This window comes from Thermodesulfomicrobium thermophilum DSM 16697, from assembly GCF_059568695.1.
This window is the reverse complement of record NZ_JCANTW010000002.1, coordinates 1-44,315: the sequence shown is the minus strand read 5'-3', so window position 1 is coordinate 44,315 and position 44,315 is coordinate 1. Positions and strand designations below refer to the sequence as shown.

At 64.7% G+C, this 44,315-nt stretch carries 36 protein-coding genes and 1 pseudogene; 22 read left to right on the top strand and 15 right to left on the bottom strand.

Annotation, left to right across the window (positions count from 1 at the left end):
• The 3 genes from BR00_RS00615 to BR00_RS00605 all read left to right on the top strand — a co-directional run.
• Positions 1-1,563, top strand: a 1,563-nt coding sequence (locus BR00_RS00615; protein WP_496475692.1) for an ATP-binding protein, incomplete at its 5' end; no start/stop codon positions are given.
• Positions 1,564-1,875: 312 nt separating this feature from the next.
• Positions 1,876-2,880 (top strand): NAD-dependent epimerase, encoded by a 1,005-nt coding sequence (locus tag BR00_RS00610; protein WP_496475691.1) that lies wholly within the window; start codon positions 1,876-1,878, stop codon positions 2,878-2,880.
• Between the two features lie 14 nt (positions 2,881-2,894).
• A complete protein-coding gene (locus BR00_RS00605; protein WP_496475690.1) occupies positions 2,895-3,689 on the top strand; it encodes a ParA family protein in 795 nt (264 codons plus the stop codon).
• On the opposite strand, the gene BR00_RS00600 is transcribed toward BR00_RS00605, so the two are convergent.
• On the bottom strand, positions 3,658-4,062 hold the full coding sequence (locus tag BR00_RS00600) for a hypothetical protein (RefSeq protein WP_496475689.1): 405 nt from the start codon (positions 4,060-4,062) through the stop codon (positions 3,658-3,660). The genes BR00_RS00605 and BR00_RS00600 overlap by 32 nt on opposite strands.
• Before the next feature lie 108 nt (positions 4,063-4,170).
• Here BR00_RS00600 and BR00_RS00595 point away from each other — a divergent pair, with 108 nt between their 5' ends.
• Positions 4,171-5,025, top strand: a complete 855-nt coding sequence (locus BR00_RS00595) for a ParB/RepB/Spo0J family partition protein (RefSeq protein ID WP_496475688.1) — start codon at positions 4,171-4,173, stop codon at positions 5,023-5,025.
• Positions 5,022-6,014 carry a bifunctional heptose 7-phosphate kinase/heptose 1-phosphate adenyltransferase gene (locus BR00_RS00590; RefSeq protein WP_496475687.1) on the top strand — a complete coding sequence of 331 codons (993 nt, stop codon included), beginning with the start codon at positions 5,022-5,024 and terminating at the stop codon, positions 6,012-6,014. The genes BR00_RS00595 and BR00_RS00590 overlap by 4 nt, the downstream gene beginning before the upstream one ends.
• On the opposite strand, the gene BR00_RS00585 is transcribed toward BR00_RS00590, so the two are convergent.
• A complete protein-coding gene (locus BR00_RS00585) occupies positions 6,011-6,574 on the bottom strand; it encodes a type I restriction enzyme HsdR N-terminal domain-containing protein (RefSeq protein ID WP_496475686.1) in 564 nt (187 codons plus the stop codon). The genes BR00_RS00590 and BR00_RS00585 overlap by 4 nt on opposite strands.
• 140 nt (positions 6,575-6,714) lie before the next feature.
• Here BR00_RS00585 and BR00_RS00580 point away from each other — a divergent pair, with 140 nt between their 5' ends.
• Positions 6,715-8,136, top strand: coding sequence for a DNA integrity scanning protein DisA nucleotide-binding domain protein (locus BR00_RS00580; RefSeq protein ID WP_496475685.1), 1,422 nt, complete (start codon positions 6,715-6,717; stop codon positions 8,134-8,136).
• On the opposite strand, the gene BR00_RS00575 is transcribed toward BR00_RS00580, so the two are convergent.
• Together BR00_RS00575 and BR00_RS00570 are read right to left on the bottom strand one after the other, a co-directional pair.
• Positions 8,133-10,475: a mechanosensitive ion channel family protein gene (locus tag BR00_RS00575; protein ID WP_496475684.1), complete on the bottom strand. Its 2,343-nt coding sequence runs from the start codon at positions 10,473-10,475 to the stop codon at positions 8,133-8,135. The two genes, BR00_RS00580 and BR00_RS00575, sit on opposite strands and share 4 nt — an antisense overlap.
• Positions 10,465-11,769, bottom strand: coding sequence for a M48 family metalloprotease (locus BR00_RS00570; RefSeq protein ID WP_496475683.1), 1,305 nt, complete (start codon positions 11,767-11,769; stop codon positions 10,465-10,467). The genes BR00_RS00575 and BR00_RS00570 overlap by 11 nt, the downstream gene beginning before the upstream one ends.
• 229 nt (positions 11,770-11,998) lie before the next feature.
• On the opposite strand from BR00_RS00570, the gene BR00_RS00565 reads away from it, so the two are divergent.
• From BR00_RS00565 to BR00_RS00525, 9 genes are all read left to right on the top strand, one after another.
• On the top strand, positions 11,999-13,564 hold the full coding sequence (locus tag BR00_RS00565) for an ATP-binding protein (RefSeq protein WP_496475682.1): 1,566 nt from the start codon (positions 11,999-12,001) through the stop codon (positions 13,562-13,564).
• Between the two features lie 360 nt (positions 13,565-13,924).
• Positions 13,925-15,019, top strand: a complete 1,095-nt coding sequence (gene ychF, locus BR00_RS00560; protein WP_496475681.1) for a redox-regulated ATPase YchF — start codon at positions 13,925-13,927, stop codon at positions 15,017-15,019.
• 7 nt (positions 15,020-15,026) lie between these two features.
• A complete protein-coding gene (locus BR00_RS00555) occupies positions 15,027-15,782 on the top strand; it encodes an RNA methyltransferase (RefSeq protein ID WP_496475680.1) in 756 nt (251 codons plus the stop codon).
• A 55-nt stretch (positions 15,783-15,837) separates the two neighbouring features.
• Positions 15,838-16,299 carry a chemotaxis protein CheX gene (locus BR00_RS00550; RefSeq protein ID WP_496475679.1) on the top strand — a complete coding sequence of 154 codons (462 nt, stop codon included), beginning with the start codon at positions 15,838-15,840 and terminating at the stop codon, positions 16,297-16,299.
• A 1-nt stretch (position 16,300) separates the two neighbouring features.
• Positions 16,301-17,110, top strand: a complete 810-nt coding sequence (locus tag BR00_RS00545) for a hypothetical protein (RefSeq protein WP_496475678.1) — start codon at positions 16,301-16,303, stop codon at positions 17,108-17,110.
• Between the two features lie 209 nt (positions 17,111-17,319).
• Positions 17,320-18,687: an ammonium transporter gene (locus tag BR00_RS00540; protein WP_496475677.1), complete on the top strand. Its 1,368-nt coding sequence runs from the start codon at positions 17,320-17,322 to the stop codon at positions 18,685-18,687.
• Between the two features lie 9 nt (positions 18,688-18,696).
• Positions 18,697-19,038, top strand: a complete 342-nt coding sequence (locus BR00_RS00535; protein ID WP_281751376.1) for a P-II family nitrogen regulator — start codon at positions 18,697-18,699, stop codon at positions 19,036-19,038.
• Positions 19,039-19,212: 174 nt separating this feature from the next.
• Positions 19,213-20,181, top strand: coding sequence for a zinc-ribbon domain-containing protein (locus tag BR00_RS00530; RefSeq protein WP_496475676.1), 969 nt, complete (start codon positions 19,213-19,215; stop codon positions 20,179-20,181).
• A complete protein-coding gene (locus BR00_RS00525; protein WP_496475675.1) occupies positions 20,178-20,444 on the top strand; it encodes a hypothetical protein in 267 nt (88 codons plus the stop codon). The genes BR00_RS00530 and BR00_RS00525 overlap by 4 nt, the downstream gene beginning before the upstream one ends.
• A gap of 161 nt (positions 20,445-20,605) precedes the next feature.
• Here BR00_RS00525 and metG read toward each other — a convergent pair whose 3' ends face one another.
• From metG to recA, 6 genes are read right to left on the bottom strand one after another with little or no spacing between them, the layout of a single operon-like run.
• Entirely contained in the window at positions 20,606-22,507 is a 1,902-nt protein-coding gene (metG, locus tag BR00_RS00520) for a methionine--tRNA ligase (RefSeq protein WP_496475674.1), read from the bottom strand.
• Positions 22,504-23,475 carry a PSP1 domain-containing protein gene (locus tag BR00_RS00515; RefSeq protein ID WP_496475673.1) on the bottom strand — a complete coding sequence of 324 codons (972 nt, stop codon included), beginning with the start codon at positions 23,473-23,475 and terminating at the stop codon, positions 22,504-22,506. Before BR00_RS00515 ends, metG begins: the two co-directional genes overlap by 4 nt.
• Before the next feature lie 11 nt (positions 23,476-23,486).
• Positions 23,487-24,899, bottom strand: a complete 1,413-nt coding sequence (gene gltA / locus BR00_RS00510) for an NADPH-dependent glutamate synthase (RefSeq protein WP_496475672.1) — start codon at positions 24,897-24,899, stop codon at positions 23,487-23,489.
• On the bottom strand, positions 24,892-25,725 hold the full coding sequence (locus BR00_RS00505; RefSeq protein WP_496475671.1) for a sulfide/dihydroorotate dehydrogenase-like FAD/NAD-binding protein: 834 nt from the start codon (positions 25,723-25,725) through the stop codon (positions 24,892-24,894). Before BR00_RS00505 ends, gltA begins: the two co-directional genes overlap by 8 nt.
• Positions 25,722-28,358, bottom strand: coding sequence for an alanine--tRNA ligase (gene alaS, locus BR00_RS00500; RefSeq protein WP_496475670.1), 2,637 nt, complete (start codon positions 28,356-28,358; stop codon positions 25,722-25,724). The genes BR00_RS00505 and alaS overlap by 4 nt, the downstream gene beginning before the upstream one ends.
• 3 nt (positions 28,359-28,361) lie before the next feature.
• Positions 28,362-29,423 (bottom strand): recombinase RecA, encoded by a 1,062-nt coding sequence (gene recA, locus BR00_RS00495; protein ID WP_496475669.1) that lies wholly within the window; start codon positions 29,421-29,423, stop codon positions 28,362-28,364.
• Between the two features lie 177 nt (positions 29,424-29,600).
• Here recA and BR00_RS00490 point away from each other — a divergent pair, with 177 nt between their 5' ends.
• The 3 genes from BR00_RS00490 (at position 29,601) to BR00_RS00480 (ending at position 32,456) form a co-directional block, all read left to right on the top strand.
• Positions 29,601-30,647: an adenine nucleotide alpha hydrolase family protein gene (locus tag BR00_RS00490; RefSeq protein ID WP_496475668.1), complete on the top strand. Its 1,047-nt coding sequence runs from the start codon at positions 29,601-29,603 to the stop codon at positions 30,645-30,647.
• 160 nt (positions 30,648-30,807) lie between these two features.
• A complete protein-coding gene (locus BR00_RS00485; RefSeq protein WP_496475667.1) occupies positions 30,808-31,695 on the top strand; it encodes a TatD family hydrolase in 888 nt (295 codons plus the stop codon).
• Complete coding sequence (locus tag BR00_RS00480) at positions 31,692-32,456, top strand: tRNA threonylcarbamoyladenosine dehydratase (protein ID WP_496475666.1); 765 nt, start codon at positions 31,692-31,694, stop codon at positions 32,454-32,456. Before BR00_RS00485 ends, BR00_RS00480 begins: the two co-directional genes overlap by 4 nt.
• Before the next feature lie 68 nt (positions 32,457-32,524).
• On the opposite strand, the gene BR00_RS00475 is transcribed toward BR00_RS00480, so the two are convergent.
• A complete protein-coding gene (locus BR00_RS00475; protein WP_496475665.1) occupies positions 32,525-33,136 on the bottom strand; it encodes a nitroreductase family protein in 612 nt (203 codons plus the stop codon).
• A 206-nt stretch (positions 33,137-33,342) separates the two neighbouring features.
• Here BR00_RS00475 and BR00_RS00470 point away from each other — a divergent pair, with 206 nt between their 5' ends.
• On the top strand, positions 33,343-36,159 hold the full coding sequence (locus BR00_RS00470) for an insulinase family protein (protein ID WP_496475664.1): 2,817 nt from the start codon (positions 33,343-33,345) through the stop codon (positions 36,157-36,159).
• 17 nt (positions 36,160-36,176) lie between these two features.
• Here BR00_RS00470 and BR00_RS00465 read toward each other — a convergent pair whose 3' ends face one another.
• From BR00_RS00465 to BR00_RS00455, 3 genes are read right to left on the bottom strand one after another with little or no spacing between them, the layout of a single operon-like run.
• Complete coding sequence (locus BR00_RS00465; protein ID WP_496475663.1) at positions 36,177-37,352, bottom strand: class I SAM-dependent rRNA methyltransferase; 1,176 nt, start codon at positions 37,350-37,352, stop codon at positions 36,177-36,179.
• A 16-nt stretch (positions 37,353-37,368) separates the two neighbouring features.
• Positions 37,369-38,850, bottom strand: a complete 1,482-nt coding sequence (locus tag BR00_RS00460) for an ArnT family glycosyltransferase (protein ID WP_496475662.1) — start codon at positions 38,848-38,850, stop codon at positions 37,369-37,371.
• Positions 38,814-39,743 carry an RluA family pseudouridine synthase gene (locus BR00_RS00455; RefSeq protein ID WP_496475661.1) on the bottom strand — a complete coding sequence of 310 codons (930 nt, stop codon included), beginning with the start codon at positions 39,741-39,743 and terminating at the stop codon, positions 38,814-38,816. The genes BR00_RS00460 and BR00_RS00455 overlap by 37 nt, the downstream gene beginning before the upstream one ends.
• Positions 39,744-39,780: 37 nt before the next feature.
• On the opposite strand from BR00_RS00455, the gene BR00_RS00450 reads away from it, so the two are divergent.
• Positions 39,781-40,989, top strand: a complete 1,209-nt coding sequence (locus BR00_RS00450; protein ID WP_496475660.1) for an RsmB/NOP family class I SAM-dependent RNA methyltransferase — start codon at positions 39,781-39,783, stop codon at positions 40,987-40,989.
• A 10-nt stretch (positions 40,990-40,999) separates the two neighbouring features.
• The gene (locus tag BR00_RS00445; protein ID WP_496475659.1) at positions 41,000-41,761 is read left to right on the top strand and encodes a class I fructose-bisphosphate aldolase; all 762 of its coding nucleotides are present in this window, start codon (positions 41,000-41,002) and stop codon (positions 41,759-41,761) included.
• 13 nt (positions 41,762-41,774) lie between these two features.
• On the opposite strand, the gene BR00_RS00440 is transcribed toward BR00_RS00445, so the two are convergent.
• On the bottom strand, positions 41,775-43,934 hold the full coding sequence (locus tag BR00_RS00440; RefSeq protein WP_496475658.1) for a malate synthase G: 2,160 nt from the start codon (positions 43,932-43,934) through the stop codon (positions 41,775-41,777).
• A 148-nt stretch (positions 43,935-44,082) separates the two neighbouring features.
• On the opposite strand from BR00_RS00440, the pseudogene BR00_RS00435 reads away from it, so the two are divergent.
• Positions 44,083-44,223, top strand: a pseudogene (locus BR00_RS00435) (YjbQ family protein); the annotation flags it as partial.
• Positions 44,224-44,315: the final 92 nt, after the last annotated feature.

The following is a 44,315-nucleotide window of genomic DNA, read 5'->3' as shown; positions in this document are numbered from 1 at the left end:
CGCAAAAAACTGCCCATCGGCATCCAGACCTTCGCCAAGATCCGCGAAGAAAACTGCTACTACGTAGATAAAACCCCCTTCGTGGCGCGGCTCGCCGAAGACGGCGGATACTACTTTCTCTCCCGCCCCCGGCGTTTCGGCAAATCCCTGTTTCTCGATACCTTGGCCGAGGCCTTTGCGGCAAACCGCGCGCTCTTCACCGGGCTGTACCTGGAAAATCATTGGGATTGGGAACGGCGCCATCCGGTGGTGCGCATCAGCTTTGCCGAGGGCCGATTGGAACGCCGTGCGGATTTGGACCGCCGCATCCGCGGCATCCTGCGCGAAAACGCCGAGCGTCTCCAGGTGGCGCTCGATGACCTGGACGACATCTCCGGCAGCTTCGGCCAACTCATCACCCGCGCAGCGGAGAAACACCAACGCCAAACCGTGGTGCTCATCGACGAGTACGACAAGCCCATCCTCGACAATCTCACCGATCCGGACACGGCGCGGGCCATGCGCGAGGGGCTGCGCAACCTCTACTCCGTGCTCAAGGGCCGGGACGCGGACCTGCGCTTCGTCTTCCTCACCGGGGTCTCCAAGTTCAGCAAGGTGAGCCTCTTTTCCGGGCTCAACAACCTGCGGGACATTACCCTGTCCCCTCAATATGCCACCATCTGCGGCTACACCGAGACGGACCTGGACACGGTCTTCGCCCCGGAGTTTGCTGCGGCCGCCCAGGACGGGCGTCCATTGGACCGAAACATGGTGCGCGCCTGGTACAACGGCTACCACTGGGGAAGCGAAGCGAGCGTCTACAATCCGTTCGACGTGCTCCTTCTTCTGGCGGAACGCCAGTTCCGCTCCTGGTGGTTCGAGACCGCCACCCCCACCTTCCTCGTGGAGTGGCTCATGCGGCATCAGTTCTTCACCCCGCGTCTCGAGCGCCTCTATGCCAGCGAAGCCCTGCTTTCGGCCTTCGACGTGGACCGCATCGAACCCGAGGCCCTGCTCTGGCAGACCGGATATCTCACCATCCAGTCTTCCCGCCCCACCCCCGCCGGGCCGGCGTACTTTCTTGGGGTGCCCAACCACGAAGTCCGCACCGCCCTCAACGAGGCCCTGCTCACCGCCTGGCTGCCTGCGCCCACCCGGGTGCGGGAAGCGGGACTCGACCTCTACGACTGGCTGGCCCAAGGGGATACCGAGGCCGTGCACGGCCATTTCCACCGCCTTTTCGCAAGCATCCCGACGGATTGGTACCGCAAAAGCCCCATCGCTCAATACGAGGGCTATTTTGCCAGCGTCTTCTACAGCCACCTGGCCTCCCTGGGGCTTTCCATCATCCCCGAGGACGTAAGTTCCCACGGCCGCTGCGACCTGGCCGTACGCTACGAAAACACCGTCTGGGTGTTCGAATTCAAAGTGGTGGATGGCGAAGCACCCACCGGCGCGGCCCTCGCCCAGCTCAAGAAGAAAGACTACGCCGCCAAATACCGCGCCCCGGACGTCACCGTCATCGAAGTGGGCGTGGAGTTCAGCACGGCAAGACGCCAGATCGTGGGCTGGGAAGTGGCATGACGTCCACGTCCGCAGGGCGTGCGGTGGACTCCGATCACGTTGCTGTCCACACCAAGGCCCCCCAGAGGCGCCGCCCTTCCAAATACGGGGACTGGAGTCGACACCGGCCCGCGCACCAAGGGCATAGCGTGGAGGGGCCAACGCCAAACACGCCTCCATTGTTTCACGTGAAACAATTTTCCAGCCTTCGCTGAAGGGCAGGCATCATTCCCATGGGGCACGAAGCCACGCTTTCCGCGCCGCGTCCATCTCTAGACGACTCCAACGCCTTGGGCTACAGGACGCCATCCCATTTTTCTTCAAGGAGTTGACATGCGCGTTCTCGTGACTGGCGCTGCTGGTTTCATCGGTTTTCATCTCAGCCGCCGTCTGCTGGCCGAAGGTGCCGAGGTGGTGGGGCTCGACAATCTCAACGACTACTACAGCGTGGACCTCAAAAAGGCCCGTCTGGCGCAACTGCACGGGCCGGGATTTCGTTTCGTCCAGGCGGACCTGGCGGACAAGGCGGCCCTGCGGGCACTCTTTGCCGAGGCGGGCTTTACCCACGTGGTCAACCTGGCGGCCCAGGCCGGAGTCCGCTATTCCCTCACCAATCCCGAGGCCTACGTAGAGACCAACCTGGTGGGCTTCGCCCATCTGCTCGAATGCTGTCGCCACTATCCGGTGGAGCATTTGGTGTACGCCTCGTCGAGCTCGGTCTACGGCCTCAACACCGCCATGCCCTTTTCCGTGCACCACAACGTCGACCATCCCGTGAGCCTCTACGCCGCCACCAAAAAGGCCGGAGAGCTCATGGCCCACACCTACAGCCACCTCTACCGCATCCCCAGCACCGGCCTGCGATTCTTTACGGTGTACGGCCCCTGGGGTCGGCCGGACATGGCCCTGTTTCTCTTCACCAAGGCCATTTTGAACGGTGAGCCCATCACGGTCTTCAACCACGGCAAGATGCGGCGGGATTTCACCTACATCGACGACATCATCGAAGGGGTATGGCGGGTCATGCAGCGCATCCCCGAACCCAACCCCCAATGGAGCGGCGACCATCCGGACCCCAGCTCGTCACCGGCCCCATACCGCATCTACAACATCGGCAACAACAACACCGTGGAGCTGGAATACTTCATCCAGGTGCTCGAAGAGACCCTGGGCAAAAAGGCCGTCCGCAACTACATGGACATCCAGCCCGGAGACGTGCCCGCCACCTACGCCGACGTGGACGACCTGATGCGCGATACCGGGTTTCGGCCATCCACCCCCATCGAGGTGGGAATCCAGCGCTTTGTGGAGTGGTACCGGAGCTACCACAACGTCTAAGCCCAGGAGGGGACATGGCGCACGTCATTGCCATTGCCAACCAAAAAGGCGGGGTGGGCAAAACCACCACCGCCGTCAACCTTGCGGCCTCCTTTGCGGCCATGGAGCGGCGGACGCTCCTCATTGACTGTGACCCTCAAGGCAACGCCACCAGCGGTGTGGGAATCGATCCGCGGCAATGCCGTACCAACCTCTACACCGTCCTGGGAACGCCCCAAAGCGCCGCGTCGGCCATCCGCACCACGGCAATGGACTACCTCCACGTGCTCCCGGCCACACCGGATCTGGCCGGGGCAGAGATCGAACTCATCGACATGGAGCGCCGCGAGAGCGTCCTCACCCAGGTGGTGGAGGCCGTGCAGCAGGACTACGCCTTCGTGCTCCTGGACTGCCCGCCGTCCCTGGGGCTCCTCACCCTCAATGCCCTGTGCGCGGCCCGCTGGCTCCTCATCCCCCTGCAGACCGAATACTACGCTCTGGAGGGCATGGCACGGCTCCTCGCCACGGTGGAACGGGTGCGCGGCCGGCTCAACCCACAACTGGAGATCCTCGGCATCGTGCTCACCATGTTCGACAAGCGCAACAAGCTGTCGTTTCACGTGGAACACGAAGTGCGGGGGCACTTCCGGGACCTCACCCTGACCACCACCATCCCCCGCAACGTGCGCCTCTCCGAGGCTCCAAGCCACGGGCAGCCGGCGCTCCTCTACGACATCCGCTCCCTGGGCACCCAGGCCTATCTCCAGCTCGCCCAGGAGATTCTGGACCTGCCGCGCCTCAGCGCTCCGGGCACGGCGGCGAGCACGTGATGGAGACCTTGTCCTTGAAATGGCGGCGCGTAATGCGGCTCTTGCACGCCAGGCATTGGTAGGCCACCAGTCCGCCCAGGTTGGCGGCGCGCAGCACGAACTTGCGCGGTTCGTCCCGGCGCCAGTTTTCCGTCGCGGCGCCGCAGGTAGCGCACTCCACGGCTTCGCAGAAGGGGTAGCGAAAGTCCCAATTTTTCTGCAACAGCTCATAGTCCGCCAAAGGTTCCGGGATGACCCGTTCCTGCGGACACAACCGCTCCAGGGCCGCCAACACGGCGCGCTCCACATACGGCCACAAGGCCTCGTCGATGAGCACCCCCTGACGGTTGCCCTGGGCGTCTACAAGGTATCGAATGGCACTGGCTCGATCCATGTTTCCCTCTCGCTATTGTTGTCGGTTGGGAGGACGTGTCCTCCGAAAAGTACCCCATACTCTCCGCTTGGCTCAGTTCAAGTGCAGCACATCTCTGGAGGAAATCCCATGACTGGAACCACGCGCGGCCTTGGCCGCGGCCTCGACGCCCTCTTGGGCACCACGTCCAGCGAGCCTCAGGAAGGCTTGCAGGAAATCCCCCTCAACCAGCTTCGGCCCAGTCCCTATCAGCCGCGGCAGCACTTCGACCCCGCTGGCCTGAAAGAGCTGGCGGCCTCCATCGCAGCCCAAGGCGTCATTCAGCCGCTCACCGTGCGGCCCATGGACGACGGCAGCTACGAAATCGTGGCCGGAGAACGCCGTTTCCGCGCCTGCCAGATGGCCGGTCTGTGCACCGCCCCCTGCCTGGTGCGGAAGATGAGCGACACCGAAGCCATGGCCGTGGCCTTGGTGGAAAACCTGCAGCGGGAAGACCTCTCGCCCATGGAAGAAGCCCGCGCCCTGGAGGCCCTGCGCGTCACCCTGAACCTCACCCAGGAAGACTTGGCGGACCAGGTGGGCAAGAGCCGACCCGCGGTGGCCAACGCCCTGCGCCTGCTCAAGCTCCCAGCCTCGGTCCAAGACATGGTGGAGGACGGCCGACTCTCCGCAGGCCATGCCCGCGCCCTGCTCCCCCTGGAGACCGAAGAGCTCATCCACGCCGCGGCCCAGGAAGTGGTGCGGCGGGGGCTTACGGTGCGGCAGACCGAGTCCTTGGTCAAGCGCTTCCCCCCCGCGCCGCCTCAGCCCAAGACCCTGCCCGCGGACATGGCGGCCTGGCACCAGCGCATGGCCGAGCGCATCCCCTGCCCCATCCAGGTACGCGGCGATGAAAAGCGGGGCCAAGTGGTCTTTTCCTACCGCAACCCCCGGGAGCGGGCCCTGCTTTTGGCCTTGATGGAAGGATTGGAGATGCCCCAATGATGGAACTCGTGACGCGTCTTGGCGGCACACGGGTGCTCGTGGTGGGCGACGCCATGCTCGACCACTACGAGTGGGGCGAAGTGCACCGCATCTCGCCGGAAGCGCCGGTACCCGTCGTCCAGGTCACCCGACAGGAGTGGAAGCTCGGCGGAGCAGGTAACGTGGCGGCCAATGTGGCGGCCTTGGGCGGGGCGCCCACCCTGGTGGCCGTCCGGGGCACCGACGAGGCCGGAGAGCGCCTGGAGGCCCTGTGCACCCGCGCCGGGTTTGCCGTCAGTCTCGTGGATTGCCCGGCGCGGGAGACCACCCGCAAGACCCGGGTCATGGCCGGCCATCAGCAGATGCTGCGCATCGACCACGAAAGCACGGGGCCGCTGCCCGCGGCGAGCGCCCGGCTCCTGCGGGAGGGCGCGAAAAGACACCTGGACGCCGCCGCTGTGGTGGTCTCGGACTACGGCAAAGGCGCGGTGCACGCCGAGCTCCTCCAGGAGCTGGCCGCCCACCCACGGGTGTTTTTGGACCCCAAGAGCTGCAACTACCCCCTCTACCGCCAGGCCTATTGTATGACCCCCAACACCAAGGAGGCCAGTGAGGGATCCGGCATCCCCATCACCGATCCCGCCTCGGCCATGGCCGCGGGCCGAGAGCTTTTGCGGCGCTACGGCCTTGCCACCCTGGTGCTCACCTTGGGGGCGGACGGCATGGCGGTGTTCGTGCCCGGCGCAGGGGTCTTCCACGTGCCCACCCTGGCCCAACAGGTGTTCGACGTCACCGGCGCCGGAGACACGGTTATCGCCACCTTGGCCCTGGGTGTGGGCGCCGGCGCGGACCTCCTCACCGCCGCCATGCTGGCCAATCTGGCGGCCGGCATCGTGGTGGGCAAGATCGGCACCGCGGCGCCCAGTGTGGGGGAGCTTACCTGCGCCCTGGAGGCCCACGCCGGACTGCGGCCGGAGAAGTGGGCGGAACTGCCCAAGAGTCTGGACTAGGAAGAGGTTTCCGTCAGCTCGCAGGCCCCGCCGCAGCACGCCCCGCCCAAGGCCGTGTAGGCCGCCAGGATGCGACTCTCCTTTTCCAGGCGCTCCGGGGGCAGCGGTGGACAGGGATGGGCAGCCGCAAGGCCCGGCAGCTCCTCCCAACGGGGCACGGCGTACCAGCCTTCTCCCAGGGTGCTGCCGTCCTGGGCGGCCACGAGCAGGATACGCATGGAGTCCGTGACCAGCACCACGGGAAAGGGTTGGGGTTGGTGCACCCGCGCTGCGGCAACGCTTTCGCGCACGAAGGTCCCCACCTCGCCAGGACAAAAAAACAAGGCCAGAAGCGGGGTCCCGTCCTCGGCAAAGGCGGCGATATCCACCACAAACCGCTCCTCACGGCCGTCCACCACGGCGCGCACAGGGTATTTGGGCCGCAACAGATGGCGCGGATAGCCCTTTTCCTCCACAAGCATGCGCGCCAGTCCCTGACGCAGGTCTTCGTAGGTGGAATCCTGGATGCTCGCGCCAGTCAAATAATCCGTAATGACGCGCTCGAAAAAAACCTCATGCATGCCTGACCTCCGCGTGATGCATGGTTGCGGGCAAATCCCCTCGAGCCCCTTGCCCAAGGGAAACGAAACAGCGTACTGCTCCACTTCGTAGGGGCGCTGCCAAAAAACGCAAGCCACTTCCTCGGACCTAGGAGCCCTTCATGAGCACGGATCTCCTCTTTCGCAAAAGCCTCTCCCACATCTTCGATGGTTTGCACGCCGGTCTCTGCCGCTTTTCCGGCCCCAGCCGCGTGGCTGTGGTGTACGCCCTCCATGCCGCAGGCCCGGTGTTCGTCCACGACCCCCAAGACCTCCTGCGAGGTCACGAGCCGAAAATCCGCACGCTCGCGGACACCGCCTCCTGGCCCACCTGCAAAACAATGCGGGAATACGACGGGTTCACCCCCTGCGCCGATCTCCAGCTCTCGGGAGTCATCTCCTTCGGGGCACAGGCACCGCACCTTCCTTTCCAGATGTGGTTTACCGACCACCACCCGGACATCTGCTCGGTGCTCCCCACCCAGCGCTGGCTCGAGCAGGCCTGCCGCCTCATGGTCCAAAGCATGCAGAGCCAGGCGTGCTCCGTGGAAAACGCAGGACTCATCCTCCAGGACTTTGCCGTCCATGCCGTACGCGACGCCATCGTGGACGAACGCAACCGCAGCATCGGCATGGACTCCCGCCTGCGCGTCTACACCGTGCTGGCCGCCATTCTGGAAATCTCCAAGACTCGGGAGGAAGGCCGCCTGCCAGTGGGCGAGATGGCCTTTGTGGAACCGGGGAGCATAGATTCCATCCACTACATGGCCCAATTCAACCCGCACGAGCGCCCCCTGCTCCAGGATAGCAAACACGTGCGCAAGCTCCTCCAGGCCGTGGAAGGCACCCGGCACCGCCTGGTGTGCGATGGCAGCCATATCATCGGCATCGGCGCAGGCCGGCTGCCGGACTACTCCATCTATGCGGAATTTCTCGGTCAGTACGGGTTCGTCACCCTTCAGGACAGCAAAGTCTGCAGCTTTGCCGACGGCAACCTCCAGTCCTCCAATCGCGAGCCGGTCCTCGTGGCCTTGGAAGAAGCCCTGGTGGAAATGCGCTGGCCTCCCAACCATATCTACGGCATCATGCACATGGTGCTCGAGATCGTCAAAAGCGCCCAGGCGCACCGTCATGGCTGCGCCCTCATCCTCGATTATGGCTCGCCGCTGGCAGACACTTCCGGCCAGCGCCTGACCTCCCCCCTCAACTTGCGGCGGCTTGCCGAGCTCGACCTCGCCAAGACCCTCGCCCGGGTGGACGGCGCCCTGCACATCGATATCCGCACCTTGCGGCTCGTGGCCTTCGCCACCCTCATGGATGGCAAGGCCGTGCCCGCCGAGAACCGAGCACGCGGGGCGCGCTACAATTCCGCACTGCGCTTTTCTGCCGAGCACCCGGACCTCTTCGTGGTCGTGGTGAGCTCCGACCGCCCCATCTCCATCATCCAGCATGGGGCGGAGCTTTCCAGCCGCTGCGAATGGCACGCCCCCCAGGAACATGCCCTGGCGCATCCCCCCACTCTGGAGCAATGGGTGCCCGGCTAGCCGCGCTCGAGCCGCAGCACCCCGTCGCCTTGCCGCAGGTGGATGTCCATTTGCGGGAAGGCGATCTCGACACCTGCCTCGCGGAATTTTTGGTCAATGGCCTCGCGCAACTCCGACGGGGCACTCACGGAGAAATCCACGTGCCGCAGCCAGACCCGCAGGATGAAGTCTAATGAACTGGAGCCAAAGTTTGCGAAAATCACCTGCGGCGCCGGCGCGGACAAGACCACCGGATGCTCGGCCGCGGCTTCCAGAAGCAAGTCCTTCACCCGGGCGATGTCCGAGCCGTAGGCCACGCCCACGGCGATGTCGCGCCGGACGCGGGGGTCGTTTTTGTGCGTCCAATTGGTGAGGCGGCCGGAGATGAGCTCGGAGTTGGGGATGAGGATGGTGGCGTTGTCGTACGTCTGCACCTCGGTGTTGCGGATATTGATATTGCGCACCACGGCCCACAGGCCGTCCAGTTCGATGATGTCTCCCGGCCGCAGGGAGCGATCGAAGAGCAGGATCATGCCGCTCACGAAGTTGTTGATGAGGGTCTGCAGGCCGAAACCGATGCCCACGGACAGACCGCCGGCGATGACCGCCAAATTGGTGAGGCTGACGCCCAAGAGGTGCATGGCCACCAGGCCAAAGCAGAGCCACAGGCAGTAGATGCCCACCCGGGCGAGCGATGCCTTGCCGCCCCGGTCGAGCCCCGCCACCACGGCCTCGCTCTCCAGCATGCCCCGCCAGGCCGCAGCCAGGGAGCGCACCACCTGAAAGAGCAGAAACACCATGACCACGCGCAGGAAATTGAAGGAGAACTCGCCCCAATTGAACTGCAGGGTGGAGAGGCGCTCGAAGACCATGTTGGAGCCCAGTTGCACCGCCAGCCAGCCGAGCACCGCGAAAATGGCCCCGGTCCACACCACAAGGGAGGTGAGGCTGGCCACCAGCTCCGCCGCCAGGGCGCGCCACCCTTCACGCGGCGTCATGGCCGCGGACGAATGGGCCAAGGCCACGACCCCCAAGGCCAGCTGCCCGGCCACGGCGCCTACGCACCACAGCTCTCCTCCTAAAAGGGCCAGCCGCGCCCGACCGGAAAACGCCACCAGTACCAAGAAGAACATGACCCACGGGTTGAGCCGTCGGATCCACGTCTCGTAGGGGAAAACCGGCCGCACCATACCTATGGCCAGGGAAGTGCACACCAGCAGGGCAAGCCACACCCCATGGAAGAGCCACAGCGGCAAGCGCAGCAGTTCCAAGACGATGGAGCAGCCAAAAAGGGCCACCAAAGGAAGAAGCGGCTGCCACGCCAAGGCGTTGGGGCGGGCCAGGAGGCGCAGCCGCCACCCCAATGCCTGGGCCCCGCCGACGATAAGGCCGTGCGTAGCGACGAGCAGCACCGAAGTTTGACTCACCCGGCCGGAAAAAAAGGCGGCCAAGAGGGACACCCCCAAAGAGAGGCAGAGGATGGCCATGGCCGTGGAGACGTGTCGTCCTGGAGAGCGCGGAGGAAAGAGCGGGGTCAGGCGACGGTACACCATGAGCCCCAGCGCGGAAAAAGGAAGCCAGAAGAGCACCAACACGCCGAGGATACCCTGGTCTTCCCGGGCGATGGAGGCCCATTGGGAGCCCATCAGCAGGCGCATGTTGACCCCCCACTCCGCCAAGTCCTGCACCGCCGCCTTCCATCCCAAAGGCCAGAGGCGGAAGGGCTTGGGATCGAGGAACTCGGACTCCCAAATCTGGGGGAGCTTCTCCTGGAATTGCGCCACCAAAGCCGCCACCCGCTGCTGGGCTGCAGTGTACTGGGTAAGGAGTTTCTCAGTGCGGTCACTGAGCCCTCGCAGACTCTGCACCAATTTGCTTCCCCGGGCGCGAATACCCGTCAGGCCGGTACGCACGTCCTTGTCCAGGGCGGCGGCCCACTTACGCTCCAACTCTTCCGCCAGGGCGGCGGCAGCACTGTTTTTGAGATTCAGATCCCGGGCGAGACTTTCCAGGGGGGCACGCTCTTTCTCCAAATTGCGGGCCACGAACTGGGCCTCGGCCAAGGCCGCGCGCATGTCGTAGGGGTTGGAGAGCATGAGCCGCGCCACCACCTCCAAGGCCTGAAGCCGGTCCGCCATGCGCCCCAAAACTTGGGCGTGGGTAGCCTCGGCATCGCTCACCGCACTTTGCGCGGCATCCACCTCGCGGGCCAAACGGTCGAGCTCCAGGTTTTTCACCTGCAGAAACGACTCCAAAACCTGATCCGCGGCCACCGGTGGCTGATCAGTCCAGGCCCGGGTGGGACAGGAGAAGGCACCCAGCCCGAGCACCAAAAGCATCAGCAGCGCTCTAGCGCACATATCTCCACTCCTTGAGACGCCGCAGGGCGTACTTGGCCTGCGGACCGGAAGGTCTTTGCTGCAGGTAGCGGGAATAGTCCTGGGCCGCGGCCTGCCGATCGCCCATGGCCTCCAAGGCATAGCCGCGCCAGAACAGCGATGTCGGGTCGGCCGGCAGCAGCTGCAGCGCCTGTGTGAAGTCGTGCACGGCCTCGGCAAAGCGACGCAGCCGCACGGCGGCCAGGCCATGGACAAGGATCCCCTGGGCCTCCGAAGGGTACACGGCGCGGGCACGCTGCGCGGCCTGCACGGCGGCGTGCGGCGCGTCCGCGGCAAGCTCGGCCCGAGCCAAGAGCACCAAGGCCGCGTAGTCGTCCGGCAGGAAGGAAAGGGCCTGCTGGCACAAGGCCCTCGCCTGGGCGGGCTGCTTGTTCCCCAAGGCGCGCTGGGCCGCCTCGAGACGCTCCAAGGCCGGGAGTTGGGCACGCAGCCGCGCCGTGGCCGCCGCAAAGCGCTCGCGGCGCCGGGGCCGGGAGAGGGCCGCGGCGTAGCGCTGGCGGGCCAGGGACTGGGCCTGGGTAAAACGCTCGTCACTCATGGGGTGGGTGGCGAAGAGAACCTCCACCAGGCCCGGCTCGCGCGTGGAGAGCCCGCGCAGCATGGCCATGAGGTCCACCATGCCTTGGGGCGAGTACCCCGCAGCCACCATGTACGCCATGCCCAGGCTGTCGGCCTCGCGCTCGTCGTCGCGGCTGTATTTGGCAAGGAGCATTCCCGCCCCCAGGCCGGCCACGTCGCCGGCCACATCCTGCAGGCCCGGCTTGGCCGCGCCCAGGGCCGCCACCGCGCCCCCCAAGACCACGGAAAGGACCGTACCGCTGGAGAGGCGCGCCGCAGTATGCCGGGCGCTCACGTGGCCGATCTCGTGTCCCACAAGGGCGGCAAGTTCATCTTCGCTTTCCAGGCGCGCCAAAATCCCCCGGGTCACGGCGATACTGCCGCCGGGAAAGGCGTAGGCGTTGGCGTACGGCGCGTTCACCACCCGAAAGGAGTACGGCATCTGCGGCCGGTGGCTCTGGCGGGCCACGGCCAGTCCCACTTCCGTCACGTAGGCGTTCAGGGCCGCGTCCTGCACTGGCCCGAAATCCGCAGAAAATTGCTGGGGCGACTGGCGCCGGTCCATGGCGATCTCATCGTCCTCGCCCACGAGCATAAGTTGATTGCGGCCGGTGACGGGATTGACGGCGCACCCGGAAAACACCGGGGCCGCGGCCAACGTCGCGAGAAAGGCAAGAAAACGGCGGCGCGAAAGCATGGGCGTCCTCCTCACCCTCCCCCTATCGTCAGCGCCGCCGTCAGGGCAAGGGCACATCCCACGATGTTCTGCGCCCCTTGCGCTTCTTTCCGGCATTTTGGCCCTGCGGCGTGTGCAATCCCCCAGGAAAAGCCGCTCGCATTGGCGTCGCGAAAATTTCGCTCCTTTTGACTTCCCATGTCCCCATAGGTACACGGAAAACGTCGTCTCTTCTGGCGTGGAGGTTTTCATGATCCGCAAGAAACTGCCCATCGGCATCCAGACCTTTGCCGAGATCCGGCGCGAGGGCTACTACTACGTGGACAAGACGCCTTTTGTGGCGCGCCTTGCCGAAAGCGGGAAGTACTATTTTCTCTCCCGGCCGCGGCGATTCGGTAAAAGCCTCTTCCTCGATACCCTAGCCGAGGCCTTTGTGGCAAACCGAGCGCTCTTTTCCGGCCTCTATCTGGAAAATCACTGGGACTGGGCAACGCGCCATCCGGTGGTGCGCATCAGTTTTGCCAGCGGAGTGCTCCAAGACCGCCAAGCTTTAGACCACAGCATCCACGTCCAGCTGGAGCACAATGCCCAGCGCTTGGGGGTAGTGCTTCCCAGCCGCGACGAAGGCGTTGCCGTGCGCTTCGATGCCCTCATCCACGAGGCAGCAACGCACCAGGGGACCCAAGCCGTGGTCCTGGTGGACGAATACGACAAGCCCATCCTCGATAACCTCACCGATCCCAATACGGCGCGGGCCATGCGCGAGGGCCTGCGCAACCTCTACTCCGTGCTCAAGGGCCGGGATGCGGATCTGCGCTTCGTCTTCCTCACCGGGGTGTCCAAGTTCAGCAGGGTGAGCCTCTTTTCCGGGCTCAACAACTTGCGGGACATCACCCTGTCCCCTCAATATGCCACCATCTGCGGCTATACCGAAGTAGACCTGGATACGGTCTTCGCCCCGGAGTTCGCCGCTGCCATCAAGGAAGGCTGCGCTCTCGATCGGGACGCCGTGCGCGCCTGGTACAACGGCTACCACTGGGGAAGCGAAACGAGCGTCTACAATCCGTTCGATGTGCTCCTTCTTCTGGCGGAACGCCAGTTCCGCTCCTGGTGGTTCGAGACCGCCACCCCCACGTTTCTCGTGGAGTGGCTCACGCGCCACCAGTTTTTCACCCCGCGTCTCGAGCGGCTCTATGCCAGCGAGGCCCTGCTCTCGGCCTTCGACGTGGATGGTATCGAACCTGAGGCGCTTTTGTGGCAAACCGGGTATCTCACCATTACCGAGGTGCTGGATAGTGAAGAGGGGGTGGAATACGTACTGGGGCTCCCCAACCGCGAGGTGCGCAAGGCCCTCAACGAGTCCCTCTTCCGCGCCTTGGTGCCGGTGCGACCTTCCTGCTCGGCCCATGCCATGGCCGCCATGCTCAAGGCCGGTGACGCCGACGCGCTCAAAGAGCACATGATGCGCCTTTTTGTGGGCATCCCTGCGGACTGGTACCGCAAAAACCCCATGGCCCAGTACGAAGGCTATTTTGCCAGTGTGTTCTATAGCCATTTGGCGGCGGTGGGGGTCACCATCATTCCTGAAGACGTAAGCCTCATGGGCCGCTGCGACCTCACCGTACGGGCAGGGGACGTCGTCTGGGTACTGGAATTCAAAGTCGTCGACGGCGACGCCCCCACCGGCGCGGCCCTCGCCCAGCTCAAGAAGAAAGACTACGCCGCCAAATACCGCGCCCCGGACGTCACCGTCATCGAAGTGGGCGTGGAGTTCAGCACGACAAGGCGCCAGATCGTGGGCTGGGAGGTGGCGTGATGCCAGTCTCCCGGGAGCGGCTCGGCTGTGCCTCCGCCCCTGCTGCTTTCCAGTTTTCTCCAAGTCCCGTTGGCCGCCCTCGCAACAGCATCAGGCCAGGAAATTCCCGGCTTGGCGCATCCATTTTCCAACGCGTCTGCGGGAGGCATCGTCGGCAATAGGGCGCGCCCTGGCGCTTCGACCAAGAGACGCAGCAGAGGGCATCCCCCTGCACCCTGAAGGAGATGTCTCAAAATTCCCCACGGAGCAGGGGATACCGTCCCAGGGGATACCGTCCCTTGCCCCGCCTGCCCCCCTTTGCTAGGGGGCGAGTCCACGGGCGGAGCCTTCCGCCTTTTTTTGCGCCGCAAGGAGAAGAACATGGCTCTCAGCATCGGTATCGTCGGTCTGCCCAATGTGGGCAAATCCACCCTGTTCAACGCCCTCACCCGCGCTCAGAACGCCGCCAGCGCCAACTATCCCTTTTGCACCATCGAGCCCAACAAGGCAGTGGTGCCGGTGCCGGATTCCCGGCTCGCCGCCCTGGCAGAGCTCGTCCAGCCCCAGCAGGTGGTGCCGGCCACCGTGGACTTCGTGGACATCGCCGGTTTGGTGCGCGGAGCAAGCCAGGGCGAAGGCCTGGGCAACCAATTTCTTGCCAATATCCGCGACTGCCAGGCCATCGTGCACGTGCTGCGTTGCTTCGATGACCCGGATATCGTCCACGTGGACGGCGAGGTAGATCCGGTGCGCGACGCCGAAACCATCGAGACCGAGCTCCTCCTGGCCGACCTTGCGGCCATGGAACGCCGCGCCGAACGCCTGGCCAAGCAGGCCAAGGGGGACAAAAAGGCCGCCGCCCAATTGGAGACCGCCCGCCGCGTCATCCAGTCTCTGACGGAAGGCACCCCTGCCGCCGCACTCCTTGACGACGCCGCAGTGGCGCAGCTGCTGCGCGAGACCCCGCTCATCACCGCCAAGCCCGTCATCTTCGTACTCAACGTGGACGAAGCCGGCCTGGCCACGGAAACAGAGCACCAACGCCGGGCCCGGGATCTGGCCGCCCGCCGGGGAGCCCAGGCCATTACGGTGTGCGCCCGCATGGAAGAAGAGCTCGCCGGCTTGTCGCCCGAGGAGGCGGCCGAATTTCTCGCCAGCTATGGGATCACCGAGTCCGGCCTCGACCAAGTCATCCGCGCCGGATACGCGACCCTGGGACTCATCTCCTTTTTCACCGCCGGTCCCAAAGAGGTGCGGGCCTGGACCATACGCGAGGGCGCCAAGGCCCCCCAGGCGGCAGGCGTCATCCACTCGGATTTCGAACGCGGCTTTATCCGCGCCGAGGTCATCGCCTTTGCGGACTACGTGCGCCACGGCTCCGAGGCCAAATGCCGCGCCGCCGGGGTGCTCCGGGTGGAAGGCAAAGAATACGTGGTGCGTGACGGCGACGTCATGCACTTCCTCTTCAACGTCTAGGGGCCCCATGGAACCGCAACGCCTGGACGACATCGCCGTCATCCTGTTTCGGCCCAAGTTCTCGGAAAACGTGGGCTCCGTGGCCCGGGCCTGCGCCAACATGGGCTGCTCGCGCATCATCCTCGTGGACCCGTGGCAATGGGACCTGGAGCGCGCCTTGCCGCTGGCCACCCACCATGCCCGGCACCTGCTCGACGGCCTCACCATCGTGCCCACGCTGCGCGAGGCGCTCATGCCCTTTTCCTTCTCCTACGCCACCACGGCCCGTCTGGGCGGGTGGCGCAAGGCCATCCTCACCCCCCGTGAAGCGGCGCCGCGCATCGTGGAAGAACGCCGCCACGGCGGCGTGGCCCTGGTATTCGGCCCGGAAGACCGCGGGCTCACCAACGAAGAGATCGAGATCTGCAACGCCCTGGTGACCATCCCCACGAGCACCGAGCTCACGTCCCTCAACCTGGCCCAGGCGGTGCTCGTGCTTCTCTACGAGTGCTTCCTCGCGGCCCAAGAACGGCCCCTGCATCTTTCCCGCTATCCCAAGGACCGGGTCATCAACCACGAAGAGCAGGAGCTCCTCTTTGCCACCCTGCGCGAAACCCTCATGGAGATCGACTACATCAAGCCCGACAACCCGGACTACTTCATGCTCTCCATCAAACGTTTCGTGCACCGGCTCGCCCCCCGGCGCCACGAGTTCAACCAGATCATGGGCTTGTGCCGCCAGGTTCGGCGGCTGGCGCGACTGAGCCGCACGCAGAACGATTGACCCCGGGGCCTGTGGTCCCCTAACAGAGGGGCATCCTCTCTTCCCAAGGAGCCCCATGAACCCAGAATTCGCCAAACCCTTCATCAAGGCCACCAAGACCGTCCTCGCCTCGGTGGCCGCCCTGGAAGTGGCCGCCGAGACCCCATACGTCAAAAAAGACAACGTCGCCCGGGGGGACATCTCCGCCATCATCGGCATTACTGGAGACCTTCGCGGCACCTTTTCCATCTCCTTCGACAAACCCACGGCCGTGTATGTGGTCAAGCAGATGCTCGGCGACGCCATCGAAAACATCCTCCAGGACGTGCAGGACGCGGTGGGGGAGATCTCCAACATGATCTCCGGCCACGTCCGGGTGGGGCTGTCGGAGATGGGCGTCAAACTCCAGGGGTCCACGCCCACGGTGATCATGGGCGACGGCCACACCATCGCCCACATGAGCTCCATCAAGCCCATCGCCATCCCCTTCACCACCCAGGCAGGCTCCTTTACGGTGGAGTTCTGCCTCGAGGACTAGCATGCCTGCGGCCATCAACGACCTCGTCACCCGCCTGCTGGAAGCCGCCAGCGTCGCCCCCTCGCCGGGGACGCCACCGGAATTCGACATCCTGGAAATGCCTCTGGAAGGAGTGGCCGCCTTTTGGCTCTCCGTGAAAAAGACCCTGGAGAGCAAACGGCGGGACAGTTTCCTGGCCGAGGAGGCCCGGCACACCAAGGAACCGTACATCCGCTATCTCCTGGAACTGGCAGCCTCGTCCTTTTCCCCGGCCGAAGCCAAAGAACTGGCAGGCATCCGCGCCGCCACCATCCTCGAAGACCTGGGGCGCAAGTACACGCTCATGAGTATCGCCCTGTTAGGCATGGTGGCCAACGAAAACCCGCAAAAGGTCATGGTGCGGTTTTTGTCCAAGTTCCACATGCCGCCCATCTTCGAGCGCCAGGTTTTCGAAGTGGCGGACCTCATGCTCCAGCACCTGGGAGACCCGGGATTCAACAAAAAGAAATTCCTGCGCATCGACCACAAGCAGAAGATCGAATCCCTCATCATCAACCTCATCTTCTACTGTAAGCTCGCCCGCAAAAGCGGGGTCGAGGCGGTGCTGGAACAGCGCGAATACCTGGCATCCCCCTACTTCAAAGACGGCCTGGAGTTGGTTGCCGACGGCTTTGACGCGGATTTTATCAAATACCGCTTAAACCTCGTGAAACGGGAGATCCTCGCGGCCACGGAGCGCAAAATGGCCCTGTCCGCGGCTATGATGGCGGCCATCAAGGCTGGCGTGCCCTATGCCGACCTCTATCTGCTGGCTAAAGCCTACCTGGGGTAGAGGACAACATATTTATATAATATACTTTTTACAAAAAAGTATAACTTTTCCAAAAACCTGCTATATAACGCCATGATTTTTTACAAAAAAGAATAAAGCATCCGGCGAGCCCTTCTCTTTTTCTAAAATATTTCAAGGTGTTTTCCCTTCGGCACAGCCTCTGCACTACCCTCGGCATGTTGCAACCCTAATCGTGTGGAGGCGTGTGTATGTTCGCATATCCCCTGTTTCGGCCGCGGCGGGCCCTGCTCACCGCCCTGTGGGTCCTCGGGACCCCGGCTTTGGCCCTGGCGGAAGCGCCAGAATTTTTCACCCAATCCAGCGCCAACCTGCTGTGGACCTTGATCGCCGCCATCCTGGTCATGTTCATGCAGGCCGGGTTCGCCATGGTGGAGGCCGGCTTTACCCGCGCCAAGAACGCCGCCAACATCATCATGAAGAACCTCCTGGACTTTGCCGCCGGCTCGCCAGCCTACTTTCTCGTGGGCTTTGCCTTGATGTTCGGCGCCGACGCCGCGGGCGTCTTTGGCACGTCCGGCTTTGCCCTGGCAGGCCTTGATGCCACCACGCCGGAGGGCCAATGGACCCTGACTTTCTGGTTCTTCCAATCGGTGTTCGCGGCCACTGCGGCCACCATCGTCTCCGGCGCCCTGGCCGAACGCACCCAATTTCGCACCTATATTGCCGCCAGCCTCGCTATCTCGGCCCTCATCTATCCCATCTCCGGGCATTGGGCTTGGGGCAATCTCTGGCTTGGGGACGAAGGTGCGGGCTGGCTCGCCCAAATGGGGTTCGTGGACTTTGCCGGCTCCTCGGTGGTGCACGCCCTAGGCGGCTGGATCGCCTTGGCCGGCGCCCTCGTCCTGGGGCCGCGCATCGGCAAATACGGCCCGGACGGTGCGGCGCGGGCCATTCCCGGCCACAACATCCCTTTGGCCGGCCTTGGGGTCTTCATCCTCTGGTTCGGCTGGTTCGGATTCAACCCCGGCAGCACCACCGCAGCCACGGGCGACATCGGCTGCATCGCCGTCACCACGAGCCTGGCGGCCTGCGCCGGCACCCTGGCCGCCATGGCCATGGCCTGGATGCGCTTCGGCAAACCCGACACCTCCATGGCCCTCAACGGCACCCTGGCGGGGCTGGTGGCCATCACCGCCGGGTGCGCCGAGGTCTCGCCCATGGGAGCCCTTGCCATCGGCGCCATCGCGGGACTGGTAGTGGTGCGCAGCATCGAGTTCATCGACAAGACCCTGAAGATCGACGACCCGGTGGGGGCCTCTTCGGTACACGGCGTGTGCGGCACGCTCGGGACCATCCTCGTGGGCTTCTTCGCCGCCCCAGGATTCGGTTCGGCCACGGGACTGCTCTACGGCGGCGGAGCAGGACTCCTGCTCACCCAAATCACCGGCGCCCTGGCCATTGCGGCCTGGGGTTTTGGCTGCGGCTTTGTCCTCTTCAAGGTACTGGACGCCCTCATGGGCCTGCGGGTCAGCGCGGAAGAAGAGCTCAAAGGCCTGGACATCAGCGAACACGGTATGGAGGCCTACAACGGCTTCCAAATCTTCACCAACGAATAGGAGGGCCCCATGAAACTGGTCATCGCCTACATCCGCCCGGAATGCTTGAACGCCGTCAAGCAAGAGCTCTATAGCCGCAAGATCTACAACATGTCGGTCACCAACGTACTCGGCAGCGGTCGGCAAAAGGGTTTCACCGAGACCTACCGCGGCGTGGTCATGGAAGTGAATCTGCTCAAAAAAGTGCGCCTGGAAATCGGTGTCAACGACGAGTTCGTGGAAGCCGCGGTGGAAGGCATCAGCGCCGGTGCCCGCACCGGCAAAGAAGGAGACGGCGTCATCTTCGTGGTGGAATGCGCCGCCGCCATCCGCATCCGCACCCAAGAAACCGGGCCGGCCGCCATGGGCTAGCCCGGGCATCATCCCTCGCCATCACCCCAGAGCCCCGGTCCTCAGCGGCCGGGGCTCTGGCGTAGAGCCAGCGATCTCCAGATCTGCTTCGCCTCCACACCCGTGCCCGTGACCTTGCGCTTCCCGTCCGCTGCCGGTATGCTCGGTTCTGTCTGTCATCTTCGTGGAGGAGCGATGCGCATCACCTGTCCCAATTGTGGCTTTTCCCGCCATATGCCACCGGAAAAACTCCCCAAGCGTCCGGTCCGGGCCACCTGTCCCCAGTGCCGCCACAAATTTCCCTTTACCCCGCCCATGGCCGCCGACTCCGAACCCCCAGCACCGGCACCGCAAGAACCGGTGCGCCCCGTGACGGCAGAAGAACCACCTCTCCACGAAGACCGGCCAGCGCCCCCTCCTGCGGACGAGAGTGCTCCAGATGCCGACATCTGGGAGGCCTTACATGCCCTGCGTCCCGACGAACCCGCCAAACCCCAGACTGCCATAGATCCCGAAGACCGCCTGGAGGACGATCCGGAGGGCGAATCAGAGCTCCTGCCTCCCGAAGCCCCCGAACCCCTGCCGCCGACCTGGGAAACCGCAACCACCGCGCCGTTTGCCGCCTACCTCTCCACCCTGTGGGCCATCCTTGTCTCGCCGGTGCGCTTCTTCCGCACCCTGCCGGTGGGCGCCGGATACATCAAGCCGCTGCTCTTCTTCCTCATCCTCGCCGAGGCCGTGGCCGTCGCCCAGGCCCTGTGGCAGCTTCTGGGCGTCCTGCCGCCGGCGCCGCTCACCGAAGGACTCGGCTCCACCGCCCAGGCTACCGTGGCCTTGCTCCTCTACCCGCTCCAGATCAGCTTCTTTCTCTTCATGGACACGGTGGTGAACCACTTTTTCCTCCAGCTCTTCCGTGGTGCACACAAGGGTCTGGAAGGCACCTTCCGCGCCCAGGCATACAGCGCCGCCCCCATGCTCCTCCTGATCATACCCTACTTGGGCCTACCCATGGCCATCGTGGCCACCACGGTGTACAAATTTCTCGCCCTGCGCCACGTGCACGACGCCCGTCCTTCCCAGGTGCTCGCCGCCCTCGTGGTCCCCATGGTACTCATGTTCGCCGTAGCCATTGGGCTCACCTGGGTCATGGGGACCGCGGTATGAGTTGGAAGACCTTCCTTACCCGCCTGTTTGGCAGCCGCAGTACGCCTCCCACGCCAGCCGCGCCGCCGTCGCTGCCGGCCCTGCTCCATGAAATCGGCCAGGTGCTGGACAACCTGGCGCGCATGCCCCATCCAGACCCATCCGTACCGCGCCGCCTCAAACGTATCCGCCAAGAGCTCGCCGACCTGGAAGCAGGCTGCCGGGCCCCAGCCCAACCACTGGACGCCGTGCCCGCCCCTCCACCCACGCACCGGCTGCAGTAAACGGCTTCCGCCGCGCCACCACCCAAAATCTCACCCCGCTGCCTCCTGCTCGAAACTCGTCGTGGAGCCCGAGCGCCCACCCGCAACAACCTTCGCATGGACCAAAAAGAACGGCGCCTCCCCCATGGGAAGCGCCGCGACAGGTCTCTTCTTCCTAGATGTTACGACACAACGCTTCCCGGCGGCACCGGACCCGTGGGCGAAAGCAGGGCAAGGCCGCCTTTGGTCTTCACCGCCAAAATCATGCCTTGGGACACTTGTCCGCGCAGCTTGCGCGGTTTGAGGTTGGCCACGAACACCACCTGGCGGCCCACCAACTCGGCGGGCTTCCAGCTCTCGGCAATGCCGGCCACCACCTGCCGGGGCTCGGCGCCGCCGTCGTCCAGGCGCACCAAAAGCAGGCGGTCCGCCTGGGGATGGGGCAGGGCCTCCACCACGGTGCCCACACGCAGGTCCAGTTGGCTGAAGACCTCGAAGTCCACCGCCTCCTTGGTGGGAACTGCGGGCTTGGGCTCAGGCTTGGGGGCTGCAACCACCTCCTTGCGCGGGAAGAGGTTGGAGCTCGCCGCCACCGGGGTGCCAGGCTGCAGCCCAAACCACGACGAAGTCTCGCCCTCCAAGTCCACGGCGGCAAGATCCCATTTCCACCCCAGCTGCTCCAGCATGGCCTCGGAAAGGGACGGCATCACCGGCCACAGGTGCAAGGCCACCTTGCGCATGCCCTCCAGCACCACATAGAGCACAGTATTCAATCGGATGGTTTCGCCCGCCTTGAACAAGGCCCAGGGCGCACTCTTGTCGATGTATTTGTTGAGATGCCGCACCAGCTCCCACAAGGAGGCCAAGGCCCGGGAAAAATGAAAGTGCTGGAACTGGCTCTGGAAGTTGGCCAAGGCATTGTGACCGATGCTCAGCACCTCGCGATCCAATTCGTTAAGCTCCCCACACTCCGGCACCCGGCCCCCACAGTACTTATGGGTCATGGTCAGGGTGCGGGAAAAGAGGTTCCCGAGGTCATTGGCCAGATCGGCGTTAAAACGCTGCACCAGTGCCTCCTCGGTGAACGAGGCGTCCTGGCCGAAACTCATCTCCGCCAAAAGGAAATAGCGGAAGGCCGCCACCCCATAGCGCTGGGCCATATCCAAGGGGGCCACCACGTTGCCGAGGCTCTTGGACATCTTGGTCTCGCCCACGGTCCAGTAACCATGCACCCGCAGGCCTTTGTAGAGCGGCAGACCCGCCGCCATCAGCATGGTGGGCCAGAAGATGGCGTGGGGCTTCAAGATGTCCTTGGCCACGATATGGTGCGCGCCGGACCAGAACTTCCGGAAGCGATCGTCTTCGGGATACCCCAGGGCGGAGATGTAGTTGATAAGGGCATCAAACCACACGTAGGTGACGAAATCCGTGTCAAAGGGAAGATCGATGCCCCAAGTGAGCCGCGTCTTGGGGCGGGAGATGCACAAATCACCGAGATCCTCGCGGAGCATGGCAAGGACCTCGTTGCGGTAGCGCTCAGGTTGGATGAATTCGGGGTGCTCTTCGATATGGCGCCGGAGCGCATCAAGATACCGCGACATGCGGAAAAAGTAGTTCTTTTCCTTGATGCGTGTGGGCTCCACCTGGTGGTCGGGGCATTTGCCATCCACCAGTTCCTTTTCGGTGTAGAACCGCTCGCATCCATAACAATACAGGCCTTCGTACTCCGCAAAATAGATGTCACCGCTGTCGTACACCTTTTGGAGCACATACTGCACACACTTCTTGTGGCGCTCCATGGTGGTGCGGATGAAATCGTCGTTCTCGATTTCGAGACTCGGCCATAATTCCTGGAAACTACTACTAATCTCATCAACATAGCGCTGCACGTCCAAATCCGCCTTTTGCGCGGCTTGGACGATTTTATCACCATGCTCATCGGTGCCGGTCAGGAAAAACACGTTGTCCCCGGCCAGCTTATGAAAGCGGGCGATGCTGTCGGCGACGATGGTGGAATAGGCGTGCCCCAAATGGGGCCGGGCATTGACGTAATAAATAGGGGTGGAAACAAAGAAGTATTTCACGACGCAACTCTCTTGGGCTTGGAGGATTTCTTGGGCAGGCGCTTTCCCCGGCGGGGCGGACGATGCCCCGACGGCGAAGCCGGTGGCTGCGGTGATTCCGCCGCCTTCTGCGGTGAGGCAGCAGGACGCTCGCTGGATCGATCCGCAGCCGAACCACGCTCCTCAGGGAGCACCAAGGCCGGCCACTCTTCCAATGGGATGTCGAGCTCGTCTCCCTCGTCCGTGAGCACGGTCACCGAGTCCCGGAACATATTGGCGCGCAGGGTCTTCACCAGTCCCTGGGTGGTGCGGTAGCGGCGACCGATCTTGGGCAGGCGCTTCTGGAACTCCGCGTAGTGGTCCATCTCGTAGGCAAGACAGCACAAAAGCCGACCGCAGGCCCCGGAGATCTTGGCAGGATTGAGAAACAGATTCTGATCCTTGGCCATCTTGATGGTCACCGGCTCGAAGCGGCGTAAAAACCGTCGGCAGCAGCATACCTGGCCGCAATTGCCCAGGGCGCCGAGCATCTGTGTCTCGTGGCGCACGCCGATCTGCCGCAGCTCGATGCGGGTGCGAAAGGTGCGCACCAGGTCCTTCACCAGCTCCCGGAAATCCACCCGGCCGGGGGCCGTGAAGTAAAAGAGCATCTTGCTGCGATCAAAGCTCACCTCCACATCCACCAGCTTCATCTCCAGTCCCAGCCGGGCGATGGCCTGCTGGCAAATGGCCTTGGCCTCCACCGCGTGCTGCTGGTTTTCGGCCACGGTCTGGAAGTCTTCCTGGGTGGCCGGCCGGTAAATGGGCTTCACCTGGGCAGGATCGAGGCCCGGCGGCAGTTCATCCTTGATGACCACGATCTGGCCAAACCCGATGCCCTCCTCGGTCTTCACCAAGACCCAATCGTGCACCGCCAGCACAAAGGGGGCGGAGGAAAAATAGTAGATCATGCCCCCCCGCTTGAAAGCCACACCCAAATAGCGTCCCATGGTCTCTTCCGTCATACGAGCCCCAAACGCCGCGCGATTTCCTGCGCCGCCCGCCGCCCCGCGCCCATGGCCAAGACCACGGTGGCCGCACCGGTGACGATATCACCGCCGGCAAAGACCATAGGGATGGAGGTCTCTCCGGTTTCCGGATCGGTCACGATGTACCCCCAGCGGTTGCACGCCAACTCCGGCGTGGCGCGCAGAAGCACCGGGTTGGGCCCGGTGCCGATACCGATGATGCACAGATCCGTGGGAAGCACCTCTGTGGTGCCCGCAGACACAGGCCGACGCCGGCCCGAATCGTCCGGCTCGCCCAGCACCATGTGCTCCACCCGCAGGCCCGAAAGCCGGCCATTACCATCGCCCTCGAAGGCCACCGGCGCCACGAGTTCACGCACCCGCACTCCTTCCTCCACGGCATGCTCCAACTCTTCGCGGCGGCAGGGCATCTCGGCCTGAGTGCGGCGGTAGACGATGGTGACCGCCTCGGCGCCCAGACGCAGGGCAGTGCGGGCCGCGTCCATGGCCACGTTGCCTCCGCCGACGACCGTCACCCGCTGTCCCTGGGGCAAGGGAGTGTCGGCTCGGGGAAACTCATACGCACGCATGAGATTGACCCGGGTGAGGTACTCGTTGGCGCTGTACACCCCAAGCAGACTCTCTCCGGGGATGCCAGGGAACCGGGGTAGTCCGGCGCCGGTTCCCACAAAGACCGCCTGGAACCCCTGCTCCAAGAGCGCACGCAAACCGATGGTCTGGCCCACCACCCAATTGGTGCGGAACTCCACACCCAGGCGGCGCAAATGTTCCACCTCCGTGGCCACGATACGCTTGGGCAGCCGAAACTCCGGGATCCCGTACACCAAGACCCCGCCGATCTCATGCAACCCCTCGAACACCGTCACCTGCGCCCCCAAGGCAGCGAGCAGCCCCGCCGCCGTGAGGCTGCTGGGCCCGGATCCCACACACGCCACCCGGACATCCCCCTGGGGCATGCGACACTGGCTCGCCGCGGCGATGGCCGAGGCGCAGGCATCCGAGGTGTAGTAGGCGTCGGCCACAAAGCGCTCCAGCCGACCAATGGCGATGGGCTCGCCCGTGGGGGCGAGTTTGCACGCCCGCTCGCATTGCTTCTCCTGCGGGCATACCCGACCGCACACCGCAGGCAGGCTGTTGGTGTGCCGGATGACGGCAAAGGCGCCTTCCACGTCGCCCTGGGCAAGATGGGCGATAAAGCCCTTGCAATCCACCTCCACCGGGCATCCCGACTGGCAGGTGGGCTTTTTGCACTGCAAACAACGGCTGGCCTCGGCCATGGCCTGTTCGCGGGTATAGCCCAAGGCCACCTCATGGAAATTGCCCCGCCGCACCACAGGGGCCTGCATGGGCATGGGGACGCGCGGAGGGATCTTCCTTCTACCCATGGCACGCCCCCAAACAACCAAAACTCTGGCGTTCCTGGGACACGAAGGCCGTGAGCCGGGCCGCCAATTCGTCGAAGTCCACGGCATGGCCGTCGAATTCCGGCCCGTCCACGCAGGCGAAGCGGATTTCACCGCCCACCCGCACCCGGCAGGCCCCGCACATGCCCATGCCATCCACCATGATGGAATTGAGGCTGACCACGGTCTTGATACCCAAAGGCCGGGTGAGTTCGGCCACGGCGCGCATCATGGGCACCGGTCCCACCGCCACCACCTCGGCCACATCGGGATGGGCCGCGAAATGCTGCCGCAGGGCGTCAGTCACCAGCCCCCGCACCCCGCGGGATCCGTCGTTGGTGGCCACCAGCACCTCATGGCAGAAGCGGCCGAGTTCTTCCTCGAAGAGGAGGAGGTCCGCCGAGCGCGCGCCGATGACCGCAGTGACCTGGTTGCCCACCTGGGCGTGCCCCTTGGCGATGTGATGCATGGCGGCGATGCCGGTCCCCCCGCCCACACACACCACTTTGCCCACGCGCGTCAGGTGCGTGGCCTGACCCAACGGGCCGCACACGTCGAGGATGTCCTCGCCCTCCGAGAGCTGCGCCAAACGGGCCGTGGTGGTGCCCACCACCAAGAACACGATGGTGATGGTGCCTGCGGCGGCGTCAGCATCGGCAATGGTGAGCGGGATGCGCTCGCCCATGGGGTGCACGCGCAGGATGACGAAGTGCCCGGGCCGCGCGGCAGCGGCAATGGCCGGGGCATGGAGCACCATCTCCACCGTCTGCCCTGGGATGATGTCGCGACGCCGCAGGATCCGCGTCATGCCTGCTCCCCGGAAACGATGCGGCGCAGGGTCTCCAAGGCCTCCGGGATCCCTTGCGGCCGACTGCCGCCCGCCTGGGCGAGATCCGGCCGGCCACCACCACCGCCGCCCACGGCCGCAGCCATGGCCTTGATGAGAGCCGGGGCCGTGAAGCGGCCGTGGAGGTCCTTGGACACGGAGACCACCAGGGCCGCCTTGCCGCCAAGGTCCGCGGCCAAGGCCAAGATTCCGCTTGGAGTGCGGGAGCGCAGATCATCCATGAGCTCGCGCAAGGCGTCCATGTCTGCGGCCGCCACCTGGCGGGCGAGCAGCGGTACACCGGCCACGACCTCGGGAGTGAGGTCCGCACAGCTGCTCTTGGCGGCCTCGGCACGCAGGCGGGCCACCTCCTTCTCCAGTGTCTTGGCCTCCTCGCGCAAGGCCGTCACCTTGCGGCCCAATTCGCCCGGGGCGGCCTTGAGAAGCCCGGCCACCTCTTCCACCTCGCTCCGGTAGGCCTGCAAATGGCGCAGCGCCCCCCAGCCGGAAAGGGCTTCGATGCGCCGCACACCCGCGGCAATGCCGGTTTCCGAAACGATGCAAAAACACCCGGCCTGGCCTGTACGCTGCAAGTGGGTGCCGCCGCACAGCTCCATGGATTCGCCCGGGACCTCCACCACGCGCACCTCGGCGCCGTACTTTTCCCCGAACAAGGCCATGGCGCCCCGAGCCATGGCTTCTTCCTGGGCCATGACCGTGGCGCACACCGGCGCATCGGCCAAGATGGCCCGGTTCACCTCATCTTCCACCCGAGACGCCTCTTCAGGGGTCAGGGGGGCAAAATGCTTGAAGTCAAAGCGCAGCCGCTCCGGAGTCACCAACGAGCCCGCCTGGGTGACGTGTTCGCCCAGCACCCGGCGCAGGGCGGCGTGGAGCAAATGGGTGCAGGTGTGATTGCGGGCCGTGGCCAGGCGCACCCCCTCTTCCACGGTGAGGGCGATTTCCTGGTCCGCCAGGACCTCGCCCTGGACCACCTCCACCTTGTGGACGATGAGGCCGGGGCTCGGCTTTTGGGCGTCCAGCACCCGCAGGGCGCCGGTGACGGTCTCCGCGCGGCCCGTGTCGCCCACCTGGCCGCCGGATTCCCCGTAGAAGGGGGTCCGCGCCGTCACCACGTAGCCGGTTTCCCCCTGGGCGAGGCGCGTGCACGGGGCGCCGTCCGCGTCCAGCAGCGCCGTCACGCGGCTGCGGGCGCTCAAGGCCTCGTAGCCCACGAAGGTGGACTCCAGACCCGCAGCGGTAAGGGCGGCAAAACGCTGCGCCAGGCCCTTGTCCCCGGAGCCGGCCCAGGCCTCCTTGGACTGGCGCTTCTGGGCCGCCATGAGGGCCTGAAAGCCCGCCTCATCCACGGCATACCCGCTTTTGCCCGCCACGTCGTTCACGATATCCAGGGGAAAGCCGTAGGTGTCATAGAGCTTGAACACCACTTCTCCCGACAAGGTACCGCCGGCAGGAAGCGCGGCCAGGGCCTCTTCCAAGAGGGCGAGCCCCCGGTCCAAGGTCTGGCCGAAGCGCTCTTCTTCCTGGCGTACGGCGCGCACGAGAAAATCCCGCGCGGCCACGAGCTCGGGATAGACATCGCCCATCTCCTCCACCACCTGGGCGCAGGCGGCATGGAGGAAAGGCTCGGTAAAGCCCAACAGCCGCCCGAAACGGAAGGCCCGGCGAATGAGCCGCCGCAGCACGTAGCCACGCCCCTCGTTGGAAGGCAGCATGCCGTCGGCAAGCAGAAAGGCGATGGCGCGACTATGATCCGCGATGACGCGCAGGGCCGTGTCCGTGTCTTCCGCAGCGCCGTACGCCACGTGCGCCTTGGCGGCCATGGCGCCGATGAGCCCTTGAAAAAGATCGGAATCGAAATTGGAGCGCTTGCCTTGGCACACGGCGGCAATGCGCTCCAGGCCCATGCCGGTGTCGATGCTCGGGCGCGGCAACGGCGTCAGTGTGCCGTCGGCGCTGCGCTCGTACTGCATGAACACCAGGTTCCAGATCTCGAGAAAGCGGTCGCAATCACAACGGCCAATGCCGCAGTCCGGACCGCAGGCCATGTCCGCGCCCTGATCCACATGGATCTCCGAGCACGGGCCGCACGGACCGGTATCACCCATGGCCCAGAAGTTGTCCTTCTCCCCCAGGCGGTAGATGCGCTCTGCCGGCACCCCGGCCACCTCCTGCCACAGGGCCGCGGCCTCGTCGTCATCGCGAAACACGGTGATGTAGAGCCGGTCTTTGTCCAACCCCAGCTCCTCGGTGACAAAGCTCCAGGCCATGGCAATGGCCTCGCGCTTGAAATAGTCGCCGAAGCTGAAGTTGCCGAGCATCTCGAAAAAAGTGTGGTGCCGGGCGGTGCGGCCGACGTTTTCCAAATCATTGTGCTTGCCGCCCACCCGCAGACACTTCTGGGACGTCGTAGCCCGAGTATAGGGGCGTTTCTCCAAACCCAAAAACACCTTCTTGAACTGCACCATGCCGGCGTTGGTGAAGAGCAGCGTGGGGTCGTCCTGAGGGACGAGCGAAGAGCTCGGCTCCACACTATGGCCGTGTCGGGCAAAAAAATCCAAAAATTTCTGACGAATATCCTTTGATGTGAACACAAGCTACCTCGATTCTTCCTCTTCCGGCTGGGGCTCGGCCACCTCCGGCAGTGGCAAGCCCAAGCGCGAAAGCAGGGCATGATGGATTTGGGTGCGCAGGTCTTCGTTTTCCGCGAGCAAGGCGCGGACATTCTCCTTACCCTGGCCCAGGCGCTCGGAGCCAAAAGCGTACCACGCCCCACTTTTGTCGATAATGCCGTGCTCCACCCCCAGGTCGATGAGCTCGCCTTCGTGAGAGACGCCAGTGCCATACAGGATATCGAACTCCGCCTCGCGGAAGGGCGGGGCCACCTTGTTCTTGGCCACCTTCACCCGCACCCGGTTGCCGTAGGACTCCTCTTTATCCTTGAGTGTCTGGACGCGGCGCACGTCCAGCCGCACCGAGGCATAAAACTTGAGGGCATTGCCGCCGGTGGTGGTTTCCGGGCTGCCATACCCGGTGACGCCGATCTTCATGCGCAGCTGGTTGATGAAGATGAGCGCCGTGCGCGACTTGTGGATAGTACCCGTAAGCTTGCGCATGGCATGCGACATGAGCCGGGCCTGACCGCCCACCTGGGATTCGCCCATGGTGCCTTCGAGCTCGGCCTGGGGGATGAGGGCCGCCACCGAGTCCACGACCACCACGTCCACCGCACCGGAGCGCACCAACATGTCGGCAATCTCCAGGGCCTGCTCGCCATAGTCCGGCTGGGAGATGAGCAGGTCATCGGTGCGCACCCCCAGGCGCCGCGCGTAGTTGACGTCCAGGGCGTGCTCGGCATCGATGAAGGCCGCGATGCCCCCCTGACGCTGCGCCTGCGCAATGACATGCAGCGCCAAGGTGGTCTTGCCCGAGGACTCGGGACCGTAGATCTCCGTCACCCGGCCCTTGGGGATACCGCCCACCCCCAAGGCCAAGTCCAAGGCAATGGAGCCTGTAGGGATCACCGCGATGGGTTGGTGGCTCTCTTCCGAAAGGCGCATGACCGAGCCTTGGCCATAGCGCCGCTCGATAGTGGCCAAGGCCGTGGCCAAGGCTTCGCGCCGGGCGTCTTCCGCAGACAGCTTGGGGGGTCGGGCCATGGTTTCCTCCACAAAAATTCGGTACGTCATGAGAAAAGGGTTTGATAGCCCAAGCCCCTGCAAAGGGCAAATGTCATAAAACACAATAATACTTTAAAATTATTTATTTTTTTAGCTGATTCCAAAAGTCCGATTTTGACCTTGCCAAAATCCACAACCTCTGGGTAGCCGCACTCCATGCCAACCTATCATGCCCTTTCGCTCTTTTCCGGCGGGCTGGACAGCATCCTCGCCACCCGCATGGTGATGGCCCAAGGCCTTTCGGTCTTGGGGCTCCATTTCGTGTCTCCGTTTTTTGGCAAACCCCAGGCCGTGGCCGCCTGGGAGCGCGACTACGGCGTCACCCTCGAGGTGATGGACATCGGGCAGGCCTTCGTGGACATGCTCAGCGCCAGGCCCGCCCACGGCCTCGGCAAGACCCTCAACCCCTGTGTGGACTGCAAGATCCTCATGCTGCGCCACGCCCGCGCGCTGCTCTCCCACTACGGGGCGCAATTTCTCATCTCCGGCGAAGTGCTCGGCCAGCGCCCCATGTCCCAGCGTGAAGACACCCTGAACGCCATCCGCAACGATGCCGGCGTGCGCGACCTCTTGCTGCGCCCTTTGTGCGCCAAACACCTGCCGCCCACGCCCATGGAGGAGTCCGGCCTGGTGGACCGTGAACGCCTGGGCGCCATGCATGGCCGCGGCCGCAAGCCCCAATTGGAGCTGGCCCGGGTCATGGGGATCTCCCGCATCCCGGCCCAAGGGGGTGGGTGCCGGCTCACGGAAAAGGAATCCGCCCGGCGCTACTGGCCGCTTCTGCAGTTCTCCGCGCTGCGGGCCGAGGATTTTCACCTCGCCAATGTGGGACGGCAGCTCTGGCATGGCCGCCACTGGTTGGTGCTTGCCCGAAACGAACGCGACGGCCAGGTGCTGCGCTCGCTCCGTCGCCCTGGAGACCTTATGCTGCAACTGGATCAGCTCCCTGGACCCACGGGCATCGCGCGGCCGCTTCCCGGGGCCGTGTGGGACGTCGCCACCGTGCAGCAGGCCGCAGCGACCTTGGCCCACTTCGCCCCCAAAGCCCGGACCGCAGACGCGCCGGTGCGGGTGCGTATCGACGACGGCGGCAACCGAAGCACCGTGGAGGTTCTTCCGGCCTGTTGCTTCGCCGAGCCGCCCTCCTGGGAATGCATCCGCGAGGCCAAGGCCCAGTGGATGCAAGAGAGTTCCCCCAAATAGCCAACGCGCCGGCCTCGGCGGAGGCGCGACGCGCTGGCCATACATGATACGGGGTTTTTGGGTTTACGACTTCCGCCGCGACTTCTTCGGTGGCTGCCACCGGCAGCTGGACGAAGCCGGGCCTCAGCCCATACCGATCTTGGGCAGGACGAAACGGGCAATGAGCACCCAAACCACCACCAGCACCACCAATGTGACGAGTTCTCCCATGTCTTGCTCCTTGGTTGCTTCTTCCCATGGGGACGGATGGGCCCTGCGTCAAGAAATTCCCCCGCTGGTGGACGCCCATTGCCACCTTCAAGACGGCCACTTGCGCGCCGATATCCCTCAAGTCATTGCCCGCGCCCGCGCCGCAGGGGTGCGCCGCCTGGTGTGCAATAGCGACCACGAAGGCGATTGGGACCTCATCCTTGGCCTGGCGGAAACATACCCCGAGGTCATCCCGAGTCTGGGCGTGCATCCCTGGTTCGTGGCCCAATGCAGTACCGGCTGGCTTGCCCGCCTGGAGGCCTTGGTGGCCGCCTATCCGGTGGCCGTGGGTGAGATCGGCCTGGACCGCCAGGTGGAGGAGCGCAACGACGGCCTCCAGGAGGAGGTGTTTCTCGCGCAAATGGAGCTCGCCGCCCGCTACGACCGGCCGGTATCCATCCATTGCCGCAAGGCCTTCGGCCGCTTGGTGGAGCTTATGGCATCGCTTTCCCAGCGGCCGCGGCGCATGATGCTCCACGCCTACTGCGGCTCCCACGAAATGGTGCCGGTGTTCGAAAAGCTTGGATTGTACCTCTCGGTGGCCGGGTCCGTCACCTGGCCCAAGAACCGGAAGACCCGCACCGCGGCACAGCGCATCTCCAAAGAGCGCCTCCTGGTGGAGACCGACAGCCCGGCCATCGCCCCGGCAGGGGTGCCCTACGAGCGCAACGAACCCGCCTATCTGCCGATGATCGTCCAGGAACTGGCCCGGCTCCGCGGGGAGGACCCGGCGGAACTGGCCCGGGCCGTCACGGCCACGGCCTTGGATTTCTTCGATATCACGAGGTCCGCAGCATGAATTCCACGCCCCTTGCACCCTTTGCCCGCACGCTGCAGCTCATAGGCCCCAGCGCCATGGAGCGCCTGACCCGCGCCCGCGTGGCGGTGGTGGGCCTTGGCGCCGTCGGGTCCTACGCCACCGAGGCCCTGGCCCGCGCCGGCATCGGCGAGCTCCATCTCTTCGATCACGACGTGGTGGGCGAGAGCAACCGCAACCGTCAGCTCTTCGCCCTCGCCTCCACCCTCGGCCAGCCCAAGGCGGAGGTGGCCCGGCGGCGCGTGCTCGACATCAACCCCCATTGCCGGGTCGTGGCGCGCCAGGAGTTCGTCGCCCCGCAGGAGGTGGCCCGGCTGCTCGATCCCACCTGGGACGCCCTGGTGGACGCCATCGACGGGGTCAACGCCAAGGTCCACCTCATTGCCGCCGCGGTGCACGCCGGCATCCCCGTGGTTTCCAGCATGGGGGCCGCGGCCAAGGTGGATCCTTCCCAAATCACCACCGCGGACCTCGCCCGTACCCGGGTGTGCCCCTTGGCCCAGGTGCTGCGCAAACGCCTGCGCCGCTTAGGGATCGCCAGCGGCGTGCGCTGCGTCTTTTCCCTGGAGCCGCCCCAAAACACCAACCCCCCGCTTTTGGGCGAGACCGCGGAGCAGGGGGTCTGCGGCCGACCCCGGGAACCTTTGGGATCCATCTCGTATCTCACAGGAATTTTCGGGCTCATGGCTGCGGCCGAGGTGATTCGCATCCTCGTGCCGGAGGTCTTCCCTCCCCGAAAATAAGCCCCTCTGAAAAGACAACGCGCGGCACCCGGCCGCGCGCTGCGCGCAAAACCCCTCGCGCCCAGGCGCTACTTTGCCGCATCCTGCGACCACACCCCTTGGAACCAAAGCTCCGCCAAGGGCTTGCGCCCTGAGGGAATCTCCCAATCCACGTACGGCTTGGGCAGCTTTTCCCTGACGTCCAGCACGCCGATGGCAAAGCCGGCCACGACCTCGAAGCGCTCGCGGTCGATGCCCAAGGTGGAATAGATCTCGTCCTTTTTGATCCCCGCCATGCCATGGGTGTAGAGCCCCAGGCGCCGCGCCTGCAGCGTCAGGGACATCCAGGCCGAGCCGCAATCGAACACCGCCCAGTCATTGGGTTTGTCGTTGTGGGTGAAATGACGCTTGGCCACGATGAAGCCAAGGACTGCGGCGTTCTTGGCCCATTTCTGGTTGGCCTCCACCAACAGGCCGAGGAAGGTGTCGAAGGTCTCCGGGGTGGAGGTCACGAAACGCCACGGCTGCTCGTTGTAGGCCGACGGCGCAAAGCGGGCGGCGTCAAGGATGCGGGTCAGGTCCTCCTCGGCAATGGTGGTCTTCACGAACGACCGCGGAGACCAGCGGCCAGGAAACATGGGGTCCACCCCAGGAAAGGGGTCACGCTTGCTGAAGTCCGGCGTATACGCAGAAGGGTACATCGGTTGACTCCGTGCGGTTTGAGGTTGTTCGATGTTCCCCCACCGTAGCCGCACGCATGTTTTTGTCAACGAGCTGCGCGGGAAAAACCAGAACGCTGCCTTGGGCACCGACGACACCTCAAGACAGCGCGGCGCTGTCTCGACCTTGACGGACTGCGCGTGGGCACTATGCACGTTCTCGTCCCACCCCAATCAAGGAGTACTCCATGGACTTGCGCCGTGCCTTTTCTTTCGTGCTGATGCTGCTCTTCTGGGCAACCACAGCCCAGGCCGTGATCACCGCGCCGGATGACCCCCGTCTTTTTCGCGCCATCACCCTGCCGCAAGGGACCCAGGTCCTTTTGGTGCACGACCCCAGCGCCACCAAGGCCGCAGCCGCCGTGGCCCTCCCGGTGGGAAGCCTCCACGACCCCGCCTCCCAGCAAGGATTGGCCCATTTCCTGGAACACATGCTCTTTCTGGGCTCCCGCCACTTTCCCGAGCCCGGCGCCTTTCAGGCCTTTGTGGAGGCGAACGGCGGCCAGACCAACGCCATGACCGCCTACGGATCCACGGTCTACGTGTTCGAGGCCGCCCCCGAGGCCCTGGCCGAAGGACTCGCCCGCCTGGCCGACACCCTGGCGCATCCGCTTTTGGACCCCGCATACGTGGACAAAGAACGCCACGCGGTGCACGCGGAAATGGAGTCGAAAAAATTCGACGACGGCCGACGACTTGTCATGCTCACCTTCTCCACCCTCAACCCCGAGCACCCGGCCACGCAATTTACCGGCGGCAATCTGGAGACCCTGGCGGACAAACCCGGATCCCGGCTCCACGAGGCCCTGACCCGCTTTCACGCCACCTGGTATTCGGCGCCCCTTCTGCGCGTCGTCCTCACTGGTCCCCAGTCTCTGGACCAGCTCGAGGCCATTGCCCGCCAAACCCTAAAAAAGCTCCCGGTACGCGCCCAAACCCCGCCGGTCATCACCACCCCGGCGGTCACGCCTCAGGAGACCGGCGTGTGGGTGAACATGCGGCCCGTGCGGCCTATGCAGCTTCTGCGCCTGGACTTCGTGCTCCCGAAAAATCTGGATGACCGCCGCACCCAACCCCTGGAGCTGGTGGCCGGGGTCATCGGCGCCGAGACCCCGGGGAGCCTGGTGGAAGAACTGCGCCACCAGGGCCTGGCCTTGTCCCTCTCTGCCGGGGTGGATACCGAAAGTCTGGGAAAAGCCGCCATCCTGTCGGTCACCATCCAGCTCACCGACCAGGGGGCACGCCTGCGCCAAGCCGTGGCCGCACGCTGCTTCCACTTCTTCCAGCGCCTGGCCCGAGCCTCTCAAGACCAATGGGAGAAATACTTCGCCCAGCAGCGCCAGTTGGCTGCGCTCCATTTCCGCTACGACCCGCCGGGCCGGGGTTTTGACCTGGCGGCGGACCTGGCAGGCCGCATGCTCCGCTACCCCGTGGAGGACGTGCTCTTCGGCCCCTACCGCATGGACGCCCTGGATTGGGACCGGGTGCAGACCATCGTGCACGCCCTGACCCCAGAGCACGCCCGTATCTTCTCCGTAGACCCCACCGCAGCCACGGACCGCACGGCCTATTTCTACGGCACTCCCTACGCGGTGCAGCCCATCGCCGCCGATATCCTTGCGGCAGCGCCGGACAGCGGAACCCTTCCCCAGCCGAACCCCTTCGTACCCACGGATCTTGCGCTGCGCCCACACGCTCCCCAAACCCATCCGGAACTGGTCTACGCCGCCCGGGGTATCCACGCCTGGTGGACGCCCTCACGCTTCATCCACCAACCCAAGGTGGCCATGGTGCTGCGCGCCACCGCACCGCACCGCGACACAAACGTGCGCGACGCCGCCCTGGCGGCCCTGTGGGCGGAAGCCTGGCGGCAGCAGCAGGCGGGCCTGCGCTTCATGGCCCAGGAAGCCGGACTCGACCTCCAGGTGGACGCCGACGCCGAAGGCCTCACCGTCCAGGTGGAAGGCTTCCAAGAACACGCCCCGGAGCTCCTCACCGCCGCGCTCGGTTTCCTCAAGACACCAGTGTCCGCCACGCGTTTTGCCCAAGCCAGGGCCGAACGGGTCCGGAGCCTGCGCGGCGAAAAGAGCCGCGGGGTCTTTGGCCAGGCCATGGAACAAGTGTATGCCACCCTGCGTGCCCAAACCTTTTCCCATGAGGCCGTGCTCGAAGCGACCCAAAAGCTCACGCCTGCGGACCTGGAGGCATGGCGTACCCACATGCTCACCCGGGCAGCCTTCCAGCTGCTCGTCGTGGGCAATCTCTCCCGCACCGAGGCCCAAGCTGTGGCCGACAGCGTCGCCCATGTGGTGGGTTTCCGGGACGCGGCCCCCACACCGCTGGTGCGCGCCCTTCCCCAAAAGGAAACGGCCCTTGCCATCCAGCGCTTCGTCCCCCTGGAAGACAGTGCCGCGGTGCTCACCTTCTTTGCTCCAGAGACTTCGGCGGCGACGCGGGCGCGAAGCATGGTCGCCGCGGAACTCGTCTCCGCCCGCTTCTACCATGAGCTGCGCACCGAAGAGCAGCTCGGCTACATCGTGGCCGCTTTTCCGGTGCAGACGGGGTATGCCGCGGGCATCGGCTTTGGGGTGCAAAGCCCGGCAGCCGGAGCGCGGCAACTTGCCCAGCGCATCCAAGCCTTTGCGCAGGCGCTGCCTTTTTCCGAGGTGGCCGGGGCCTTTGCCACGGTGCGCCAAGGGCTTGTCGACTCCCTCAGCGCCCCGCCGCAAACCTTGGGCGAGGAACTGGGGTGGTTGCTGCGGGATCTCTTTTTGGGAAACGCCGCCTGGAACGGCAAGGAGCAGCTGCGCGCCGCGCTGCTTTTCCTCACGGAAAAGGACCTGCTGGAGTTTTGGGAGACTGCGGTCCGTCGCGGCACGGGAATGCGACTTGCCGTGGAGATGAGCGGGACGAGGCACCCGGATGCACCGAATCCCGCGGCGCTGCCGGACGCCAGCGCCGCATCCGGTCACCTCCCCACCATGCGCATCAGTCCGCTGTGGTGACGGCCCGTGCAGCGGTATTACACCATGAGATGGAGTCCCTTGAGATAGGCGGCCTCGGGAAAGCTCGTCAGGACCGGGTGATCCGCGGCCTGGGTGAGGCGGGCGAGGATGCGCGCCTCCACCCCGGCGTCCAGGGCGGCGTCGGCCACCACCTTCTGGAACAGGCTTTCTTCCAAGAGCCCGGAACAGGAAAAGGTGAAGAGCTGGCCCCCCGGCGCAAGCAGACGCAGGGCCCAATAGTTGATGTCTTTGTAGCCGCGGCAGCCCCGGGGGATAGCGGCCTTGGCCTCGATAAACTTGGGTGGATCGAGGACGATGAGGTCGTAGCGCGCGCCGGCCTGGACCTGGGCGCGCAGGAAGGCGAACACATCGGCTTCCACGTGCTCCACCTTGGCGGCCCACCCATGGGCCTCGGCATGGCCCTTGGCGAGGGCCAAGGCCGGCGCGGACACATCCACCTGGGTCACGTGCGCGGCCCCGCCCGCCAGGGCCGCCAAGCCGAACCCGCCGGTATAACAGAAGCAATTGAGCACCCGCGCGCCACTGGCAGCACGGCGCACGGCCTGGCGGTTGTCCCGCTGGTCGAGGTACATGCCGGTCTTGTGGCCGTGGAGCACGTCCACTTCCATACGAATGCCGTGCTCCTCGAAGAAGACCCGCTCGGGAAGGCTTCCGCGCACCACCTGGCCCCGGGGGCCAAGGCCCTCTTTTCCCCGCACCGCAGCGTCCGAACGCTCCACCAGGACCTCATCAGGAAACACCGCCTGCATGGCGGCCACCACAGCCTCCCGCCACGCCTCCATGCCCGCGGTCACAATCTGGAAGACCACCACCGCGCCGTAGACGTCCACCACAAGCCCAGGCAACCCGTCGGACTCGGCGAACACCATGCGCCAGCCCGTGGATGCGGTGAAATCCGGCAAGCGCCGCCGCCGGGCCACCGCGGCGTGCAGGCGGCGCAGGAAAAAGGCGGCGTCCACCGGCTCGTCCGGGTCAAAAGTCCACACCCGGGCGCGGATCTGCGAGGCAGGGCTCACGCCCGCCCGGGCAAGCCACGCCCCTTGCGCGTCACAGACGTCCATCACCGCACCCGGAGCAAAGGTCGGTGTGTTGCGGGCAACGGCGCCGGCAAAAATCCAGGGATGGCGGCGGCGCAGAGACTTCTCCCGGCCTGGGGCGAGGATGAGCGGCATGGCGAACTCCTTCGGGTCAAAAAGTCGTGGACTGGGTCTTGGGCCAGGTCCCGCGAAATCCCTGGCACACAAACACGGTGAAGGTCTGGCCCTGCACCCAGAGGCGCCGGGTGGTGAGCACCTGGGGCGGGCCCACGGTGGCAAAAAGGGCCTGGACTTCGGGCGGGGCCGCTGTCTCCACTCCGCGCATGACGAACACCGCGTGGCGGAACTCTGGTCCCGGTCCAGGCCACAGATCGTACTGATTGCGCTTGCGGCCGGTATCGATGCAGTAGGCGCGTTTTTGGCCCGGGGTGTAAAAGGAAAGCTCCGCCGTGACGCCGTATTCCTCGGCAAAGGCAAAGGCCGGCCCATCGAGGGTCTCCATGATGCGCCCCACTTCCTCGCCCAGATCCCGCCAGCCGATGACGCGGGCAAGAAGCGGCCCCGGCACGGGGAGCACGGCCTGCAGATATACGATCGCCGCCACCACCACGCCCAAAACGGCCACCCGCCGCGCCGCGTGCCAAGACTCCTGGGCGAAGCGACGAAAGCTATCCGCCACCAGCATGAGCCCGCCCACATACGCGCTCACCGCCCAATTGGCCTCGATCTTGGTGTGAAAGCTCCACAGGAAAAAGAAGCCAAAGATCGGCCAAAAAAACACCCGGCCCAAAAGGGCGATCTGTGGATCAAGATCCGCCGTGCGGCGCAGACCACGCACCAGAAAATACGCCCACCACGGGGTGAGCAAGGCCACTTGGCTTGCCAGAAACTCCGGCGGAGAGCTCAACCGCAGCCATCGGGAGGCCTTGGTCCCCATGACCGCGCCCCGGTAGAGCACGTGTTTAATACCCACCCAATCATGCAAGGCATTCCACAGGAGCACCGGGAAAAGGCCGACCACGGCGCCCAGCGCCAGGGCCAAAATCAGCCGCGGCCAAAGTCCGGCGGCAAGTCCAAAGCGCCGCTCCCAAAGCCATGCAGCCAGCAGGGCCGTGGGGACGAAGGCGAGCATGGTGTATTTGGCAAGCACCCCCAAAGCCAAAGCCATGGCCAGAAGCATGCTCCCCCGGCCAGTCTGGAGAAAGCGATGCAGCAGAACCACGGCCGCGCTGAAGCACACCAACAGCAGGTTGTCGGTGGTCATGAGCACCGCGCCTGCACTCAAGAATACCGTGGTGTTGAGGATGAGAAGCACCCACGGGGCCGCCTCGGGCCGGCGCCACACCCGAGCAGCCCACCACCACCAAACACCCTGCAAAAGCACCGAGCCGATCACCGCACCGATGCGCACTCCAAAGACTGTCGGACCGAATATCGTTGTCCACAGGGCATTCCACCAGGCAATGAGCGGCGGCTTGGAGTAGTAGGAAATCTGGAATGTCCGGCTCCAATCCCAATACTGGGCCTCGTCCGGGGCAAGGTCGATGGTGGGAGTGAGGATGAATGCCAGGCGGACCAGGGTGAGTCCTGCAAGAATCATCCAGGAAAGCCGGTGAGAATGCGCTCGGTCCATGCGTCAACCATACGGAGGTGTTCCGAAGTCAAGGTGAAAGGAAGAGGCCAGGTCGGCAGCACACGCCATTGCCATGGGGCAGCGTGGAGCACCGTGGCGTGAAGCATGAGCCGCGGCCCGGGATGGCCGTATTTGCCGTCTCCCACGATGGGATGGCCCACATGGGCCAGGTGGGCGCGGATCTGGTGGGTGCGGCCGGTGCCGAGAAGCACGCCCAAGAGGCTCTGCTCCTGGCGGACCACCAAGGGGACCACATGGGTGCGGGCAGATTTTCCCACGCCTACATGGACCCTTTGCCGACCCGGCGCACCGCTTTTGGCCAGGGCCATGGTCAAGAGCGTCTCCCCCAGCCGCCACGCTCCCTCCACCCAACAGAGGTACCCTTTACGCACCGAAGACCACGCAGCGTGAAGACGACGCAAGGTGGGGTGGTTGCGGGCGCACAGCACCAGGCCCGAAGTGTCACGGTCCAAGCGGTGCACGGGGATGGGGGCGAATTCCGGAAAACGGGCGGCCAACCGCACGCTGAGGGCGTCCTGCCAGCCGCTTCCCGGGTGCACGGGAAGGCCTGAAGGTTTGTCCACCACCACCACATCCGCATCCACATACACCACGTGGAGTTCAGGGGACGAGGATGGACACACCGTCGGCCTTTCCTCCAGATGGCGCAAAGGCGGGATGCGCACCACCTGCCCTGCCGCCACGCGGCAAAAAGGCGTCACGCGCCGACCATCCACCCGGATCTGACCGGTGCGCACCAGGCGCAGCAGCAGGCTTTGGGGCAACGGGCCAAGGACGGCGCGCACGAAAGAAAAGAGCTTGCGCCCGTCGTGCTGCGACGGCACCTGCAGATGCCGTACGCCTTGATGTTGGTCTGATTCGCGCTTTGACACGGCGTGTCCATGAAGACTAGAGCCCAGCGTGTCAAACATGAAACCCACACGCACCTTTCGCATCACCGGCCAGGAACACGAAGTCCCCGGCATCGAAGCCCTGCTTCGAGCCGAAGGCTTTGATTTCGCCCCCCTTGCCCTGCACCCCAAGGCCCGCATCCTCCACGAGGAACCCTTTGCCTTGGGCCGCAGCCTGGCCGCGCGCTTGGGCCTCATCTACATCCAGGACATCTCGTCCATGGTGCCGCCCCTGGTGCTCGCCCCCCACCCCGGGGACGTCGTGCTGGATCTGTGCGCCAGTCCGGGCAGCAAGACCGGTATGCTCGCCGAGGCCGTAGGCTTGAAGGGCATGGTGATGGCCAATGAGCCAAGCCCCCGCCGCCTTGCGACCCTGCGGGCCAATATGCGCCAGATCGGGGCCGTGGAGGTGGTCACCACCTCTTTCGCCCGCTTTCCCCGGCTTCCGTCCGCACAGGGGTTTCCCCGCATCCTGGTGGACGCTCCCTGCAGCGGCTGGGGCACGGCCCACAAGCACCCGGAAGTGCTGCGTCTGTGGCGGGAGGAAAAAACCCAGACCCTGGAGTCCCTACAGCGCGCCCTCCTTGCCCGGGCCGCGGAAATCCTCGCCCCAGGCGGACTCCTCGTCTACTCCACCTGCACCACCAATACCCGGGAAAACGAAGCCCAGATCTCTTGGGCCGAAGACGCCTTGGGCCTGAGGCCGCAAACCCCGCCCACGCTCCAAGGCATTGCCCTGGAGCCCACCCAGCCGGGATGCCTGCGGGTGGTAGATCGCCGCGGCCAAGGCTTCTTCGTGGCCATGTTGCGGAAAAACGGGCCGCCCTCCCCTGCCTGGACGAGTCCCGAGCAAGGTGGGCGCCCGGTAAATGCTGCTTTTCCCGATGCCGCAACGTGCTGGGACGCCTTTACCCTGGTGCCTCGACACAAGGTCTGGGACTTGGCTCCCAAGCTCGCCCTGCTCCTTTCTGCGGATATTGCGTGGCGAGGGTTGGAAATAGGACGCCACGGGAAAAATATCGCTTGGAATTTGGGGTGCCGCCGACTGGAAAGCCTCGTTCAGGCACCCTTGTGGGAAGTGGACGATCCGCGCATTCTTTCCCGACTGCTTGCGGGAGAAAGCTTCCGCGACACCGGTAACGACGGCCGGGTCAAAATCTTCTTCCACCAGGTGTTCGTCGGATGGGCGACGCGGCGCGCTGGCCGCCTCATGTGGATCAACCGCTAAGGAGGAGACTGTGATCGGTGTCTTTCGCAAGACCGGGCGTCTGTTTCATCCTGGCTCCAAGCGCACGGTCATCGTGCCCTTGGATCACGGCATGTCCGAAGGCATGCTCCCGGGGCTCGATGATGTGGGCAGCCTCGTGGAAGGTCTGGCGCAAACGCCGGTGCAAGGTATCGTCCTCCACAAAGGCATGGCCATGAGCCACCTGTCCGCCATCGGCCTGTCCCAAAACCTGATCGTCCACCTCTCCGCCGGCACCCGCCACGGGATCCCCCCGTATGCGCGCACCATCGTCGGATCCGTGGCCGAGGCCTTGCGCCTGGGGGCGGACATGGTTTCCGTCCAGGCACACATCGGCAACGACATGGAAGAACGCATGCTCGCCGACCTCGGCGCCGTCATCGACGAGGCCCACAGCCTGGGAGTGCCGGTCCTGGCCATGATCTACGCCCGGGGCGGACAGATCGTCAACGAAACCGATCCCAGCCTGGTGGCGCATTGCATCCGCCTTGGGGCCGAAATGGGGGCCGACATCATCAAGGTGGCCTACAGCGGCCATCATCCAAGCTTTCGTCGCGCCGTTGCCGCCTGCCCGGTGCCGGTGGTCATCAGCGGCGGCCCCAAGAACAGCGACGCCCGCGGCTTTCTGCGTACCCTGGAAGAAGCCCTGGATACCGGTATCGCCGGTGTGTGCGTGGGAAGAAACGTCTTCCAAAGCGAGGACCCCTTCAAGATGCTCCACGAGATCTGCCGCCTCGTGCACCACGAAGAATGATACGGCGTCCGGTTTATGCAATCATCCCTTTGCGCGCCTTCCTTTTGGCGTGTAAAATAGGCTCCGTATAGCCGTTGGGCTGGAACCTTCCCTCGAAAATCAAGTCTCTTGCCGCCTGAAAGGCAATACTGGCGGCAAAGTCCGGGCCCATGGGCCGGTAGTTGGGATCATCCTGATTTTGGCGGTCCACCACCGCGGCCATGCGCTCCAAGGTGGCCAGCACTTGCTCTGGGGTGCACAGACCATGGCGGAGCCAATTGGCCACGTACTGGCTGGAGATGCGCAGCGTCGCCCGGTCTTCCATGAGGCCGGTGTCCGTGATGTCCGGCACCTTGGAGCAGCCGATCCCCTGATCGATCCAGCGCACCACGTAGCCGAGGATGCCTTGGCAATTGTTGTCCAGCTCGCGCTGGATCTCCTCGGAGGTGAGCGCATGGTCCAAAAGGGGCAGGGTCAACAGGTCGTCCAAACTGGCCCTGCTCGTACCGGAAAGCGCGGCCTGGCGGGCAAAGACGTCCACCTCGTGGTAGTGCATGGCATGCAGGGTGGCGGCGGTGGGGGAAGGCACCCAGGCGCAATTGGCCCCTGCCCAGGGATGGGCCTTTTTGCTCTCCACCATCTGGCGCATCCGATCCGGCATGGCCCACATGCCCTTGCCGATCTGCGCCTTGCCGGAAAAACCGCAGGCAAGGCCGACATCCACATTCCTGTCCTCGTAGGCCAGCATCCAGCGCTGGTTCTTCATGGCCGCCTTGGGCACCATGGGGCCGGCCTCCATGCTGGTGTGGATCTCATCGCCCGTGCGGTCCAAAAATCCGGTATTGATGAAGATGATGCGATCCTTGGCAGCGCGGATACATTCCTTGAGGTTGACGGAAGTGCGCCGCTCCTCGTCCATGACGCCGATCTTCATGGTCCGGGGCGGAAACCCCAAGGCGTCTTCCACCTTCGCAAACAGTTCGCAGGCAAAGGCCACTTCTTCGGGACCGTGCATCTTGGGCTTGACCACGTAGACGCTCCCTGTGCGGCTGTTCCGAAATCGGCCGAGGCCTTTTTGATCGTGGATGGCGATCAGCCCCGTGACCATGGCATCGAGGATCCCTTCAAAGACCTCTTCTCCGTCCACAAGCACGGCGTCCGTGGTCATGAGATGCCCCACATTGCGCACCAAAAGCAGGCTGCGGCCCGGCACAGTCAAGGGCGATCCATCCACCGCCGTATACGTACGGTCAGGATTCGGCCGCCGCACCATGACCTTTCCCCCTTTGACAAAAGAGGCTTCCAAATCACCGCGCACCAGGCCCAGCCAATGGCTGTAGGCCAGGGCCTTGTCTTCGCCGTCCACTGCGGCGATGGAGTCTTCAAAGTCCACGATGGTGGTGACCGCGGCCTCGAGCACTACGTCCTTCACGCCTGCAGGATGCGCCGCGCCGATGGGGTGCGAGCGGTCGATATGCAACTCCACGTGCAGGCCATGATGGACAAACAGCAAGACCCCGGGGGCAAAGCCCACAAAGGCCGCCGGGTCCGCCAAGACGGTTGGGCCATGGGCGGTTTCGACCTCCAATGTGAACCGGCCGTCACGCTCCTGGACGCGGTACTGCGTGACCTCAGCGTGGGAGGCCCCCACCAGGGGCAGGGCGGTATCCAAAAAGGCCGCGGCAAAAGCCATGACCTTGGCCCCACGCACCGGGTTGTAGGCGGGTGTGCGCTGCGCCCCGTCTTCTTCAGGGATCACGTCCGTGCCATAGAGGGCGTCATAGAGGCTGCCCCAACGGGCATTGAGGGCATTCAAGGCGTACCGCGCATTGGTGGCAGGCACCACGAGCTGCGGGCCGGCGATGGTGGCGATCTCCGGGTCCACGGCGGAGATGGTGATGGTGAAGGGCTCTCCTTCGGGAACGATGTAGCCGATGGCTTCGAGAAACCCCCGGTACGCCGCCGCGTCGTGGGGCCGGCCCAAATGCTTTTGGTGCCAGGCGTCGATCTGGCGTTGGAGCCTGCTTCGTGTGGCGAGCAGTTCGCGGTTGCGTGGCGTAAGCTCCCGCAAGACCGCCTCCAGCGCGGTCCAAAAATGCGCCGCGGAGATCCCTGTTCCCGGCAGCGCGTGATGCTCAATGAAATCATACAGGGGTTGGGCGATACGCAGCGCACCGACAGACACCGTACGCATGGCTTTCTCCTGGGTTACGGTTCAAATTGGTCCTACCAATATGAGGAAGAAAGCGCATGTTCAAGGACACCGGCCATCCGCAGCCATTGGTGACCCGCCCCTGGACAAAAGCCATCTTCCAGAGAGAAGGAAACCCAAGGAGGCAGTGATGCGCAGCTACCGCAAAGAACTCTGGTTTCATGTGCCCACGCGCCGGGCGTTCATCAACATCACTCAAGACGTCGAAGCCTGTCTGCAAGAAAGTGGCATTGCGGAAGGACTCGTCCTCGTCAACGCCATGCACATCACGTGTTACCGGACAATGATATTGTCACCCCTGGCTGGGACAATAGAAATGTCATCCCATGAAGACACGGGGTGACGTATTCATGAAGGCAGAGG

Excerpts from the sequence above, each read along its gene's own strand:
- BR00_RS00610 (WP_496475691.1), top strand. The coding sequence starts at position 1,876 with ATGCGCGTTCTCGTGACTGGCGCTGCTGGTTTCATCGGTTTTCATCTC.
- BR00_RS00605 (WP_496475690.1), top strand. The coding sequence starts at position 2,895 with ATGGCGCACGTCATTGCCATTGCCAACCAAAAAGGCGGGGTGGGCAAA.
- BR00_RS00600 (WP_496475689.1), bottom strand. The coding sequence starts at position 4,062 with ATGGATCGAGCCAGTGCCATTCGATACCTTGTAGACGCCCAGGGCAAC.
- BR00_RS00595 (WP_496475688.1), top strand. The coding sequence starts at position 4,171 with ATGACTGGAACCACGCGCGGCCTTGGCCGCGGCCTCGACGCCCTCTTG.
- BR00_RS00590 (WP_496475687.1), top strand. The coding sequence starts at position 5,022 with ATGATGGAACTCGTGACGCGTCTTGGCGGCACACGGGTGCTCGTGGTG.
- BR00_RS00585 (WP_496475686.1), bottom strand. The coding sequence starts at position 6,574 with ATGCATGAGGTTTTTTTCGAGCGCGTCATTACGGATTATTTGACTGGC.
- BR00_RS00580 (WP_496475685.1), top strand. The coding sequence starts at position 6,715 with ATGAGCACGGATCTCCTCTTTCGCAAAAGCCTCTCCCACATCTTCGAT.
- BR00_RS00575 (WP_496475684.1), bottom strand. The coding sequence starts at position 10,475 with ATGTGCGCTAGAGCGCTGCTGATGCTTTTGGTGCTCGGGCTGGGTGCC.
- BR00_RS00570 (WP_496475683.1), bottom strand. The coding sequence starts at position 11,769 with ATGCTTTCGCGCCGCCGTTTTCTTGCCTTTCTCGCGACGTTGGCCGCG.
- BR00_RS00565 (WP_496475682.1), top strand. The coding sequence starts at position 11,999 with ATGATCCGCAAGAAACTGCCCATCGGCATCCAGACCTTTGCCGAGATC.
- ychF (WP_496475681.1), top strand. The coding sequence starts at position 13,925 with ATGGCTCTCAGCATCGGTATCGTCGGTCTGCCCAATGTGGGCAAATCC.
- BR00_RS00555 (WP_496475680.1), top strand. The coding sequence starts at position 15,027 with ATGGAACCGCAACGCCTGGACGACATCGCCGTCATCCTGTTTCGGCCC.
- BR00_RS00550 (WP_496475679.1), top strand. The coding sequence starts at position 15,838 with ATGAACCCAGAATTCGCCAAACCCTTCATCAAGGCCACCAAGACCGTC.
- BR00_RS00545 (WP_496475678.1), top strand. The coding sequence starts at position 16,301 with ATGCCTGCGGCCATCAACGACCTCGTCACCCGCCTGCTGGAAGCCGCC.
- BR00_RS00540 (WP_496475677.1), top strand. The coding sequence starts at position 17,320 with ATGTTCGCATATCCCCTGTTTCGGCCGCGGCGGGCCCTGCTCACCGCC.
- BR00_RS00535 (WP_281751376.1), top strand. The coding sequence starts at position 18,697 with ATGAAACTGGTCATCGCCTACATCCGCCCGGAATGCTTGAACGCCGTC.
- BR00_RS00530 (WP_496475676.1), top strand. The coding sequence starts at position 19,213 with ATGCGCATCACCTGTCCCAATTGTGGCTTTTCCCGCCATATGCCACCG.
- BR00_RS00525 (WP_496475675.1), top strand. The coding sequence starts at position 20,178 with ATGAGTTGGAAGACCTTCCTTACCCGCCTGTTTGGCAGCCGCAGTACG.
- BR00_RS00515 (WP_496475673.1), bottom strand. The coding sequence starts at position 23,475 with ATGGGACGCTATTTGGGTGTGGCTTTCAAGCGGGGGGGCATGATCTAC.
- gltA (WP_496475672.1), bottom strand. The coding sequence starts at position 24,899 with ATGGGTAGAAGGAAGATCCCTCCGCGCGTCCCCATGCCCATGCAGGCC.
- BR00_RS00505 (WP_496475671.1), bottom strand. The coding sequence starts at position 25,725 with ATGACGCGGATCCTGCGGCGTCGCGACATCATCCCAGGGCAGACGGTG.
- recA (WP_496475669.1), bottom strand. The coding sequence starts at position 29,423 with ATGGCCCGACCCCCCAAGCTGTCTGCGGAAGACGCCCGGCGCGAAGCC.
- BR00_RS00490 (WP_496475668.1), top strand. The coding sequence starts at position 29,601 with ATGCCAACCTATCATGCCCTTTCGCTCTTTTCCGGCGGGCTGGACAGC.
- BR00_RS00485 (WP_496475667.1), top strand. The coding sequence starts at position 30,808 with ATGAGCACCCAAACCACCACCAGCACCACCAATGTGACGAGTTCTCCC.
- BR00_RS00480 (WP_496475666.1), top strand. The coding sequence starts at position 31,692 with ATGAATTCCACGCCCCTTGCACCCTTTGCCCGCACGCTGCAGCTCATA.
- BR00_RS00475 (WP_496475665.1), bottom strand. The coding sequence starts at position 33,136 with ATGTACCCTTCTGCGTATACGCCGGACTTCAGCAAGCGTGACCCCTTT.
- BR00_RS00470 (WP_496475664.1), top strand. The coding sequence starts at position 33,343 with ATGGACTTGCGCCGTGCCTTTTCTTTCGTGCTGATGCTGCTCTTCTGG.
- BR00_RS00465 (WP_496475663.1), bottom strand. The coding sequence starts at position 37,352 with ATGCCGCTCATCCTCGCCCCAGGCCGGGAGAAGTCTCTGCGCCGCCGC.
- BR00_RS00460 (WP_496475662.1), bottom strand. The coding sequence starts at position 38,850 with ATGGACCGAGCGCATTCTCACCGGCTTTCCTGGATGATTCTTGCAGGA.
- BR00_RS00450 (WP_496475660.1), top strand. The coding sequence starts at position 39,781 with ATGAAACCCACACGCACCTTTCGCATCACCGGCCAGGAACACGAAGTC.
- BR00_RS00440 (WP_496475658.1), bottom strand. The coding sequence starts at position 43,934 with ATGCGTACGGTGTCTGTCGGTGCGCTGCGTATCGCCCAACCCCTGTAT.